This window comes from Paenibacillus sp. HJGM_3 (genome assembly GCF_045062745.1).
Taxonomy (GTDB): Bacteria; Bacillota; Bacilli; order Paenibacillales; family NBRC-103111; genus Paenibacillus_AA.
Window position 1 is genome coordinate 1 of record NZ_JBJGED010000029.1, and the last position, 56,915, is coordinate 56,915.

The following is a 56,915-nucleotide window of genomic DNA, read 5'->3' on the forward strand; positions in this document are numbered from 1 at the left end:
CCCCCATCGCTCCATGGTTTGGTTAGGAATTATTAACCAATATTATGGAGTTTGAAAAGGGAACCTAAGTAGTAACACCCGGGTTTACTATTAACCGAAGTTAGGTTTACAATTCCCTCGTGATGCACGATTCTCAGCTGAAATTGTAAGTTTAGGTTTACTAGTTGTAAGTTTCGCTTTACTAAGGCGGAGAACCAACGATAGACGCTCGGTCCGGCCGGCTCAGCCGAATCCAACACAACAAAAACCGCCCCCAACAAAATCCAGGGGCGGTTCCACAAACAGCTGCCTACTTCTCCGGCGGCAGAAGCACGATCTTGCCGTCCTCGACCGACACGCGGACGCGGCCGGTGCCGGCGGCGCCGATCGTCTCCAGGTAGCCGGCCGGGATCTGAAGCCGGCCTGCCTTGTCGACGACCGCGTACTCGATGTGCGAGTCCCTCTCCTGCTCGGCCTCGCCGCGTTCGAGATCGGCGAGCTCCTCCGCGTACGACCGGCGCCGCACCATCTCCGAGGACGTCTTGCCGTCCCGGATCGCGACGACGCGGTCGACCTTCTTCGCGAGCAGCGGGTCGTGCGTGACGATCACGACCGTGAGCCCGAAGCTGCGGTTCAGATGGCGAAACAAATCGAGGATTTGATTCGCCATCTTCGTGTCGACGGAGCCGGTCGGCTCGTCGGCCAGCAGCAGCTTCGGCTTGTTCGCGAGCGCGATCGCGATGGCGACCCGCTGTTGCTCGCCGCCGGACAGCTGGCTCAGCTTGTTGCGCGACCGGTGGCTTAAGCCCACGGCGTCGAGCAGCTCGAGCGCCCGCTCCCGCTTCCGGCGGCCCTGCAGCAGGATCGGCAGCTCGATGTTCTCGAGCGCGGTCAAGTACGGGATGAGGTTCCGGGCGTTATTTTGCCAGACGAAGCCTACGGTCTCTCGCTTGTATTTCACGAGATCGCGCTCGGTGAACTTCAGCAGGTCCTTACCGTCGACATGCAGGTTCCCGGCCGAGGGGCGGTCTAGCCCCCCGAGCATGTTCAGCAAGGTGGATTTGCCGCTGCCGCTGTTGCCGATGATGGCGGTGAGCTCCCCTTGCTCGACTTGCAGGTCGAGCCCTTGCAGGGCGACGACTTCCAGATCCGACACTTTGTAGATTTTGACCAAATTCTCGCAATGGATCATGCTAATCCTCCCCCAGCTTGACCGCCTGATGAATTTTGATCCGTGAGAGCATCGTACCGATAATGAGCAGCGCGAGCCCGATCATGATGCCGACGATGCCGTACAGGTTCAGCCGGTCGGCCAGATGGAACGTCACCTGGAACGGCGGCACCTGGGTGCTCGGGTCGAAGGTGAGCTGGAAGAACGGCACGAACAGCCGGCTCGCAACGGTGCCGGTGACGGCGCCGATCAGGACGGCCGCACCTGAGGTAAGCACCTGCTCCGCCGTCATCATACCGATGATCTGCGAGAATGAGAGCCCCATCGCCCGGTACACGCCGAATTGCAGAATCCGGCCGAACAGCGACAGCACCCAATACAGCAGGAACCCGATGAACGTAATCCAGATGCCGATCAGGAAGCCGAGCGTCATAACCCCGTTGATGGCCAGCTGGAACGGATCGTTCTTCGTGGCGATCAGCTGCTGCTTCGTATCGGTCAGCTGGACGATCGGCATCTGCTTCTCCTCCATCGCTTCGTACAGCTGCTTGCTCGTCGCGCCCGGCTTCAGCTTCAACCAGATGTCGTACGGCTCGAGCGCCAAATTATTCTGAATGTAGGACAGGTGGCCGATCGCGACCATCGGCAGCTTCACCTTCGGAATCGAAGACGTGCTTTTGGCCGAAGTGTTCGTCGTCGTGGTCGTAGTTTTGGCGGCGTTCGCAGGCGGATTCGGATTCCAGCTCGGCCAATAGTCGATAATGCCGTAGACTTGGAATTGCGCCGGTTGAATACCGTTCCAGCCAAGCGTGATGACGTCGCCGACCTTCACCTTATATTGATCGGCGACCGACTGGGACACGAGCACGGCCTTCGGATCGGAGGCGAGCAAGTTCAAGTATTCGTAGAAATGATGATCCAGCAATTGGTCCCGCAGCCAAGCGGTCCGGCCGAAATCGTCCGTATCGATGCCCATTAATTGAATCGCCGACGTTTCTTTACCGAACCCAAAGAAAGCATTCGGCTTGTTGAACACGCGGGCGGCGTTCTCTACGCCGGGGAGTTGCGCATAGGGCAAGAAAGGCGGTTCCGTATATTGCACCCGCTTCTGCGCACTGGGCGCGGCAGCCGCGGGGACCGCTCCTCCCTCCATACCTCCCCCCATATCCGGGGGAGGCGCGTCATTCTCCCATTTCGTAGAGACGACGATATCCGCTCCGTTCTTATACCGCAGCTTATCCTCCATATTCTGATTCAGTGTGCGGGCGGCGCTGGAGCTGAATAGCCCGGTGGCCATCGTCAGAATGAGGAACAGCATGATGAACTGATACTGCGTAGCCGATCGGCCTACCTGCAGGAGAGCCGAGTACAAGTAGGGCGGCCACCAGCGGCGTCCGATGGCGTACACGATCCGCAAGAACAGCGGATAGACGCGCAAAATGAGCAAGCCCATAGAGAGCATGAACAGGGCCGGAGTTAGGAAGAGCAGCGGATCGATCTTCAAGTCAGTAGATTCTAGGCCGAGCGCCACCAGATCTTTAATCCTCCGGTGAAAAGATTGGAGCAAATAGATCGAGAGGCCCATGAGCAGCACGTCGATAAACGTTTTGTGCAGGAACGACATTTTCATCTGTCTCGCCATCGATTGCTTATGACCGACGATCGTCGCCCGAGTCGCATTCCAGACCGGAATAAGCGTCATCAGCACGGAACCCGATACCGCGATAAGCGCATAGCGGTATGCATCGGCGTTCAGCTTGGCATCGACGGCCGCCCGGTTCACGAACTCCATGAACCCGTTGGAGGCACCGAGTATCTTGGTCAGCTGCAGCCCCAGCAAAGGTCCGATGGCGTAAGCAATGGCGCCGAGCAGCACCCCTTCGAACGTATAGCTTAAGATGATCTGCACCCGGCTCGCGCCGCGGCTTCGAAGCACGGCGATCTCCGTTCGCTGCCGCTCCGTGATCAGATTGGCCACCATGAACAAATAAAACGCGAGCAAAATCAACACCGGCACATTGAGCGACCAGAGCATTTGGCGCAGCTGCTTTTCCTTGTCATAATACGTATTGATGATTTTCAGCGCCGGCGCATTCACCGTGTTGTTGTAATTGCCGCCATACCTCTCAGCGGTGAAGTCTTCGATCTCCCCGACCGACCGGGTATATTTTTCCACGGTATCCAGCTTCATCATGGAATAGTCCATCGCTTTGTACCAGTAGGCCGAGACGACATTCAGCTTGTAGCCGTTCGTCAATTCGCGATCGAACAGATCGAAATCCATGAAGAACGTGGAGTTGTATTCGTGCAGGTCGGTTTGCCAGAACACATCGTTATAGTCTTTGCGATCGAACACGCCCACCGGCTTGAACCGGACATTCGCCTTGACGGTGTCTTCCTTGACGACGAATTCGTTGCCCAGCACGAGCTTCAGGTTGCTCAGCACCGCCTCGGTGACCAGCACCTCATACACCCCGCCCACGGGCTCTGACGAGGGGTACCGGCCGTCGATCAGTTTGACATGGTCCTTCATGCCGCTTATCGCGGAGATCTCGGCGTACCGTTTCTTGCTGGCATCCGCTTGAGCCGGATCGGTAGGCTCGATATTGAGGCCCATCGTGCTTCGCTGCACGTACGACGCTACTAGCGGAAGACCGAACCTGCCCACGACGTCCTTATGGAACTGGTCGCCTAGCTTCAGCTCTTGCGCCCACTGCTGCGGAGTACCGTCACCGGTCAAATAGGCGAACGCCGATACAACGCCCGGGTACTTGCCCGAGTTCACCTGTAAATTTTCCAAATCCTTGACCAAGAGCCGCTGCAAGATGGCGTGAGTATAGATCGGCATGGAACTGGCCAAAGCGACGGAGACGATCAGTCCCAGCAGCAGGCTGAGCTCGAGCCACTTGTTCTTGGCCATCTTGCGAAGAATCATTACGAATAAGGCCACGGAACCACTTCCTATGCGTTAATTGTTGAGAATGATCTTTTGTCCTTCCTTCAAGCCTTTGCGGATTTCCACCTCGGTCGACGTTTGCAGCCCTTTCTCCACATCGATTTCCTTGCGGCTCTCGCCTTCGAGAATTTGCACGTAATCGCGGCCCAAGTAGCTGCGCAATCCGGATCGAGGAATCACAATCACATTCTCCGCCCGGTCTGTCTCGATAATGACGGTGGCCGAGCCGCCGATCTTCGCCTGCTCCTGCAGCTTGTCTACTCCGAAAATAATCGTCTTCGCGTTCCGTTCCTGCTGGGCTTTATTGTCGGTATACGGAGCGCTGGCCGGCGTCTGCAGCACCTTGCCCGGCAATTCTTTATCCCCGATCTTGACCTTCACGCCCATCCCCACTACGATGCCGCTGAGCTCGCTCGTGTTCGAGTTCTCATAGACCAGCTGCACACGCATCGGGTCGGAAATGGTGACCACAGGCCGGTAAGCCGTCACCTGCTCGCCCGTCTTGATGGAATCAATATAGGTGACGACCCCGCCGATCGTGCTGACCAGCTTCGTTCGCTCCAATTGCTGCTGCAGCTGGTCGAGCTGGATTTGCGACGTTTCCACGTCAATCATTTTGAGCCGGACCGCCGTCGGGTTCCCGAGCTGGTCCTGCTTCGCCTGCTCGAGGGCGATCTTCGCCTTCTCCACATTGAGCTGCTGAATACGGATTCGGCTCTCGAGATCGCCTCTATCCACTTGAGCCACGACATCCCCCGGTTTCACCGTATCCCCGAGCTTGACGTCTACGGATTGGAGCCGAGGCCCGGTTTCTTTGAAAAATAAATTATCACTGCTGCTGGAGATGACGGACGCGGTGGCATTAATCTGCTTGACGAGCGTCGCACGCTTCACGTCATACAGCTCGTAGTTCTCCTTCACCGGCTTCACGAGAGGCGGCTTCAGCGCTTCCTCTTCGGTCGGACGCAGCGAACAGCCGGCCGCCAGCACGAACGCCGCTCCGACAGCAAGCGCTTTCAAAACCCTTATATTACCCTTCATCGACAATGACACCATCCTCCAGTGCATATACTTGATCCACGATTTCCATAATCGCCGGGTCATGGGTGGTCAAAATGATCGTCATGCCCTGCTGCACCAAATCCTTGAACACCTTGAGCACCTGCAGCCCCATCTTGCTGTCCAGCTCGGCGGTCGGTTCGTCGGCCAGCAGCAAAGCCGGCCGATGCGCAATCGCCCGGGCGATCGCCACCCGCTGCTGCTCGCCGCCGGACAGCTCGTACGGCCGATGCTTCATGCGGGGCTTGAGCCCCACGAACTCCAGCGCCTCCTCGGCCATCGTACGGTGCTGGCTCGTCGGCACGTCCGCGATCCGCAAGGCGAAGTCCACGTTCTCGTAGGCCGACATATAAGGAACGAGTGCGAACGATTGGAAGATCAACCCCATGTTTCTCCGGCGTATCGTATCCCGCTTCTTCTCCGACAGCTCGGTTAGCTCTTGGCCCGCGAAGTAGATCGCGCCCTCGGTCGGACGATCCAAGGCGCCGAGCAAATTGAGCAGCGTCGTCTTGCCGGAGCCGGACCGGCCTCGGAGCGCCACGAGACGTCCCGGGCGGATCGACAAATTCGCACCCTTGAGCGCCGTGACCTCACCGGCTCCTCTTCCGAATACCCGTTTGACCCCGATGGCTTGGATTAGCGGCTCTTGGGAATCCCGCATTTGTATCGCTTCCATGGCTCCCCTCCTGTGAATGGCTGTGTGTGCAACCACGCTACCTTTGCATAGTCCGTGCAGGATACACTTCCCGCATTTTCACTTTAGCTGGTTTAGGCCATGAAAAATAGACACCTCTTTGTTAGAAAAGGTGTCTATTTGTTCGACAACTCGTATTCTTTGGGGGTGCAGCCGACGATCCGCTTGAACACCTTGACGAACGTCTTCGAGTCCGGGAAGCCGACGGCTTCGGCGACTTCGTACACTTTCATCCCGCTCTGCCTGAGCCGCTTCTTGGCTTCGTCCATGCGGATGCGGGTCAGCGTCTCGATGAGCGACTCTCCGGTCTCCTTGCTGTACAGGTCGCTCAGGTAGCTGCGGCTCAGCTTCACATGCTCGGCGATATGCGCCGTGCTGACGTTGAGGCTGTAGTTCGCCCGCATGTATTGAATCGCCTTCCGCACGAAGGGGGACGGCGGCTTCGGCGGCGAACCGCCCGATTCCGCGCCGCGGAGATAGGGCGAGCCCAATTCCTCGAACGCCTGCACGAGCCGCTGCTTCACGTGCTCCATCGTGAGGCAGCCGCGCAGCGGATGAGGCTGCGCATAGTGCCGCTCGAAGTCGTCGGCGCCTGCGTAGCCGTACTCCTGTGCGCTGCGCGCGGCCGACGCGAACAGCTCGGCCAGGAACGCGTCCAGCTCCGCGAGCGGCAGGCGCGCTTCGGCGAGCTGTGTCCCCAGCTCCTGCGCCTGGAACAGCACGGCCGCTTCGTTCCCGTGGCTGATGGCGCGCAGCAAATCCGTCCGGCTCGCATAGGCGAGCGGCTCTGCTCCCGGCACCCCGCCGGAGGGAGACTCCCCAGCCGGCAAAACAGCCACGACCGGATCGGACCGGTCTCCGTAGAACCACGCTTCGATCTGGCGCTCATGCCGCTTCCGGGCGAGCTTCAGCTCGGACAGCCCGCGAATGGCGGTTCCATTCCCCACGAATCCGCCCGGCACCCGGACTGCATCCTCCGATGACTGCTTACCCTCCATCTCGCGAAGCAGCCGTGCCGCCCGCGCCTCGAAGCCCGTGTCCGATCCGGCCCGCTCGGCTGACTTCGGCTCTTCATACAGGAGCAGCAGCCGGTCCGGGTCCAACCGAACGGCGGCGCTGTAGCCCAGCTCCTCCCAGTCGGGCGCCACGTCCAAGCCCGCGAGCCCGCGGTACAGCAACAAACTCCGCAGCTGTCGGCCGTCTGCGAACAGCTCGAGCTCCAGCGCCGGATCCTCGCGCTCCTGCAGCAGCAGCTGCTCCAGCCTGGCGTTCAGCTGGACCTGCTTGGACTGCTCAAGAGCCTGGCGCCATGCCTCGACGCGGCTTCGCTCCGCCCGCCGCGCCTCCAAGTCCTGCCTGGCCTCCTCCATGATTTGCAGCAGCTGCTCCGGCTCCATCGTCGGCTTCAGGATGTAGTCCTTCGCCCCCAGCTTCATCGCTTCCTTCACCCAGGCGAAGTCGTCGACGCAGCTCAGCACGATCGTGCTCACATCCTTGCCCTGATCCTTGATGCGCCGCAGCAGCTCCAGCCCGTCCATTCGCGGCATGAGCAGATCGGTGATGAGCAGGTCGACCTCGAGCGCCTCGAGGAGGGTCCACGCTTCCTCTCCATCCTCGGCCTCCCCTACCAGGCGAAGCCCGGCGCCTTCCCAATCGAGCATCGACCGCAGGCCGATCCGAATGATCGGTTCGTCATCCACAACGATTACATTCATTCTCGGCTACTCCTCGTTCCGGTGGATCGGCAGCGACATCCGCACCGTTGTGCCTTCCCCCGGCTTGTTGATGATAAGCATTTTGTAATCGGGGCCGTAATACAGCTTGATCTTCTCCCGAATGTGGGCCATGCCCAAGCCGCTCATCCGCTCCTTCGACAGTCCGCCTCGTACCCGCGTCAGCCCGAGCGAGGAAGGCTCATATTCGCCCGCGGCTCGTCCCGCGAGCCCGACCCCGTCGTCTTCGACCTCGCACAGCAGCAAGTCTCGGTCCAGATAGGCCCGAATCGTAATGACGCCTTCCCGCTTGCCCGGCTCGATCCCGTGCAGAATCGCGTTCTCCACCAACGGCTGGAGAATCATCCGCGGCACGAGACAGTCGGACGCCAGCTCTTCGACCTGGATCTTTAACCGAATGCGCTCCCCGTATCGAAAGCTCTGAATGTTCATGTAGTCCTGGATCAGCCCCGTTTCCTCGCGCAGCGTGATGAAATCGCCCTTCTTCCCGAGGCTGGCTTGCAGGAGCCGCACCAGAGCGCTTACGACCTCGGAGATTTGCGGCGTTTTATGAATTTTGGCGACCCATTTGATCGTATTGAGCGTGTTGTACAGGAAATGCGGATTGAGCTGATACTGAAGCGCTTCCATCTCGGCTTCCTTCTTAAGCGCCTCCTCCTGCTTCACTTGCTTGATGAGCTCCTCGACCCGGTTGAGCATCTGGTTGTAGCTCTGGCCGAGATCGTTCAGCTCTCCGAAGCCGTCCTCCATCCAGTACGCCTTCAGATCCCCCAGCTCGGCGCGCTTCATCAAGACTCTCAGTCCGTCCAACGGGCGCGTCACATAGCGGGCGAACAAAATGGAGCTGGCGATGGAGACGATGGCGAGAAGCAGGAACAAGCCGATCAGAATGTTGCGCATCTTCAGAAGCGCGGCGTTCGGCTGAACCGGGACATCCAGGATCGACGTCCAATCCAGCTCCGCGCTGTCGAGCTTGGCCGTCGACCGGACGATTCCTTTGGGAATCGCACCGCCGCCATCGCCAAGATCGGGGCGTACCTCCGTCCCGAACAACAAACGTTTGTCTTGATCGATGAGCGTCAACTCGCCTGCCATATCCTTCTCCTGGGCATCGGCGATCAGCTCGTGAAGCGCCACTAGCGCCAGAATCGATCCATATGTCACTCGGGTGCGGGCATCGACTACCGGTTCCACGGCGAGCAGGGTCGGGTGGCGCGAGCTCGATAGCGACATCGCGCCCGCGGGCACGACCGGGATCCACTTCTTCCCCCGCTCTTCCCGGGCCGTCTCGAACGGAATGGGCCCCGCGTTCGTCTGGGCGCACAGCGTCTGGCCGGACTGATCGAGAGAGAGGCACAGCTGGAGCAAATATCGGTTCGAGGCGAGCTGTCTGCGCAGCATGGAGTCGAGATAATCGCGGATTCTCCGTTCCTCTCCCGCCTCTAGCTGCTGCTCGCCCCGGACGGCGTAGCGGCTGATCGCATAGTCCTCCGCCGTTTGCTTCAGTCCCTGAGCGATCCCGGCCAGCTGCTGCCCGGTCCGGTCGAGGAAGCGCTTGTTCGCTTGCTCTACGAGCGGGGCCTGTTCTCGGGCCGCATAGGAGCTCGACTGGGCGTAGAAGACGTAGGTCGCGACCAAGAGAGGAATGGACCCGACGAGCAGCAGGAAGAGCATCAATCGGAATTGAAATCGGTTCAGAAAGGCGGAAAATAAAGGTTTCATCGCATCACCTGGACCGCTCTGGCTGTAAATTGTACACCAAATAATACAAGGAACCGGTGACAAACCCGAAAACGACAATGAAAGCGAGCGAGTCCGGTTCGACCATCGCCTGGACGGTGTCCCGGACGATCTTCATCGGATCGCGAAGCAAGTCCCACGAATTCCAGCGCAGGAACCGGCCCAGATAGACGCCGATGCTGCCCAGAGCCAGTACCAGAAGCGCGAAGGCGTGACCATAGCGGACTCCGTACCCGCTCCGGATGCGCTCCTGCATCCGCAGCAGCGAGACGACGCCGAGCCCCCAGCCGAGGATGACCGCCAACGCGTGCAGAGAAATATCGTAATAAAGCATCGGCTTCGAAACCGAGCGGCTGAAATAGCCGATGTGTACGATATCGGTGATGATGTAGAAGCAGTTCGGGAAGAAGAACAGCCAGACTAGACCGACTCCCGCGATTCCAAGCGTCCATCGGCTTCCCCGCTCGAGTCGGCGGCTGATCCAGGACGAACATACATAGGGAATCCAGGCGAGCACCAAGTTCGGGACTAGCAGCCATAAGTATGTGGGATGGTCCGTGACGATGAAGCGCATCGCAATGAGCGCTCCGCATAAAACCGTGCACCAGAGGAATGTGAGCAAGAGACGATATTGATGGATCCGACGGGTCATGACTTGATGCGCTCCTTGTCAAATGGCTCTCTTTTCACAGTACCACACCTCACTTTTCGCCCGCAACAAAAAGCCGACATCCTCGTATTCCAAGGAATGTCGGCCTGTATGCGCATGAGAGCTTGTCTACTCGCTCAGCTCCACGTTATGATACACCTGCTGGACGTCTTCGAGATCCTCCAAGGCGTCGATGAGCTTCTCGAATTGCGAAACGGACTCCTCGGGAAGCTGCACGTCGCTCTGGGCCAACATCGTAATCTCGGCAACGGTGAACTCCGTGACCCCCGCTTGCTTGAACGCATCCTGAACGGCCTGGAATTGGCTCGGGTCGGCATATACGATCACCGCTTCGTCTTCCTCCACGATATCCCGCACGTCCACGTCCGCTTCCATTAGCAGCTCGAGCACTTCGTCCGACGTTTTCCCCTCGATGCCGAACACCGCCGTCTCATCGAACATATAAGCGACCGATCCGCTTACTCCCATACTGCCGCCATTCTTATTGAACGCGGACCGTACCGTGGCGGCGGTCCGATTCACGTTGTTCGTGAGCGCATCGACGATAATCATCGCGCCGTTCGGTCCGAAGCCCTCATAACGGAGCTCTTCGTAATTCTCGTCGGAATTGCCCTTCGCTTTCTCGATCGCGCGGTCGATAATCGCTTTCGGCACGTTGTACGTTTTGGCGCGCTCCAGCACGAACCGCAACGAGGCGTTCGCCTCCGGATCCGGGGAATCTTTCTTGGCGGCCACATAAATCTCTACCCCGAATTTGGCATAAATCCGGCTTGTGTTCGCGTCTTTCGAAGCTTTCTTCTCTTTGATATTGTTCCACTTGCGTCCCATGTTTCCCTCGCTCATTAAGTAGGATTGAATTTTTAATGTAACTATTATATACAATTTTCGACGATTTCCCAAGTTGTGAAACCCCACAAAGTGACGTGTGCCTCTGAAGCTTTTTCCATTCCTTTGCGGGGACCCCCGGGATTCATAAATTATAACTATGGTAATTAGAAAAAATCCCTTGCTGAGCAAGGGATCCTGATTTCATAAGGTCAAATCTAGAAATTTATACTCGCCCTCTCAGCTTCCACAAATTGCGAATTCAAGCGTTCGATCAGATCGATCAATTCCATCGGCTCGCTAATCGTATACATCGGTCGTTCACTGTCGTCTGCCGACGTTTTCGGATATCTCGGCGTCCAGTTCAGGTGAACGCTAGTGATGCCCATTTGATTCGCACCCTTGATATCGCGGCTTAGATTGTTTCCCACCATGACGATCCTCGAGCGGTCGCTATCGTTCAGGTCAAGGGCTCCGATCGCCGCCTTGAACATACGCGGACTCGGTTTGGAGGCTTTTATCGTCTCGGAGTAGATCATCGTCGTGAAATAATCGTAAATGCCGTTTTGGAGAAACATATTTTTGAAGGATTGAGCCAAACCGTCGGCGACCAACGCCAGCGTATAACCGCGTTCCGCAAGCATCTTCACCATCGTGTCCGCGCCCGGTATGACATCGGCTTTGATGACGACGTCGTATTCGTCCCGGATTTCCGTGCTTTCGTCAATGATGGTGTCGCCGCTGTCCAGGAAAACGATGATTTTTTTAGGTTCCACTCCGTTATTCCACCTTTTCGTACGAATTGACGCCTTTGAGGTGAAGCTCGCCCGCATAATGGCAGGCAACGTAATGCTGGTCGCCTATCTCGCGAACGGCGGGCTCGTCGGTCACACATTGATCCATCTTGTATGGGCATCTCGGATGAAAGTGGCAGCCGCTCGGGGGCTTGGCCGGATTCGGCACTTCCCCCTCCAGAATAATCCGTTCCTTTTTGAAATTCGGATCGGGCATCGGTACGGCGGATAACAAGGCTTCCGTATAAGGATGTCCAGGGTTCGCAAACAGTGAATCTGCAGGCGCGAGCTCGACGATTTTCCCCAGATGCATCACGGCGACGCGGTCCGAAATGTGCTCGACGACACTGAGATCGTGCGAAATAAAAATATACGTGATTTTATACTGCTTTTGCAAATCTTTGAGTAGGTTGATGATTTGGGCCTGTATGGAAACGTCGAGCGCCGACACCGCTTCATCGCATACAATGAGCCTCGGCCGGCTGGCCAGCGCGCGGGCAATGGCGATGCGCTGCCGCTGTCCCCCGGAGAAAGCGTGCGGGTACCGTTCCAAATAGCTCGCGTTAAGACCGGTTTTCTCCGCGATCTCCGTCACTCTTTCCCTGATTTCGGATCGGCTTAATTTACGGGTTGCGGTTAAAGGCTCGCTAATGATGTTAAAGACGCTCATTCTCGGACTCAAGGAAGAATACGGATCTTGGAAAATCATTTGAATGTCTTGTCTGTATCGGTTGTATGCGTCGCCCTTCAGTTTGAGGAAGTCGCACGGTTCGCCGTTTTCCGGATAATAAACAACCTCGCCGGAGGAAGCTTCGATCCCGCGCACGATGCAACGGCCTAACGTTGTTTTGCCGCAGCCGGACTCTCCGACGATGCTCAACGTCTCCCCTTCCCTAAGCTCGAACGAAATGTCCGTTACGACGCGGATGGGACCGTTTTTCCGGAAGCCGAAGACACTTTTCTTCCCGTCAAATTGCTTGGTCAGCCGATGGACCTGCAGAATCGTTTTGGACACGGATATCCTCCTCCCCCTTCTTGTCGAAAAGGAAACACCGCACGGTATGCTCGGGGGAAACACGGGTCAGCGGGACGGCCTGGTTGTCGCACACTCCCGGCATCCGCTCCTTGCATCGGTCGTAAAATCCGCACATCTGCGGCATATTCAGCGCAAGGGGCACCGTTCCTTCAATCGACTCCAGCCGATTATTTTTGCGTCCGAGCTTCGGCATCGAATGCAGCAAGCCTTTGGTGTACGGATGCTTGGGGTTGTTGAAAATTTCCTTGACGGTGGACTGCTCCACAATTTTACCCAGATACATGACCGCCACCTCATCGCACATTTCGGCGATAATGCCAAGATCGTGGGTGACGAGGAGGATCGCCATCCCGAATTCCTTCTGCAGCTCCTTCATCAGTTCAAGCACTTGAGCTTGAATCGTCACATCAAGCGCCGTTGTCGGTTCATCGGCAATGAGCAGCTCTGGGTTGCAGGACAACGACATCGCAATCATGGCACGCTGCCGCATCCCGCCCGAGAATTCATGGGGAAATTGCTCGAACCGTTTCTCTTCGTCGGATATTCCGACTTTGCGTAGCATTTCCAGGGCGATCTGCTTCGCTTCCCGTTTATTTTTCGTCCGATGGATCAGGATGGCCTCCATAATCTGATTGCCGATCGAATACATCGGAGAAAACGCGGTCATCGGCTCCTGAAAGATCATGGATATTTTTTTGCCGCGTATCGCTCGTATTTGCCGCCCCTTCGGATCCATCCTTAACAAATCAATCGGCATCGACGAATGCTCCGCTCCGGGCTGATACACAATGCTTCCCGATGTTTCGCATTCCTTGGGGTTAATGGAGATAATCGCCCGGCTGGTCAAGCTTTTTCCGCAGCCCGATTCTCCAACTAAGCCTAATGTTTTCCCCTTCTTGATTTCAAAGTCCACCCCGTCGACCGCGGCGAGCGTACCGGCGTCCATACGGATCCGGATCTTGAGGTCCCGAACGGAGAGGAGCGGTGAACCGGGGTCCGTTTGATGAGCCGTCATAGGTTTTCCCCTCCCTATACTCTCGTAGGTCTTTCTTATTTCTTGTACGGATCGGCGGCGTCGCGCAACCCGTCTCCGATGAAATTAAAGGCGAGCACCGTAAGGATGACTGTGCCGAGCGGAATGAGCTTCCACGGATACAGAGCGACATTCTCGATTTGTTGAGCCTCCTGGAGAAGGACACCCCAGCTTGTAGCGGGGGAGCGGATGCCGAGCCCCAAAAAACTCATCGCCGTCTCGCCCAATATCATCGACGGAATCGCCAGCGTAGCGGCTACCACCAGATAACTGATAAAGCCTGGAACAAGATGAACGCGGATGATTTTCATACTTCGGACACCCGAGATTTTCGCCGCCATGACATAATCTTCATTTTTCAGGGAAATGAATTTGCTGCGAACGACACGTGCGAGCCCCGTCCAGTCAATAAAAGCAAGAATGATGGTGATGTAGAAATACATTTGCACAACCGGTATACGCGGAGGAATCGCCGCAGACAGCGCCATCCAAAGCGGAAGCGTCGGAAACGAGCGGATGACCTCGATCAATCTTTGGATCGTCGAATCGATCAGGCCGCCGAAATAACCGGAAATCCCGCCGATTACAATACCGAGCAAGAAGCTGATCGTTACGCCGACCAACGGAATGCTTAATGAAATTCGGCTGCCGAGCACGATCCGCGAGAATAGATCGCGGCCCATCCCATCCGTACCGAGCAGGAACACTTTCCCAGGGTTATCCACGCCGAATAAATGCTTATTGGTTGGAATCAATCCGAAAAGCTTATAGCTCTCCCCCTCCACGAACAGCTTGACCGGGTACTTGACTTCTGTGTCTCGCACATAGATTTTCCTAAGGGTTACCGGATCTCTACCGGACTTGAGTCCATACACGAATGGCCGCAGGTGAAACTTGCCTTCGCTATCGACCCATTTCAAAGTCATAGGCGCGGTATTGATGTACTGGCTGTCGTAGCTTGTAAGGCCTTGCGGGGCAATAAACGGCGCGAACAGGGCAACTGCATATATCGCTACCAAAAAGTACAGGCTCACTCGCGCCAATTTATGCTTCTTGAATTTCCGAACCATCAAGCGCCACTGCGAGCTGTAATATTCCTCGAGATGGGGCTTGGCTTTTCTTCTGCCCAAGTAGTTGAAAGGATTGTTTAGGATCGTTTTCATGGGTTACGCACCTCGATATTCCGTGCGGATTTTCGGATCGAGCCAGGCGAGCAGAATATCCGATATCAAGGTGCCTATTACGGTCAATATCGCCATGAAAAACAACCATGTGCCGGCTAAATACATGTCCTGGGCGAGCAGGGCGTTATACATGACCGGACCTTGCAGCGGAAGGTTAAGGACAATCGCCGTAATCGTCGATCCGGTGAAAATGTGGGTGAGCGACCAGCCGATGGTGCTGATAATCGGATTAATTGCCGCGCGCGTCGGGTACTTCAAAATAATTTTCATTTCGGACAATCCTTTGGCGCGTGCGGTGACGACGTTGGGCTTGTTGATTTCCTCCAGCATTTGGCCCCTCATTACACGGATGAGCTCGGCCGTATTCGCCATGCCGATGACGATAATCGGGATAATCATATGCTTGAGCAGGTCGACCACTTTAGCGAACGACCAAGCGCTGTTCACCTGGTCTTCCGAGAAAAGCCCCAGCAGCGGATCCCCGAAGTACACAAACGACAAATACATCAAAATGACCGCCAGTAAAAAATGGGGAGTCGCCATGCCCAAAAAACCGAGAGCCGTAACGATATAATCTCCGACGGTATATTGCTTAATGGCGCTGTAAATCCCGATCGGGATGGCCAGCAAGTACGTAAAAGCCATAGTCACCAAAGAAACGATCAGAGTCAGCGGCAAAAATTGTCCGATCACCGCCGTTACCGGCTTGTTAAAATTGTAGGAGTACCCGAAGTCGAAATGCAGGATGATATTTTTGGCCCAATAGAAATATTGCACGAACCAGGGCTGATCGAGACCGTAATGCGCTCTCAGCTGCTCCATTTCCTGCGTTGTCATGACATCGCCGGCTGCCGCCATCTTGGCGGCATAATTCGAAACGAAATCCCCGGGAGGAAGCTGTATGATATAGAAAACAATAGCGGAGATCACAAATATGACGGGAATCATCAATAAGCATCTTCGAGCAATATAACCCAGCATCCGCTCTCCCTCATTTCTTTAGAAAAAGGGGGGGAACTCAGTCCCCCCTTGGGTCACTGCCGATTACTTGAAAAAGAATTGCGCCGGATGGGCATGCCCCAGATTTCGGAATTCATCGATATCGACGATCTCCTTCGGCACGTTCTTGAGGTTGTTTTTGACGACGGTGAGCGAGGGCGTAGGTCCCGTATACCCGATAACCCACTGATTTTTTTGATGCAGCTTAATGATCTCATTGCTCCATTTCACGATTTCCTCCTGATTTTTGGCCGCCTTCACTTTATCCCAATTTTCAAGAATTTTGGCTACGTCCCCTTCCGGCTTCACCCCTTCCTTGCCCTGGGATTGGGTATACAACCCGTAATGCCCCAGCCATGGTGTGAGCACGCGAAGCGGGACCAATTCGTCCGGTCGATACGCGACGTTGACGAGGTTGACGCTAACCGGGAATGCTTGCACCTTATTCGCGTACTTCAGGTCCTGAAGCGTCCCTTGATCGACGATTTTTAGATCCGTTTTGATGCCGACGGCCTCGTAATATTTTTTGATGAGCTCCATAAACGGGGCGACCGTAGTGCTGTCATTGTGGAAGGTGAGCGCCAAATCGGATCCGTCGGAGAACGTTCTGAAGTTATTCTTATCCCGTTTCGTCAAACCGATTTCATCCAACAGTTTGTTGGCCCGGGCCACGTCATAATTGGCCCATTGCTTATCCCAGCCTTCCTGGTAGCCGACCAGCCCTTTAGGCACCGATGCCTGCTGCGGCTTGCCAAGTCCGTTCGTGATGATTTCGGAAATTTCGGTGCGATTGACCGCGACAGAGAGAGCTTCTCTGAACCGGATATCCTGGAACAAAGTCCGATATCTCGGATCTTCGGTCGTTTGGTTCAGCTCCACACCCGTACTGGACCATGCTGTATTCGTCCATTGCAAGACGCGGTAATCCCCACGCTTTTCATTCTCTTTCAGCACTGTGAAATCACTGAAGCTAAACTGGTTCAAATCATAATTTCCGGCCAAAGTATCAAGCAGAGATTGATTGGGATCCTGAATCTTCTTCAGATTGATGCGATCGATATAAGGAAGCTGTTTGCCTTGCCCATCCACCTTCCAGTAGTACGGGTTGCGCTCCATAACGAATACATCGCTGTTCGGATCGTTCTTGGCATGCCAAGCTCTCAAGGTCGGAATTTGCGGGTAGATCCAATAATAGTATCCGGTTTCGACCAAGAACGTTTTGACATCCTTGAATCCCCACTGCTTGGCGATTTCCAACGCTTTCTCTTCGCCTACGAACTCAGGGAGAATCGTTTTTTGGAAATGTGCTGGGGCAAAAAACCATTTGTTATCGATCGCAACACGCTCAAGAAACAACACGCTCGGATACTTATGCTTTACCTTAAAGGTGTAATCATCAACCTTAGTTACCTCTGCCAGGGCTTTAGCTCCCGTAACGGGATCGACCGAATAGTAGGCGTCATAGATTTTTTTTCCGAAGGTTTCCTTCGTCAGCATGTGCTCCCAATAAAAGATCACATCGTCGGCCGTGAACGGAACCCCATCGGACCATTTCATTCCTTTCCGCAAATGAATCGTAAACTCAGTCGAATCCGCGTTGACCTCGTAGCTCTTGGCCACATTAGGTTCCACGCCGCTGCCGTCCGCTTTAAAGCGGAATAACGCTTCTTCCGTCGGTTTGCCGATCGTCCACCTGTCATTCGGACCTTTCCAAGGCATGCGCCATTCTCCGCCATACTTTCCGATTTCTTCGACGACGGCTTCCACCATCACATCTTCTTGGGCAGGAATTCGTTTGTCCAGGGAGGGTAAGCTGCCCGATTTTACCGCTGCCGCAAGCACTGGAGATTCTGATAAAGCGCTTACAGTAAGGACCGCACTTTTCATCGGCGCTGCTTGTTCCGTAGGTTTCGCCGATTCGTTGACCTGTGCCGCTTTGTTGTCGTCTTCACATGCTGCCGTGAAGAGTATGAATGCTAGAAAAAAGAGACATAATGCGAATCGTTTCACGATGCAAATACCTCCTTCAAAAGGATGGATATGTGGCTGGACTTATCGGTCTCATTTTGCTGAAAACGCTGGATACGGTTCCTTTGGAAACCCCCGCCATCTTGGCAACATCGTTGATCGTGGCCATTCGACCCTCCTCTCTTATTGCATTAAACCGGTTTATTAAACCGGTTTAATAAAACCTAAAACCTAGGGCTATCCGTTTACCATATCCACTACCGAATTAATCTCCTAACAATATGCTAAAAGCAGGCGAATTTGTTCTGTAAGCGCTTAAAAATTAAGTTAACGGCGTCTTAGGTAAAAGCTCCGGCATCGGCTGGGTCTGCTCGTTCCATGTGTCTCCTTTTTAGCCCAACAAGACTTTGTACGTCCCGGGTCGTAATCGAATGCACGCCCATTTCGATAAAATCCTCCATAACCGGCAGGTCGTTTACAGTCCAGACGTACACCGGCAACCCTCGGGACGATGCGTATTCCATCAACTCCGGACGAACGAGCCGATAATGGATGTTGACTCCGATACAGCCCGTTTCCACAGCGTCCCGGCAAGTTTGACGTATCGCTTCCTCGTAAGGTAACGATAAGAATAAGCCTGACTCGGCGTTCAGGAGCTTCGGCAGCTCCGGATGCAGATGCTGGACCATTCTAGCCCGCTCCCGTTCGCAGCCGGATAAAATGACGGATGCGCCCAATTCGTATGTACGAACCAATTCCGCTACAGATTGAATACATTCGTCGACTTTAATATCGAGATTGATGGTTGCGCCCGCCTTCTTGATCAAAGGTAAAATCTCTTCAAGCCGGCAAATCCGCATTGTCTTCGTCTTTCCTTCTTGCGCTACGGCAATGGTTAGGGCTTGGATTTCCGCAAAAGTCAGCTTCGATATGCTGCATTCATCGCCGCCCGCGGTGTGCCAACCGTCGTCGTGAGCGAGCACCGGCACGCCGTCCCTTGTAACGCGAATATCTTCTTCCACTACATCCGCTCCTAGCCGAAGCGCGGTCGTCACGGAATCCACCGTATTGTCAAGTGTCCCCATACAGCCACTGTGAGCGGTAATCAACGGAAATCGATTCATGAAGAGTGCCCCCTCAGCAAGCTCCGCGCAAACAGATTAAGCGCTTAACTTAATTCGCATAGTTTGACATAATACGGTTCATTTCGCTATATGATCATGTAAGTATCGATAAGCTGTTACTAGCGTGAAGTACTTCGCCCCTCCCCCCTGATAAGAATTGGAACTCCGCCTAATCTTGTAACAGTCGATTGTGTATAACTCATTATATATCGAAGCCCAAAGAACAAGTCAAGAAGAAAGTTAAGCGCTTACGCACAATTCCGTTTCTCCCCCCATGCGCTTGGTCAGCAGCAGAAAAAATCCCTTGCTGAGCAAGGGACCACTAGAACATGAATCGCGCAAGCGGTGGGGGAACGTCCTCCAGTCGGTCAAACGGATACGGCGCTTCCCATCTCCAGCTGGCCGATCAACTCGTGAATCATTTCGGTCTCCAGCGGAATCATTTCTTTCAACCCCTCGTACAGGGGTTGCGTAACCGGGGGCTGGGACCGGATTTTCATGAGCAGCAGCTTGGTTCGGAACATCTCCAGCTTCTTTTTCATGTAAGTACATTTCTCCAATAAGGAGCCGTCGTCGAGGATCAATCGTTGGTTCATGAAGTATTGAATGCGGTTTTCCATAAGCTTCTTATGCTCGAACAGCAGATGAATCGGTTTGATATCGATGAATGGAGGATTTCGAAGGGGGAGCTGCTTGTAATATTCGGCGACGGATGCGGTAACCTCCAAACCGTAGCTGTTCCCATTAGCCTGCATCAAGCCGGCAAAATTCCGGGACGAATTTTTCGAGTTGACATATTCGTCCAGTCCGGCGATCACGCACGGGATATCGACGGAGTAGTTCACTTCGCTTTTCAATGAAATCAACGCGATGCTGTCGCGAAAATCGCCTGTTTGCTCCGCCGGGTCCATGCTTGCGTAGGCGTCTTCGATTTCTTGGAACGAGGCTGTGGAAGTAGCGAATTTGCTTTCGAAATGATCGGCAATGTCGAACGTTTGCTCCCTTTCGTTGAACCCGTACAAAATGACCGTATGCGGCCTGTATGTTTTTTGGTAAAAGTCTGTGTAAGCCTTGATGTGAAAGCTGTCCAAAGTAATGAATACATATTGGTCGCGAACGATGCTTTGCTTCAGCCACTCGATGAAATCCACGTTCATGGCCGCAAAAGTGTCCTTATGAATCGCCTGTACATTGACAAGAGGACAATTCGAAAACAGGTTGTAATAATAAAAGTTGACTTCCAGCCCAATTTCGCTCCACCAGCTGTTCATTTGAATAAAATTGTTCGCGATCCATGGTTGAAATTTCGCACTTCTCGAAGCGATCGTCAAAAGTCCGGATTGGAAAGGGTAAGTTGAAACGGGAGAACCGTCGAAGGGAAGTCTTTTTTCCAACTTGATCTCTCCTCCATAATAAAATCACCTAAGGAACCGGCGTACCCCATGCAGCCAACTGACGTCTGTCATCGAACCGTCGGAACGTCTCAACCATTCCTTCGGCAAATCGTGCGACAAAAAGTGAACGTTGCCGCAAGTCAACCCGTACGCCCCGGCATTGGGAAAAACGACGATGTCGCCCGGCGCCGGTTCGCGCATCGGCACGCCGCTTTGCAGGACGTCGGTCGGGGTACACAGCTTCCCCGCAATCGTGACCGGCTCCATATCGGGCTCGCTGCCCGCCGTGTAGTGGGATCCGTCCGGACGAACGATCCGAACCGGCAGCGGCTGGCGAAAGCTGCGCCCGCCCAATGCAGAAACAAACGCGCGGTGATGCGTTCCCCCGTCCACGATGGCGAATTGCTTGCCGTGGGAAGTTTTCGTATACAGCACCGAACAAATATAGAGGCCCATCCGGGCGGCGATGTAGCGCCCCGATTCGACGCTGATCCAGTCGAGCCCCAAATCGGCATTCGCCCGCACCTGCTCGGCCAGCAGCGCTCCGAACGATTCGATCGGAAACGGTTCGTCGTCCTCGAAGAACGGAACCCCGAACCCTCCGCCCAGCCCCAGCGCCGAGAGCGGGATATCGAATTTTTCACGCAGCGACCGGCATAAGGCGAACATACGCGTGACGCTCTCCTCGTAGAAATCGAGCCGAAAATTTTGCGTGCCTTGATGCGTGTGGAGGCCGATCAGCCGGATGCCGCGAAGGGACATGGCGGTCGATACCGCTATATCGAGATCGTCCTCGTCAATACCGAATTGGCTCGGTACACCGACGGACGCCATCCGCGATCCTCCCCTCGACGTGTTCAGATTGACACGCAGCATCACTTGCGCCGTACGGCTCATCGCCTGCGCTTCTTCCGCGATCACATGCAATTCCTGCACCGATTCCGCGTTGATGGCGTAGATGCCTTCCCGGATACAGCGGCGAATTTCGAGCCGGCTTTTACCCGGACCGGTGAACAAGATGGACTCGGGAGCCGCTCCAATGCGTAGGGCCAGCTCCAACTCACCGACGGATGCGACCTCGAACGGCGAACCGAAGTCCTGAACGAGCCGACAAATCTCCGGATTCGGGTTGGCCTTCAAGGAGTAATAGAGGCGAACTTCATCCGGCAGGGATCGGCGCAGATTGAGATAATCGTCCTTCAGCGTTGCGTAGTCGTACAAATAACACGGGGTCCCGCAGTCTCGCACCAAGTTGCGGATCGATTCGACCTCGGTTCCGGCTAATGTCGTGCTCATGGCCTCACACTCCTCAATTCGCCGATAGCCTGCTCGACCCCGGCCATAATCGTCCCAACCGTTTCGCCGGTGTCCGCCCATGCCAGGACAAACGCCCGATGCCAATACTTCCCGACGTGCTCGTCGAACGTGCGGTGATAACCGAAGCATAAAAAGCCGCTCCGACCGTCCAGCTCGACCGTTCCCGCTTTGCGGCGTTCGGGCAAAACCGCTTGGATCCGTTCGTGAAATTGGTGGAACGGGATTTCCCGGTCATGCCGGAAGTCGAAGCTTTCCGTCACGATATGGGGGCAGCCCCTCTCCAGCAAATGTTGACGAAGCGGCAGCATATAGGTCACCATCGTCAACCTCGCGTTAATTTCGATCACCGGAATGAGCAAACCGGACCGGTCGACGATCGAGTCGACGCCGAGGAAGCCGGCATAGCCCCTATCGAGAAGCACGTTGCCAAGCCGGAGCATCTCCTGCTCGTACCGCTCGCGAACACCAGTCGGAACGAACGGACTCAAATCGCTCCCGCGGTATACCCCTACATCGTTCGTTCGTTGACTCGTCACCGCAACGACTCGACATTCCCCGTTCCAGAGCAGCAGCTGTGCGTTCAGGTTGTAATCGATATCGTGCCACCGCTCGATCGTGACGGCGAACTCTCCTGTCCCCCGTTGCTCTCCGCGCTGTAAGTAAGCAGCTACAAATGCGAAGTCCTTCGCTCCATAGACATGAAACAAGCTTTTGCCGGAAGAACCGTATGGAGTTTTGATTACAAAGCGAGCGTCGGGCATCTGCTCCGACAGTTCCAGGTAAGAAGCCTCCAGCGCTTCGACACTGTCGCATACGCGTCCGTCGCAAACGGTGAAGCCATGCCGCTCGCACAGCAGACGGGTGCGCACCTTGTCGTTCAGCTCGAGCGCCAGTCCGGGCGGCGGTCCGATGCGCCGGCACCGGAGCGATTCCAGGAAACGGTCCTCGGCCTCGTCGACCAAATAAGGTACGGCGGTACCGCCTTCGAACAAATCCGCTTGATCGTCGCGGGTGCCGACAACAATGCGGGGGAGTCGAATGCCGCAGTACCGCAAGTAGTCCAGGAACGTCTCGTCCGGCTGCTCATGCACCAGCACCGTGTCGTCTGCTCCCGCCAAAAACAATTGATGCTGATCGAGCCTCCGGACGAGCCTGTCGCCCGCAGCGTTGCCGATCTGCGGCAGTCTTGCCCGGGTGCGCACCGTCTGCTCCCAATTGATGTTCGAGTACCATACTTTCGGACCGCTCAGTCCGAGCAGGCCGTTTAGATCGAACTGTCGATTCATGCCGGCGTTTACCTCCTGCCTATCCCGACAGGCAAGCTCTTGTTCCGCTTGGAAGGAGCGGCCGTGCCCGGCGGGAGGGAAAATTCTACCGAACGAAGCCAGTCCAGCTCGCGGCGGACGTTCAAATGCGGTTCGCTGCCGAACCATTCGATGGAGGCGGACATGTCGGGAGCTGCTTCCGCCAGCATCCGAACGATTTCCTCGTAGGGGACGGCGCCGTCCGAGAGCACGGCGATGCCTCCGCGCCATCCGTTCGGCGAGTAGACGTTATTCGGATCGAAGACGTGCAGGCTGCCGCGGTCGGTTACGTTTTTCAAATGCACGTTGACCGTCCATGGGCGAAGCGCCTCGAACGCATCCGTCGGCGAAACGCCCGCTTCCCATAGATGCAAAAAATCGAGGTTGATGCCGATGGAAGGATGGTTCGTCTCGCGAAGCAGCCGGAGCGTGGAAGGCAACGTATCCGCAAACGTGTGCGGGTGCGTCTCCACAACGAGGCGCATGCCGTTGATCCGCGCAAACTCGGCGAATGTGCGCAAGCGATCTATACCGAGCTGCCATTCGCTTGCTGTAGTCCGGGCACTGGCCCGAACGCCGGCGAATATTCGGATTTTGTCCGTGCCGAACCGGTTCGCCAAGTCGATCAACTCCATGCAATTGCGTTCGGTCTCCGGATAACGTTCCGGCGGTGCTGTCAACTCCAGATAATGACTGATCATCGACACGCGGACGCCTTCGGCGTTCATTTCGCGCACCGTTTCGTCGAGTCGGGTCGTGCCCGTCTGCAGGAGCGACTTCGCGTGAACGCCCCACATCTCGATGCCGCCGAACCCCGACTCGAGCGCGAACCGGAAGAGCTCCCGAAACGATATAAGCGTATGGCGGAACGAAATCGAGCAAACGTTATATCGCATCGAAATCACGTCCTATCCCGCGCAGGAACGATAAAAATCCCAGCTCTTCCTCGGCGAGCTGCTCCAGCTTGTGCAGCAAGGAAGCAACAAGCGCTTCGTCTTGCACGTTTCGTTTGAATTTAACCAATTGAAAATTGACCGTCGTCCACAGCTTGATGATGCGTTCCATCCGTTGTTCCCCGGCGGCGAGTTGACCTTCCGGGAGCAGACCAAGCTCCCGCACGCTTTGCCGGAAGAGCGAACGTGTTTTGACGATCGACGAAATCGTAACGTTGTTCTGCGCGATCCAGCGGTCTCTAGCATTCGTTTCCCATTGAAGCGATGCTTCAAGGTCGACGCGGAACCGTTCAAGCGCGGTTTTGCCTCCTTGAATATTCATCTTTACGTACTGGCTCCAATTGCGCTCCGCGATGTGTGCGAATACGGCCTTAGGCGACGGCTCCCGAAACGTGCCGGGTTCCGGGAACGTCAGGACGTAGCAGTAAAGCTCGTCCTTTTTGACGGAAGCGGCGTATAGCTGTTCGGCTGTCACGTCTCCGATGTAATCCGCGATCGGATCGGTCATCGCGAATGTATTCGGCGTACGCCCTGCGGCATATAGCAGGATTACGTGCTCGAAGCCGCTCGCCTCGTGGGTCAGCATGTTCGCCGGAAAATAGTCGAATCCCGACGCCAAGCAAACGAACAGCACCATGTGGCCGCCACGTAAGAGCGACTGCAGCTTTTCCGGCGACAGTCTGCAAAATTCGGTGCGGATGCCGTACATATATTCCAGCGCATTCAGGCGTACGCTTTTACTCGACACGAGACTCCGGGAAATGTAGTTCAAGTTCCAGTAATCGAGCAAAAAGTAAGCTTCATTTTTTCCCGCCATGCGAAGAGCCGTCACCACGCACGATGCTGCGCACTCCATAGCGGCGAGCTTCACCGGCTCTATATTGCGGACCGCTTGCGCCATAGGTTTCCCCCGCTTTCGGTATCGGTTATGGGACCAAACTGACGAACGATTGGAACTTGCCGCTTTCCGGATGCGGCGCGATTTCCGCCACGATCTCCACGTCGACTTCGACTTCGGTGCCGAGGCACCGGCTTAGCATACTGCCGAATCGCTCCCGAATCGGCTCAACCGGGAACGGATCGGCGGCGAAACGAAGACGGAACCGGGTGTACGATTGCTGCTCGATTTGAAATTGCCGCACCCCGGCCGTTGCCGACAACTCGTAAAAAAAACGGTCGAAATAGCGGAAAATGGCGGCGCTCGCTTTCCGTCCGGGCAGCCTGATTTGCGACACCCGTGCCGGCATCAGCTCCACCACCCGTTTGCCCGTCTCCCCGTCGTTGATCAGCTTGCCGATATCACCGGTACGGTATCGAAGGAAAGGCAAACTGCGCATCACGTACGACGTGACCAGCAATTCTCCGTATTCGCCGTCGGGTACCGGCTCGCGGGTGGACGGATCGACCGCCTCTATGTAAACGAGCTGTTCGTCAATTTCCAATCGGCCTGTCGTACCCGTAAACGCCACACACCATATTTCTTCCAGCCCATAATAATCGACCAGCGGGACGCCGAAGACCCGTTCGACCGCCGACCGATGAGCGGGCTGCAGCGGTTCACCCCAATTTTGCGCGAAGCGTAAAGATTCGGGCGGGCGAATGCCGCGCTCTTCCATATAGTGCGCGAGCGCGTGAAGCGCGGATGAACGGCCTTGAATCATATGCGGCCTCTGATCGGCGATTACATGTGCATAATGCGCGAATGTATGCGGCTCGGCCAACATCCGGTTGCTGAGCACGACGGAGCGGTGCCTGAGAGGCAGCCCCCATCTGCGGCGGTGGCCGAATAAGGCGAGTGAAAGCGCGAGCTGCTCCTCCGCCGTCTTGACGCAGCGGAACGGAACGCCGGTCGTTCCGGAAGTGAACGATTCGTGCGTGACGGTATCCGCTGATCTCGGCAGCTCGAATCGTTCCCTCTGCTCGGCGATGGTCCGCTTGTCGATTACGGGCAATTCGTCCAGCCTGACCGTCTCGCCCTTCCACGGCTCATAAAACGGGCAGCTTGAGGTTATTTCGTCGACGAGCCGGCGCAGCCTGGCATTGTGCTCCAACACTTCGCTTTGGGCGGCGTTCATGGCGCCACCTTCTTCTCCACGAAGCGGATGACGGAGAGCACCGAACGAAATTGGTCCGGATGCAAGTCGTCGACGTCGATTTCAAAGCCGAATCCCTCCTCCAGCATCGCGAGCAGCTCCAGAAACTGAATCGAATCGATGTGAAGCGTGTCGGCCAGCGAATCGTGAACACCGATTCGTTCCGGGCTCCGCTTGCATAATTTTGCTATGAGGGCGATTGTTTTCTCCTGAATCGTTTCAGTTCCCGTGTTGGACATGTTCCCACTCCTTCGCCATCGAACGTAACGCTTGCCGGTCCAGCTTGCCGTTTTTCGTTTTCGGCAACGATTCGACAAACCGGATGTCACGCGGGCACAACGCGGCGCTTAACCGATCGCGGCAATGCTCCATCAGCTCGCCGACCGCTCTATGCTCGTCCTCGGGCGGCGTGCCGGCAACGGCAAATGCGACCAGCCGCTCTCCCCAAACCGGATCGGGACAACCCGCCACGCCCGCTTCCATAACGGAGGGATGCGTTAGCAGCGCCTGCTCCACCGTCTCCGGATAAATCGTATGCCCGCCGACGTTGACCGCACTATCCAGCCTTCCGGTTACATATAAGTAACCTTCCTCGTCCTGCCAGCCGACGTCGGCCGTACATAGACCGTATGACGTGAGAACGGAAGCGCTGCGCCGCTCGTCGGCATAATATCCGAGCATCACGTTCGGACCCCGGACGACGATCTCGCCTGGTTCTCCGCGCGGCACCGGCTTTCCGTCTCGGCAAATGGCGATCTCTACGTCCTTCACAGGCAAGCCGACCGAGCCCGGACGACGCTCCAATTGCTCCGGAGGCAAATACGAAACTCTCGGCGACGCCTCCGTCAATCCGTAAGACGGCATAATCGCGGTCCAAGGAAGCTTGCGCTTCAGATCTAGCAGCATATCCGGCGCCATGCCTCCGCCTACGACAAGAAGCTGCCGGAGCGATTGCAGATCGCCGGGACGCCACCGGTCGGACTTGACGAGCGGCAGCATAAAGGACGGGACGGTGCACATAAACGTCGTACCGAACTGCCGGACGAACCGGGCCGCTTCGAACGGATGCATAAACCCGGGCGCGAGCTGCAAATGGGCGCCGGCTGTCAGCGCAAGCAGCCATTCTCCTGTAATTGTCGAACAATAACCAAGCGATTTCGCCAGCAACACCCGATCGGAATCTTCGAGACGTACATAATGCTGGATCGAGCGAACGTTCGACAGCACGTTGTCGGCGCTCAGCATGACCCCTTTCGGCGTGCCGGTCGATCCGGATGACAGGAACAGGATCGACGCCGCTCCCGGCGGCGTGTACGAACGCCGGAACACGCTCGGAACGCGATGCACCGTCAGCGGCTCCGCGGTTTCGCCGTCGGCGAACAGATGGCTGCCGGACAGCTCCGCCGGAAGCTGGTTCGCCTTGGCGGCCGACACGATCACCAGCTCCGCCTCGACCAGCTGTGCGGCTTTATCCGCTTCCGGCCATTTCGCGTATGGATGCAGCGGCACGGGGATGCCTCCCGCGAGCAGGACGGACATAAGCGCCCGTAAGTACGATAGCGATTGGTCCATCCAAATGACGGCGACGAACCGGTCGCGCAAGCCCGACTCGAGCCACCGCTCCGCCAGCTTCCCTGCATCGGACGCGAGCTCCGCATACGTGACGAACGTTTCGGTTCGGCCATCCGCATACGTAACGCCCCGATCCGTCCGCGCCGTCTCGGCGAACAAATGCCTCCATGCCAATGCGCTCATAGGCGTCCCCCCGCCATCGATACCGGTCCGGCTTGCCCTTCTCCCCCGGCGCTCATGATGGCGTAATACGATCCCCGTCTCGCCATCAGCTCCAAGTGATTTCCGGCTTCCACGATACGCCCGTTCTCCATTACGTAAATGATATCCGCGTTTTGCACCGTTTCCAGCCGATGCGTCGACAGCAGCGTCGTCTTGCCCCTCATCAGCTCGCCGAGCGCCGCAAGCACTTCGCCTTCCGTCTCACGGTCCAGCGCGGACGTCGGTTCGTCCAGCAGCAAAATCGGCGGTTTTTTGAGAAATGCCCGGGCGATCGCAATCCTCTGCCGTTGACCGCCGGACAGCTGAAACCCTTTATGGTCGACTCGCGTATCCAAGCCGTCGGGCAAGCCGTCGATAAAAGCTTGCAGCCGCGCGAGCCGGGCAGCCTCGTACACTTCCTCGCGGGAAGCGTTCAAATCGCCGAGGGCGATATTCTCGTACAAAGTGCCGCGGAACAGGAACGACTCCTGAAACACGACGCCGAACGTTGAAACGAGATCCAGCCGTGTCATATTCCGGATCGGCACGCCTTCAATGACCAGCTCGCCGGATTCGATCGGCATGAAACCGATCATCGATTTGAACAGCGTCGTTTTGCCGGACCCGCTTCTTCCGATAAACGCCGCCACCTGACCCTGCTTCACCGTAAAATCGATGCCCCGAACGATGTCTGCCCCTTCGGAGGAAACGCGCAGGCTGCGGCAGTCGATCGCGGCGTCGGTGCCTGCTCTTCCTGCGTCCGGCCCGCCAACTGGAGGAAGCTCCGCCGATATCGCGGGTTCGATCTCCGTGCGCATAAATTCCTCAATGCGCGACATGGCCACCTCGGTACGCTGCAGCTCTCCGAAATAATCGTTCATCGTTCGAACCGGGTTGAGCGCATTGTTCAAATACGTCACCGAGGCGACCAGCATTCCGACCGAGATCGTTTCGTTCAGCGCTTGCCGGCTCCCGAACCAATATAAGACGACAACGATCAAACTGATCGGCAGCATCCCCGTTTGCCCGGTCACGACCCGAAGCAGCGTTTCCCGCGTGCTTGCCCGGATCAGACCGGCGTACAGATTGTCATTGCGCCGTTCTTCCCACGCTTCCAGCCCGAACGCGCGAATTTCTTTGCTCCCCTCAATACTCTCGATCAAAACGGTGCCGACTTGTTCGTTATGGGAGCGGACGTGCGCCGCGGAATCGGCCATCGGCTTGCGAAACAGACGGGGAATGTACAGCAGGAGCGGAATGACCGCCACCGCCAGCAGCGCGATCCGCCAATCCATCGCGAACAAGAAGACGAGCGCCGCCGTCATCATGAACAGCTGAGAGGACAGCTCCACGATGACATGGTTCAAAAAGTTGCCCATCGTCGCGGTGTCGTATCCGAGCAGCGCGGAATATTTGCCGGCGCCGCTTTTTTCGATTTCGTGAACCGGAATTTTGCGGATGTGGCGCAGCAGCGCCCGCCGAATATCGAGCGTGTTGCAAATGCCCAAATAGCGGAACAAGCCCGATCGAACGATCGTAAACGCAACGGAGAAGACCGTCAAAGTGAGCGACAATCCGAGGAGTGGCGCCACCCATTCCGCTTTCTTCTCGATCAGCACATGATCGATCAGATAGGAGAATAAAAGCGGCTGGAGCATCCCTAGCAAAAGACCCGCGAACGTGCACGAAAAGGCGAGCAAGGTCAGCTTCCAGCGCATGTCGACATAAGGATACAGCCGTTTAAACAGGCGAAAGCTTTGCAAAGGCACCCCTCCCGGCAAAATGATGAATGATCGGCTTCACCCGGCTCATCCAAATCTCATAGTCGGGCTCCGGCCGTTCGGCAAGCACGGACAGCAAGGTCTCGTCCAGCAGTCCCGTTCCGGGTAACCGATCGGACCGGTACAACGCCGTAAGCTCGCGCAGCGGTATCGAGGCGTGTCGCGTCACTTCGTCCGGGCCGACGATCGGGTACACCGGCGCTTGGGCGGCGCCCGTAGCACCCGCAAGCTTCGCATTGTCGGAACGGAGCGCCAACCCGGCCGCAAGCCGCGGCATGATCGTCCTGTAGTCGTACTCGCAGGCGCGCTCCGCCGCGCGTCTTCCCATCCGTTCGCGCCAAGTGCGGTCCGTCAATAGCCGGACCGTGTGCTCGACGACTTGCGCACGATCTATAACGGGGATGCCGCCGCTCCAGTCGCAATCTGCGAGCAGCCCGTCCTCGCCGTGGCGCACGACAGTGCGGAAGCCGTCCCAATTCGTGCAGACGACGGGAATCCCCCACGTCTTCGCTTCGATCAAGTTGTAGCCGAACGTCTCCCCCGGTTCGGTGGACAAGTTAAGCAGTACGTCCGCCTCACGGAAGACGCGCTCCTTCGCTTCCCCCTCCACAGCCCCGGTGAAGCGAATGCAATCGGTCAGGCCAAGCGTTTGAACCAGCTCGGCAATTTGTTGCTCATAGCGCGCAATTTGTTCGGCATTCGCCCCCGTATATTCGCCCGCGATCGTCAGCCGCGCATACGGCACGTGCCGGCGAATGTCGGAGAAGCATTCGATCAGGACATCGATGTTCTTGACCCGCTCGATCCGGCCGATCGCCAGCAGGTGTCCTTCCTCCGGGTTTGCTCCGGAAGCGCCGCTGTGCAATTCGATGCAAAGCGGAAGCTCCATAGCCTCGGCATACCTCGGCGACACGTTGCAGAGCGCGGCCGTACACGACTCCGTACTGGACAGCAGCAAGTCGCGACCGGCGATCCAAGGCGCGATCCCGATCCACTGCCGCAGCCAAAACGACGTCGCGACCGAATGCGCGATCATCAGCATTCCGATATCGAGCTTCCCGTAATTGCGCGCCATGAGCAAATACGGAACGAAGGCAGGTACATTGACGTACAGCGTCGTGACCCCGTATTTGCGACAGAGCTTGTCGAGGGAGTCCGCGGTTGCGGCAAGCGATCCGGGAAAATGGGCATGCCACTGTCCGAACGAGCCTCCGAACAGCCGCATGAAGGCGAGCGGCGGTATGGGTACGGTTTCGTTGTATTCCCCCAAATACCGCGTCCACCGGCTGTCTATCGCGCGTTCATTGACGCGCTTCGCCTGTCCTTCCGAGTACCCGATCCGTACCGGTACGCTCGCTTTCATATCTGGCCTCCTTCCATCGCTCGTACAATCTCCGCAGCTCCCGCTTCAGCTTCCGTTCCTCTTCGCGGAGCGCCGCGGCTTTATCGGCCAGCTGCACGACATCCTCCCGGCTTTGGCGGATCGAGGCGCGAATGGAAGCGTACCCGGCGTTCATCCATCCCTTGACTAGCCCGTTCACCCGCTCCTCTAGCGGATCGGGCGTTTCTCCAAGCGCCTCCGCGAAAAAAGACGAAACTTTGCTATAGCTGTATTTGCGCCTGGCGATAATGCCGAGCTGATCGACGGACGAGCCGAGCGCTCGAACCGACATGTCCGCCCCTCCTGCAAGCGCGCCGTGTACGATTTCCTGGAAGGCATCGGCCAGCCGGAAACGCTCTCCGTCAAACCGCGCTTCGAACTCGCTCGCGATACGCGCCGCGGTCGGATGCTCGAGCTCCGCTAGGCGAACCGTTACGCCGCCGCCAAGCTCGTTGCCGTAGAACGCGTTCTGCAGTGCGGTCAGCGGCACATCCCCCTCCCACCCGAAATACGGGTCCCGAATGTAAATGTCATCGCCGTATTGCCGGTCGACCATGACGAAATGCGGCCGGTGCAGCGTCTCATAGCAACGGGTCGGATAGGGCATGTAGTACAGATCCAACTGCACGAGCAAAGATTCGTTTTCCGACCTTTGTTCGAGCAGCTCGAGCAATGTCATGTAATTCCGCTTTTTGGACCAACTGTACTGATACCAGCTTCCGGGTGTCCGTCCGTACAGCCGATTGAATGCAGCCAAATAAGTATCGTTCGTGAGCTCGGGCGAGTAATAAGATAGCGCTCCTTCGGCTGTAACCGTGAACGGATCATCCCATGCCCCGCAATAGAGAGGCCGGTACTCGATCCGGCTGCCGGCTTCGAGCGCGAATGCCATCACATCGAGCAAACAGTGAACCGCTTTCGGGTTCATGCTTCGATGCTCAGCTTCTCGAGAATTTGTTTTGTTATTTGTTCTACGGTCATGAAATTTTCCGCCAACAATTCGTCGTCCTCGAAAAAAACCTCGTATTTTTGCTCGATCTGTACGATCAAATTGACGAGCATGACGGAGTCGATGCCTTCATCCGCCAGCGACGAAGCGACGGTCAGCTCCTCGCGAACGCCCGGCTTGCCGAGCAAATCGGCGACCCGATCGAGCAAAAACCGGTGTATGTCCTTTTCCATCCTAGATTCCCCTCTCCGTTATCGTAATCGAACTAGGCCTCTATCCGGCATGGACGGTTCCTACAATGGATTTGATTTCCCGTGCAATCGCGGCAACGTCGCTTTCGGTGACGGCGATGTTCATCGGCAGCGATAAAATTTGCCCCGCAGCTTCCTCCGCAACCGGAAACGATCCGGGACCGTAACCGAGAAAAGCGAAGGCAGGCGTCAGATGAACGGGAGCCGGATAGGAGACGGTCGTCAAGATCCCTTTCTTTTGCAAATGTTTGCGCAATGCGTCTCGAACGTCCGCTTCGACCCGTACGACATACAGGTGGAACACGTGGCTTTCATCGTCGCGATGCCTCGGCAACACAATGGCTCCCGCCCCTGCCAAATACGTCTCGTACAGCTTGGCGACGTATCTTCGGTGCATCGACCACGCGTCGAGATGGCGCAGCTTCAGCTCCAGCGCAGCCGCCTGAATCGGATCGAGCCTGCTGTTGAACCCGGGAATGTCGTGCGTGTAACGGGTTTCGCCTCCATGGTTGCGCAGCTTCCGAAGCGTCCGTAACAGCTCGTCCGAAGACGAAACGATGCCTCCCCCATCTCCGAGCGCGCCCAAGTTTTTGTCCGGGTAAAAGCTGAAGCAGCCCATAACGCCCCAGCTGCCCGCCGCCTTGCCGCCGAGCCTCGCGCCGGCCGCTTGCGCGCAATCTTCGACGATCGGGATACGGTGCTCGTCCGCCCACGGTTTGAACTCGGACAAATCTACCATTTGCCCGTACAAATGCACGGGGACGATCGCTGCGGTTCTCGAGGTAACCCGGCGCTTCACCTGCTCCAGATCGATCAAAAGCGTATCCGGGTCGCAGTCGACTAGCACCGGGCGCGCTCCGGTATGGTGAATCGCTTCGACGGTGGCTATGAACGTATTCGCAGCCGTAATCACTTCGTCTCCCGGTCCGACGCCAAGCGCCTTCAAAGCGAGCAACAACGCGTCGGTTCCGTTGCCTACCCCTACGGCACCCGTGACGCCAACGCCTCGGGCGAAAGCCGCCTCAAACGACGCCACCGGCGCACCTCCGACGAATACGCCTCTTTGGGCGATTTCGTGTACGGCCTGCAGCCATTCGTCGCGGATCAGCTCGAATTCCTTTTGCGACGCCGAGAACAGCACTCCCATCATGGTCCCTCCTTCTTACTCGCGCATCTAGACGTTCCCCATCCCTCCTACGGCCGTTACACCTGCATCCGCGTGTCAAGCAGCTGCTCGATGAATGTGACGAGCGAACCGATGGTCCGGAAAACGGCAGGATCGACCGCCTCCTCGGGCACTTCGACGCCAAACTCCTCTTCCAAATACACGACGAGCTGAAGGACCATGATCGAGTCGATGTTCAAATCTTCGTAGAGCCTGTCCGACTCGCTTACTTGGTCCGGCAGACGCACATTCAGGTTTCGCTCGATTACGAGGGTCATTTTGTCGACGATTTGACGGCGGTTCATCCGCTTTTCAGCTCCTCATCTTGTAAAAGTTTGCGGCTTATTTTCCCGGCCGGCGTCTTCGGGATGTCCCTCACGACATGAAAGACCGTCGGCACTTTGTAAGGCGGCAAATGAAGCATGCACCACGCTTTTAACTCCGCGGTCGTCAGCGTGAACGGGGCGGCCAATACGATCCACGCCTTGACCGCCTCTCCCCATACGCCGTGCGCCGTTTTATGAACGACTACCTCGGCGACGCCGGGATGCTCCCCGATGACGGTTTCCACTTCAGACGGCAACACCTTCAATCCGGAAACATTGATCATATCGTCGATTCGCCCGACTACATGGAGCCGATGATCGGAATCGAAATACCCGGCATCCCCCGTATGAACCGGCCGTCCGCGATACGTTACGATCAGTTCGCCCTGGCGATCGGCTTCCGTCGTGCTCGTCCCGACTTGAAGGTGGCCGAGCGGACGTCCTACATCCGTGACCCGTCCGGGATTCGCACCGAGGGAGATGCATCCCACTTCCGAGCACCCGTACTGCTGCCAAAGCTCGTTTGCCTGTTGCGACAATCGGGCTAATAATGGAGAAGTTAAAGGCGAACCGGAAGTGATCACTTTATGCATGCAAAGGTCGGCGGAAAAGGACAGGAGCAGGTGTATCAGGAAGGGAACGGTGTAAACGATGGAGCTTGCCGTAGTATGGACGATGTGTGCGGCAAATTTCGGATTTTTGTCAAAGACGATGATCGGTTCCGCTTTCCGTTCGAACGCGGCGAACACACCGGCAATCAATCCGAACGAGTGGGATACGGGCACGAGAATAACGGGCTGCTCGCCGCTATGAGCTTGCAGGGCGAGGTTGTAGTGCTCCGTTTCGGTTCTCACATCGTTCCATGACCGTCGGATCAGCTTCGGCTCGCCGGTCGTGCCCGAACTGAACTGGCAGAGCGCCGGATCCGCAGCCAGGTCCGAACTCTGGACCGCGAGCGGAAGGACACGATCCCATTCCTGGTAAATGAGCGCCATACAGCCGGCTTGTTCAGCTTGGGCGACCGCCTTGTCGGGCGGCGTATCGGGATGAAGCAGCAAAATCGATCCGTCCCGTTCCCGCACATATAACGCGGCAGCGATCGTATCGAACGGATGCCTCATACAGAGGGCATAACGCTTGCCTTCCGGTTCGCGCAAAAGCCCGATCGCCGCCATTTCCGCAAATCTCGACTGAAACTGCCGGGCGGAAAACCGAATTTTGTCTACTACGATCAAACGATGATCACCTCCAGTACTTTCATTATATTTTTGGAAGGGAAATCGCCTCAATGCCCGATACTTCGTAAAACGTCAGAAAATTAAGTTATATTTCGCGCTCATTCGATATTTTCGTGTCATTAATGGATGTGAAATGTTACAATTTTCTTGGTTGTTATTACCATTAGCAGAGGAAAGAAGGGAACCAATACCTGGAATATCCGCAAGGATGATGGCTCGGACTCACAAAACTATAGACTCGGAAAGAGGGATAGTTACGTATGATCGACAAAACGTTGTTCGACATGATGCCGGTTATAGGCTGCGATTGCTTTATCCCGAATAAGCGTCAATGGAAATCGACCGAGTTCCAGTTGCTTCACCAAGATGAGGGACGTCCGAACATTCGTGTGGCGGAATCGCCCGTCAAGCTTACGGAACGGCAGGTGCTGATCGTCCAACCCGGTCAAACGATTTCGCTGGCCGAGTCCGGCATGGATTTAAGGTGTATTGCTTTCCGATCGCCTTTTTTGCAAACCGTGTTCGACCGTTTCCGGCCGATCCGGCCCGTCGTCTCCACGCTTAATGATCGTACCCGGGACACGTTGCACGAGCTGTGGACGATCCATACCGTCGATGCGTTGCCGCTGGAACCGCTCAAAGCGTCGTGTGTGTTGTTCTCGCTTGTCGCCGACTTGGTGGCGAATGTGAGATGGGACGCAGCGGCGGAAAAAAACATGCCGAACGAAACGGTCGGGAAGTCCGCTCCCCTCCGAATCGGTGAAGGCAAATTCATCATCTATGCGGCGCGTTTCATGAAAAAGCGGATGGCCGATCCCGATCTATCCTTGCCTGACATCGCGCGGGCGATCGGCTATCATCCGAATTATTTCGCCCAGCAGTTTAGCCAAGTGATGAATATTTCGCCGATGAAATATTTGAAGGCGATCCGTGTCGAACGGGCGATCCAGCTGCTCGAGGCAACGGATGACGAAGTGCAAACCATATGCGAAAAGGTGGGAATTAAGAAATCGAACTCCTTGTCGGCGATGATCAAGGAGAGAACCGGCATGAGGCCGGTCCAATATCGGCGGCAGGTGAAAATTTCGAAGATGATGTGGAAGGGTGTCGCTGGCAGTCAAACGAGTTGACGCTCTATGCATCGCGGACAAAAATACAAAAAGACGGAATGCCGGGACTTTTTCATCTCCAGGCATTCCGTTTCGATGTTCGTGCCATATAATTTCGAAGGAAGTGCGTTAAGTATCGATGGATAATACAAATACAAAAGAAATGTTTTGGGCGTTTGTGATGAATTTAGGAGTGACGGGAACAGCTATATTTGGGGGAAGCTTTTTTATTAGATTGACTGGTGAAAGAGGATTTGATATTTTTTATTTTCTTATGTTCCTAGTTTTATTAGGTATCATGTGTCTTGGGACATATAAGTACACAAAAGTAAGAAAAAAGGATAAAAGTGAAAATAAATCCTAGATTCACTGGATTCCTGTCTCCGTCGACCCATGAATACCAAGGACAACGCGACCAGTGTGAGGATAATCCCCAGCACTCGCAATCCCCCAGAGCTGAACTGGTCTCCCATTACAATGCCTATCAGTAAGGAAGAGAGAATGGTTCCCAGGTATCTAGAAGTATTGAACAATCCGGAAGCCACCCCGATGATTTCTTTCGGAGAGCTTTCGAACAAGGCGGCTTGCATCCCGACATTGTTCAACCCGTTGCTAATGCCGAATGCGGCTAACGCCAAACACACGCTAATAACCGGCGATGCTGGAGTCAATGTCACGAGCCACACGGATCCAAATGTCATCAGGATTGCGGATACCACCAATGCGGGTCGCGGTCCTGTTTTATCGATCCATCGACCGGCTAACGGAGAAACAACGAGAGAACATAAACCTAAGCTCAGCATAAGAATCCCCGTGTAGAACTCGCTGACATTGCGTACCACTTGCAAGTAGGACGGAAGCCCGAAAAAGAGCGAGTAAAAAAGTACGTTCACTAGCATAAATTCGACATTGACCCAAGTCATCGCGGGATATTGGGCGAATGTGCGTAAAGGAATAAAGGGTGCCGCCGCTTTTAACTCATGTCGTACGAAAGCCGCAAGTGCAACGAGGCCGATCCCCCCGACAAGGACATTTCTCAATGAGACATACCCAGACGATTTTACTGACAGTAATTCAACGAGCAGGGCCACCAGACCCACTGTGAAGAGCAGAATCCCTGACACATCAATCCATTCAAACCATTTACGAAAGGACATGTTGCGTGAATCGGATGTTGGCGGGTTGTCCTTAGGAATAATCCTCCAAGCTAAAAGAAAGCTCGCCGCCACGAACGGAATATTGACGAAAAAGATAGCCTGCCAATCCCACCAGTGAATCAATACCCCGCCAATGAAAGGACCGATCGCTGCCGCGCCGGACAGGAATATGGACAAAACCGACAGTGCAGACGCTTGTTTCTCCGTAATATGAATCCGCACGATAGCCATTCCGACCGCAACCATCATGCTTGTTCCGATGGATTGCACAATACGGAAAACGATGAGCGACCCAAAGTTAGGTGATAGCGGAGCTAACAATGACGCAACGAAGGCTACGACCAGCCCAGTAAGAAAGATTTTCCGGCGGCCGAATAAATCGCTCGCCTTTCCCATGACGGGCTGTGAGATCGCACTCGCAATGTAGAAAGAAAAAATAATCCAGGAAACGTCTGTAAAGTCAAGTTGATACACATTTTGCAGCCTTGCAATCGCCACAGAAATCATCGAAGAATTTAGGGGGTTCAATAAGATTCCCAGCCCAACGGAAATCATCAACCTCCTGCTGCGAGCATTCACTATAGGTCTCCTCCTCCCATAATGTTTTGATGTCATCGTAATGCAAATCTTATATTTATTCCAACGCATTTTATGTTATGATTTCATTGACTGGAAGGAATGAATGGAGCGTGCGAAATGGAGCTTCTTCAATTGCAATATTTTGTCGCGGTAGCTCGATTGGAGCATGTGACCGAAGCTGCGCAAAGTTTGCATGTCACGCAATCGTCGTTAAGCAAAACGATTCAACGCTTGGAGGAGGATCTGGGTGTCCCTCTGTTCGATCGTATAGGGAGAAGGCTGCGGTTGAATGAGTTCGGAACCCGATTCCTTCATCGTGCGGAAAGGGCCTTGTTCGAATTGGAACAAGGGAAGCAGGAGCTTCGCGATTTGTCCGGCCCGGAACACGGCACGCTCGAATTGGCGGTCACCACCGCAAGCACGTTGCCGAACATCCTTCGAGAGTTTCGAAAAAAACGGCCCCACATCCAATTCCATGTACAAATGTTGACCACGCAGGAAATGGTTACGCTTCTTCATCGCGGAGAGGTCGATTTCTGCTTGTCGTCGCCTCCGATACGAGGGGACGACATCGAATGTGAAATTGTGTTCGTCGACCCGATCCTTGTTGCTGTTCCAGAGGGTCATCGTTTGGCAAACAGAAGCAGCGTGTCCTTGGCGGAGCTAAAGGATGAAGGGTTTGTCGGAGTAAAAAAAGGCTACGGTACCCGGGATTTAGTGGACGCTTTATGTCAATCGGTCGGCTTTGAGCCTATATATGTGTATGAGGGAGATGAACCTGCGCGTCTTAGCTCTCTCGTAGAAGCCGATATCGGTATCGCCTTCATCCCAAGCACGGCAAGGAACTCCCGGGAATCTATCAAATATCTCCAAGTAGAAAATCGCGAATTGGTACGGGAGATCGCATTATTATGGCATAAAAGCCGGTACATTTCACGGGCTGCAATGGAGTTCCGTGACATCGTTACAGAATACTTTCAGTCGCTTTCCTAGAAATGAGGAAAAGCGGCTATAATAAGCCGCCCTTTTCAAGCCCGTTGCACTCCAACGTTTAAAACCACGTTGCCCTTTTTATGGCCTTGCTCCACGTAACGGTGAGCCTCCGCCGCTTGCTCAAGCGGATAACGGCGGTCGATGACCGAACGCAGCGCGCCGGCCTCGATCAGTTCCTTCAAGTAAGTCAAGTCTTCGGCGCTTTCCTTCAATGATTCGCCTATCACCTTCTTGCCGCTAGTCAAGTTGATCCATAGCCCGCGAATAATCGGCAATGGGCTTACGTGGACCGCTTGCAAGTAGAAGCCGTCAGGTGTCAGACGCTTGATGCAAACCTTGAACGGACTTTTCCCGACCGTATCGAAAATAATATCGTAGGTCGGACCGCCCTCCGAGAACCGTTCTTTCGTATAATCGATGACACTGTCGGCACCGAGCGATCTCACTAGCTCCACATTCGGGGTGCTGCATACTCCTGTAACTTCCGCGCCGAAATGTTTGGCCAGCTGCACCGCATATGTCCCGACGCTGCCTGATGCGCCATAGACGAGCACGCGATTGCCGCGCCGGATGTTGCCCTTACGGAGAAATTGCAACGCCGTACAGGCGCCGACCGGAACCGCCGCCGCCTCCTCGAACGTGATGTTGGCCGGTTTGAGCACTACGCTGCCCGTCTCCGGCAGGCACTTGTATTCGGCATACGCACCAAAACCGGTGCCGCAGGCGGCATACACGGCGTCCCCGGGTTTAAAGCGAGTAACGCCGCCGCCCGTCGATTCGATGACGCCGGCCAGTTCGAATCCCAATATCCGGACTCGTTTCGGTTTCCGCAAACCGTTAAACATCCGCGCCAAGAAAGGATCCGCCTTGCGTAATCGCCAATCCCCCGCCGATGCGGTTGTCGCATAGACCTTAATCAAGATCTCGTTGTCTTTGGGTACCGGCTTGGCGACCTCTCTCAGCTGCAAGACATCCGGAGGCCCGTACCGCTCGTATACGATTGCTTTCATCCTTTTCCCCTCCATTCCTAATGTTGTCACTGGTGCGAACTCTGCGGATGGCCCATTCGGCCACGGCGAGGTTGATGACCCAGCCCGCACCCATGAACAGCGCTTTACTTAAATCATCCGGAGAGCCGATGACTAATGTCCCGGCCGTCTCAGTCAGCACCTGCGTGCCCGCGCCAAGCCCGATCGCGTAGCCGCGCGTCATCCAGGCGCGGTGCCGGGTCACGTCCCCCCGCAGGATCGCGGTAAAGCCGAGCAGGATGGACACGACCATGGCCGACCCGAATAAGAGCCGCAAGGAGAACAGCAGCTTACCGCCGTATGGAATGGGATAGAACAGGGTCATCCACAGCCCAGTAAGTCCTACCAGCAGGCCGCATAGAACCAGGAGCCGTCCGGCCGCGCGGTGCCAGCCTGGCTTGCGCCGCCGAAGACCGGGTGCGAACTGGAACGCGCCCAGGATGGCATACACGCCGGAGCTTAGGATATGCAGCACCACCGGCAGGGGCGTCTCAAAGAACCGGGCGTTGGCCGGCGTAACTTCCGCGCCGCCGGCCAACGAGGTGAGCCGGTAAATTCCGGCGGCGATCGGAATGACGCTCAGTAAGAGCAATGCGGCGACAAGCAGCATGGCCGAGCGTTCTTTTGTATTCATATCAGGCTTTATCACGCCGTTCGGACCAGACCGAGTATCCCAACCAAGCCAGACCTAACCCTACCGGCACCGCCAGTATCCGATCGTACGGGTGATGAATCAGGGAAGACAGTGGGAGTGGCAGAAGGGTCCCTATGGCAAGCAGGGCGGCAGCCCAGCGCGACAAAATGCCTGCGCGGAACGTAGCGATGCCGAACAGCAGCCCGCCGAGTAAATACATGGCCCCTGTCACCGAATAGATCGTCTCGAGGTGTCCGACATTTATATCGCCGACATTGCCGCTTGGGATCCCCAGCATGCCCTCGACAAAGATTGGCGATTCGGCGGAGAGCGGTGGAGAGACAAAGGCTTCGATGAATTGAAAGGCCAATGTGAGCGTATAGAAGAGGCTAATCAAGAGATAGCCGGCCAAACCGAGCCAACCGGCCTTCTCCACTTGCCTGGCATAGATCCCCATTATGCCGAGTAGGCCTAGAAAGCACATAGCGACGCCCAAGTAGTGGACGATTGCCCATCGACCGGTGTGGACTGACGAAAGAATGTCGGCAGGATGGATCGTCTGCACGACGATAAAGAGGATCCCTGCCAGCATAGCCGCTAACCCCGCGAAACGGATGAGATTCGAGGCTGTTATCGCGGCTCGCCGGTTGGTTTGCACGTGCTCGTTCCCTTTAATAATTGCGGTTTCTTGATACGTGTTCATGGGTTTGTCTCCTTTGTTTTCATGTCCTGTCTGTTCGCCGATTCGGGATCAACTTGAATGACCGACACCAATGGGAGGCCGAGATCGCGCACTTTCCTGAGCAAGCCGTGCAATGCGGGCTGATCGTCTACCCGGACAATAAGGATGGTTGTTCCGTCGCTTTCATGGGTAAGGCTTAGCCCCTCAAACCAGTAGGTCCACCGGGCATCAAGGTGACCCTTAAGTCGTACTTCGTACAGTGCAGGTCCGTTGTGGTCTTCCGTTGATCCGTGTGTCTCGCTCATTCTTTACCTCCTTCATTTTCCTCGTGTGGATGCATCTCCACGTCGTTTCATGCGTTCCTTACATAATCAAAAGATACATGCTCATGTGGTGAGACGGCATCACCACAAGTGGTGATTGACGTGATGATTTTTTCGACAAGGGGCTTGGTGAAAATAAAAACGCCCCGCACTTCTGCCAGGGCGGGGTTGATCTATCAAGGCTTGCTATAACAAATCGAGTTCCACAGCGCGGCGGACGGCTGTCCGTCGGTTGTTGACCTCAAGCTTGTCGTAAATGTTCTTGGTATGGGTCCGCAAGGTGTTAAGGGACACCCTAAGTTCGCGGGCAATTTCCGGGCCGTTCAAGTCGGTTCCGAGCAGACGAAGCACATCACGTTCACGTTCGCTTAACGGTTCCATCAGCGGCTTGCTCACAACCTGCTTTCCAGTCGCTCTTACCTCAACATTTCCAAGCGATTCCAATAGGCCGCGGACATAGTTCGGGGCGATCCCTTGTTTCACGGCCGCTTCCAACAGGGCAGCCATGGGTCGGCCTTCGTCCACGAAGATGCGGATGTAGCCCTCCGGCTCGGCCAGTATTAATGCTCGTTCCAGGGGCACAAGCGCAGCAGGGATGTCGCCTTGCATATGATAAGCAAGTGCCTGTAAGACGAGGATTTCGATCGCGCATCCCGTCCGCTCGCCTTCTTCAGCAGCTTGAAGGAGACGCTTCAGAAGTCCCATTACCTCGAGCATGAAGCGGTCTGTACGGTCGCTCTTATACCGGGCCAAGAGCACCCTGGCCAGGGTGATGTGCTCGAATTCGCGCTCGTAACAAAGGTCGTCCGCCGCGGACAGACCCTTCTCCCGTGCCCAGTCGAGGGCTTCACCCAACCTTCCCTGCGCGACCCACACCCGTGTCTTCAACGCCGATGCAGGACGTACATCGAGGAAAAAGTCGCTCATATACAGGTTCTCTGCCTCATGGAGAAGGTCGAACGCACCGTTCAAATCTCCTTGGGCCTCCCGTACTCGAGCCATGGCGACGCGCCAGCGATACGGGTATTGCGGGAAGCCGGTGTGCTCGCCCTGCTCCTTGCTTCTCAACAAATACTGCGTGGCGGCATGCAGATCGTCATGCTCCCGACAGAGCTCGCTCATACCTACGTAAATGTCCGCCGTTCCCCGCAGATCAGGTTCGCCATGATCCGCCGCAAGCTGCAAGCCCCGCTCATACGTACGCATCGCCTCGTGGAGTCGGCCTTGCGCAATCCGTATTTCAGCCAGAGCGATAGCACCATTGATCGCGTCGGAGATCGCCCCCGCCAGCTGCACGTTAATCATGCCGGCTGCAAACATCCGGCGTGCTTCCTCGAGATCCCCGCTCCTCCATAAGGCGAGTCCCAGTAGTGCAGTTGCCGCTCCGCGCGGGAGATGGTCGTCCTCAGGCACGAGGTCGAGCACCTGTCGGGCGTATTTCGTAGCGGCTGGCACATCACCCAATACCAAGGCTAGTCCGGAACGGTACACGGCGATCAAACCCGGGAGACGGCGAAACTCCTCTTCGTCCACGACGACCATCTCGGCCGGCAGGGCTTGCTCCCGCTCACGCATGTCCGCCGCTGTCTCCAGCCACTGTTCGGCGTCTCGCAGTCGGTTCTCAACGGCGTCTAATTTGCCGCCGGCCAATAACGCCCCGGCATACCAAACGCTTAGCACAGGCCTGCATCGGACCAGCTCATCGGGGAGCGATTTCAGCCACCCCAGCATTGCAGCCTCCTGTCTGCTCCTGCGCAAGGCTGGTATAGCCAGCTCAACCAGGTCCGCCGCGCGTGCGAAATCCTCGGCGGCCAGCGCATGGCGGATCGCGTCGTCCGCCGAGCCATGCTGCTCGTACCATAGGCTTGCGCGCCGATGAAGCGCAGCTACTTGATCGGGCTGATCCGACCTTAAATACGCAGAGAGAACTTCGGCAAAAAGATGATGATAGCGATACCACCTGCGCCTGTCATCCAGTGGAACGACAAAAAAGTTGCCTAGCTCCAGGGACTGAAGCAGCGCGACGCCATCCTCACGGCCGGTGACGGCATCGCATAACGGGCCATGCAGCCGGTCGAGAATGGAGGTCTGAAGCAAGAAGCTTCGGATCGGGTCGGGCTGACGCTGCAGAACCTCTTCGACCAGATAGTCCATAATGTACCGATTGTCTCCGGCGAATTCCCGAATGAAGGCAGGAATATCTTTGCGCCCCTGCATCGAGAGCGCCGCCAGTTGAAGTCCCGCAATCCAGCCTTCGGTACGCGTCTCCAGGGCAGTCATTTCGTCTGCCGTAAGACCCAATCCCATAACCTGATTAAGGAATGCGGCCACTTCGCCGAGCGTAAAGCGCAGGTCGGTGTCTCGCAACTCGGTCAAGAGGCCTTGAGCACGTAACCGGCTTAAGGGAAGCTGCGGATTTTCACGTGTGGCGATGACCAGGTGCATCTGTGGAGGGAGATGCTCGAGCAGGAAGTTTAAAACATCGTCGATCCATTTGGCATCAATAACATGGTAGTCGTCCAGAACGAGGACAAATTTGTACGGGAGAGCTGAGATTTCATTGAGCAAGATGGTTAGTATCAATTCGGTTGACGGCGGCTGCGGGGAGTTGAGCGCACTAACCGCGCCTCCTCCAAAATGGTCCTCAATCGTCTGCAGAGCAGCGACAAGGTGAGTCAGGAAGCGCGTAGAGTCGATATCTCCTTCGTCCAGCGACAACCATGCGACAGGTCGATCACAACCGGCGACCCATTCGCTGACCAGCGTTGTTTTGCCAAAACCGGCTGAGGCGGAGATGAGGGTCAGCTTGCGGTCGAGACCCTCGTTCAGCCGCTCGATCAGGCGCGGCCTTTGGACAACTCTCGTCCGTGGCACGGGGATATACAGTTTGGTGGCCAAAATGGAAATATTCATCGATTGATCCTCATCGGTTATTTCGTACCGGAAGAAAGGAACTTAAGTAAGCAAAAAGGGTTTCAGTAAGCCCATTTAAAACCTAAGGCTTCCCAAAACCCTTTTAAATACTGCTCTGATGCGGTCGAGAGGACTCGAACCTCCACGGCTGTTACCCCACTAGAACCTGAATCTAGCGCGTCTGCCAATTCCGCCACGACCGCGTGTCGTTTGTTGCGGCGACAAGAAATAATATAGCACAGCTCGTCTAACGAAGTCAACACTTATTTCAAAATTATTTGTGGGCCTCCCTGACCCGCACATAATCAAGGTACTCCAAGGCGGCTTGGCGGCCTGCTTCGTACACGGTCCGGCCGATCAAATAGCCGAGCCGGGTGGCGGTGCCGGCATACGCATAGCGGGAGGCGCCACGCTGGGTGGCCGCGACGACGATGGCGTCCGTCGTCGTGCCGGTCGCGAGTCGGCCGTCCGGCCCCGCCGGGATGCGCAGCTCTTGCAGCAGGGCGGTCTTCGCCTCCGTGGCGGTGATGACGGCATTGACCATAGCCGCGTCCGTCATCCAACCGTCGACGAGAACGATGCTGTTGATCGTCCCCGGGTACAGTCGATCTACGTCCACAATGTCGCCGGCCCTGGCGGCGTTGCTGAGGCCTACGGTGACCCAGGCGCTGACCGTCAGGTCATCCAGCGCCATCGTTTCGTGGCCTGCATGTTCGACCCAGGCGGCGGTCAGCATGCCGGCGCAGTGCTCCGCCGGATAGCCCGTCCGCGACAAGAAGTCCCCCATCTCGCGAGCCGGATCGTCGCTCATGTATGATTTGGGCACCTGCCGGTTTATAATAAAATAACTCGTCTGAAACCCGCCTCCCCAGATGGAGGAGTTAAGCGTCCGGAGCGCCGTGTCCGAGGCGATGCAGAGCACCGGTTCGCCGTCATCATGAAGCAGGCCATGCCGGATGCCTGAGATCGCGCTTAGAAGCTGCAACCGTTCCTCGTGTCGTGGCCCCGGGTTCCCAATACTGGTCATTCCGCCTCGTCCCGCCCTTGGTTGGCCGGCTGATATTTATACTCGCGCGACAGCTTCACGACCCGACGGTTCGGCCTACGCACCATGACCGTATCGTCATCCCAAGCCACGATGAACCCGCGCACGTCATTTTCCGGCTCCGAATCCCGTACGACGCGAATTTTCGTCCCATTCACCCGATACATATTGAGCTGCTCGTCCGATATCATGGCTGTTCACTCCTTTCAAGCTGGATATAAAAACGGACAGGATAGAGGAGCCTACGCCGCCTCTCCCTGCCCGCTCTATGCGGCCACTTATCCAACATGTTCCTTCGTATCGTTCTTCTCGAACCAATCGTCCAGCACCTTGCTCGACATGACCCGGCGCTCTATATATTCAACCTGCTGGTCGGTAAAGATCGACTTCCACTCCATAGAAAGCTCGCTGAGCAGCTTCACGATGGTGAGCAGCTCCGACCACGCCACATATCGCTTATACCAGAAAAACTGAGGATGCTCGATCATGTAAGGATACAAATCGTCAAACTCGGTGTGCTTGCAGTCGAGAGCCCGTTCAAAATGAACCTTCGCTTCCGATAACTTGGTCATCATGTAATCGGCGGATAGCTGTACATTCCCCATTCCGATCGCCTCCTCTCTATAGCTCCCTTTCATTATAAATGAAAATGCACACGGAGGAAAGATTCCAATTCATCTCAGAAAGTAGTCCAACTGCAACCGGCGGCCTATCCACCCTTATAAAAACCGGACTTCGCCTTGCTCCAAAGATTGAATCTGCACAAGCGATTCGAGCCGAATGCCGCTCTCGCGGATCGTCCGGGCGCCGGCCTGGAAGCTCTTCTCGATCACGATGCCGAGCCCGACCAGCGTCGCGCCCGAACGCTCGATGACGCGAATCAGGCCGCGGGCGGCGTCTCCATTGGCGATGATGTCGTCGATGAGCAGCACGCGATCCTCGGGACCGAGCACGCTCTTCGAGACAAGAATATCAGTCACGATGCCTTTGGTGAACGACGGGACGCGCTCCGCATACACCTCGGTTTCGGTCGTCAACGTCTTCTTCCGGCGGGCAAATACGAGCGGGACCCCGAGCTCCAGAGCGGTGGCAAAGCCCACGGTGATGCCGGACGACTCAATCGTTAGCACCTTGGTAATCGAGTCTTCCCGGTACCGCTTGGCGAATTGCTTGCCCATTTCCATGATGAAGGGCGGATCTACCTGATGATTTAATATTTTATCCAAGTTCAACACTTGTTGGCTTACGATATTGGCTTCTTGTTGGATGCGTCGCTTCAGTTCTTCCATGAGATTCCTCCTAAGGCGTTTCCTTTCCGTTAAGGTACCACATTCGCCGAAGAACATTCAAGGGGAGCCATACCTGGAAACGTAAAAAAATCCCGAAAGGATGCAACTATTTCCCAGGTCGATTCGTCTTAGTAAGTAGAAGCAAGAAAACAATGGTATTGGCAGCGATTGGAAGAACCTTCAGGCAAGAGATGGCGGTTGGGACGCCGAAACAAGCGGATTTGGGGGCAATTGGGCTTTGTCTGGATAGGCCCGGGAACGGTATGATGGGATTGTTTGCACAACATCTATCCAATAGACAAAGAGAAGCTTGAACCGGAGAAGGAGAAACGCTATGAGAAACAAACCTGTTGTGCATGGGGTACTCGCAATCGCGCTCGTCACCCTGTCGGCTGTCGCCAGCGGCTGCAGCGGCACGTCGAAGCCGGGAGAGGCCAGTCCGGTCCCTACGCAGGAGCCGGGGGTGAAGCTCGGCGTAACGGCCACGCCCCCCGCGATCGCGCAGCCATCCGATCAAGGTCCGGCGAAGCCGGGAGGGACCGGCGGGACGGACGAGGCGCACGGCGACATTCAGACCGCTTCCAGCGGCGGAGGCAGCCAAGCGGACAACAGTCAGGCGGCCGGGAAGAACGTTACGGCCTCCTCGGACTCGACGACGCCGGAGGATAAGGCGACTCCTCCGCCTGTAGAAGGGTACACGGTGAAGAAGCCGTCGCTGATGGGCATTACGCTTGCGGACACGACGGCCTCCGTCACGCTCAGGCTGGGCAAGCCGGAGAACGAGTACACGATGGAAGATGAGACGGATCCGATCGTGGCGTACGAGTACCGCGGATTCATCGTCGGCTTCAGCAAGGCGAAGCTCGTGCAGTTCGTGGAGATTACGAGCGGCGAGGTCAATCCGGGGCTGAACGGCTTCAAGCTCGGCCAGTCTGCGAAAGAAGCGGTGGACGCCCTCGGCAAGCCGGACGCGAGCACGAAGTACGCGCTCTCCTACAAGAGCGCCGGGACGATCCTGAAGCTGGACGTCGATCCCGTCTCGCAGAATGTGCTGTCCATCAAGCTGTATGCCGACCAGAAAGCTTAATTCGAGTTCCCATAACCGTCAAACAAACTAAATCCCTTGCTGCCTTCCCATCGAAGGTATGCAAGGGATTTTTAGATTTCTAATAACACGGCTTCGATCAGAAGCTTTCTTATACGCCGTTTTTTCGCATAGGACCGCCCTTCTTGCGCAAACGCAAAAATACCAGAACAAGCAGCAGCATCACCCCGATGCCGATCGCGACCCCACGTCCCAAGTAAACGTGAATCATGTTCAGGACGGCCTCCCAGTTGTGGCCGATGATTCGTCCGAGCGTGATGAAGCTGAAGCACCACACGAGCGCGCCGCTCCCCGCATAGACGAGGTATAACCAAAACCGCATCCTGCTCATGCCGGCCAAGTAACATGTCAATTGACGAACCCCCGGGACGAAATATCCGAAAGAAACGGTCCAGACGCCATACTTCTGGAACCACTTCTCCGCACGGGCGAGCCGGGCCGGCGTCAAGAGGAACCACTTGCCGTACCGATCCAGGAACGGCTTGCCCACCCGGCGGCCGATCCAGTAGCTGATCACCATGCCGGTCATCGTGCCGGCGAAGCACACCGCAATGGATCCGGCCAAGGTTAAGTGGTCAAAGGCGGTTAGAGACCCGATAAACGTCATCAGCGTCTCTTCCGGGATCGGCAAGCCGATCATGCCAAGAGCTAGAAAGCCAAACAAAGCCATATATCGAAACGTCCAGATCAATTCGAAGATGTAGGAAAGCACGGCAGCACGCTCCCTTTTGCGGGATCATCTTGCCCGTATTATAAAAGATCGGCCGAGGTTGTGCAAACCGGTCGCCGGAAATATGATCTTTTTTCCCCCTTTCCTTCATAACTTGTACAGTAGCCAAGCTACCAAATCAAGAGTGAAGGACGTGCATGCCGCGATGAAAGCATGGGGAACCGTCTTGCAAATCGCCTTTACATATATTGGAACGATCGTAGGCGCGGGATTCGCGACCGGGCAAGAAATTTTGCAGTTCTTCAGCCGGTACGGCTGGATGGCCACGATTACGATCACCCTCGCCGGACTGCTGTTCATCTGGCTCGGCACGAAGGTCATGCTGCTCGCAAATCAGATCAAGGCGAGCTCCTACGAGGACTTGAACCGGTATTTGTTCGGCCCGCGGCTCGGCAATGCGTTCAGCCTCTTCTCTCTGGTCGTTCTGTTCGGCATCAATGCCGTCATGCTGGCCGGAGCCGGCTCCGTGTTCCGGGAGCATTTCAATCTGCCGTATCAATACGGACTTCTCTTCACGCTGCTGCTGGCATATGGGGTCATAACGGGCGGACTGAAAGCACTCATGGCCGTGAACAGCCTGGTCGTCCCGATGATGTTCCTGTTCAGCATCCTGATGGTGACCGCCGCCATCGGTTCTCCCAATGCGGGTAACTGGCTGACGTGGTCGAGCGATTACAACCCGGTCCGAATATGGACGGCCCCTCTGCTCTACGTGGCGTTCAACCTGGCGACCGCGCAGGCCGTACTCGTCCCGCTCGGTGCCGCGACGAAAAACCCGCACCTCCTGAAGAAGGGCGGGTGGTTGGGCGGCATCGGCATCAGCCTGATGCTGCTGGGCGGGCATTTCGCCCTCTCCTCGCAAATGCCGGGTATCGCCCAGTTCGAAATTCCGATGTCCCATCTGATCGGCCGGCTCGGCCACGGCGTTCAGCTCGCGTTCATCGCGGTGATCTTCGGGGAAATCTTCACCACCCTGATCGCGAACGTGTACGGCCTGACGCTTCAGCTCCGACAGCGTACAAGCTTCTCCTACAACGGCATCGTCCTGTCCATCTTGCTCGCGAGCTACGTGGTTGGCCAGATCGGGTTCAGCACGCTGCTGTCGACGTTATACCCGCTGTTCGGCGTGATAAGCATGCTCTGGTTCGTCCGCATGATCCATCCGCGCGGTACGGCTCCCCCGATGTAGCCGAATGAGCGTCGCGATGCGGATGAAGGAGAACAGCATTCCCAGTAGGCAAAAGATAAAGCCGCACAGCAAGTACCCGTAGTGATATGGGGGGAACTGCTCCCGATCGCGGGCAACGGCCAGCAGGTCGGTGAACAGGAACACGGCGCCTACGCCGAACAGCAGGATGACCGCATAGTCCCACACCATCCAGCCCTTCAGCAAAGGGGTCAAGGACCCGGTCTTCGCCGCTGCTGCCGCATCATCGCTCGAATCCGATTCCGGCGGCGCTTGCTTCGCCTTGCGCTCCATATAGAACGACCAGGCCGTGAACAAGGCGGCGCCCGTAACGAACAAGCCGATCAAACTTCCGAATATCGCCAAACCCGTATACATCTATGTCCCTCCTTTTCCTTGTACAATGTGAACTTATGCTCGGTCGGCCAATCCCATTCCTGTCCATACGCCCCAGGAAACCGATCAGCCCAAGTAAAAGACGAGCAGCCAAGTCAAAAAGAAGGCGACGGGCGGAAGCGCCCAAAGTGCGGCGTATCCTATACGGTCCGGCCAATCGGGAATCGGCCTCATGATCGTCCGGGTCATGAACCGATCCCAGAACGTGGAGCCCGGCCCGTCGTAATCGGGACGGGGGGCCAAGCCCTTCCGGTGCTCGCCGAGCTCCATCCGGCCCCGCTTCCATCCGACTTGATATGTAATTTCCCGTTTCAGCGGTTTGTTGTCCTCCTGCACCCGGCACTCCTCCTGATACGGTTTTAACGAATATGATCGGCCTGTAGCCAATTCATGGATTGCTCTCATTGTACTACACCTCCCCGGCGAATTGTAGTATGATACGAGTGGTTCTAAGCCTTCAAGAGAGAGGATCCGGACATGATGTGGCTTGTATATGCGGCGCTGGCCGCGGTGTGCTTCGGCATGCGGGGCATTTTGTATCACTGGACATCGCAAAAGCCGATCGATCGGAACACGATGCTGCTCGGCGTGTATCTATGCGGCGCGCTCATCGCCGGTGTATTCGCGCTGCTGCTGCATCAGGAGTGGAGCCCGGGCGTCTGGATGGGGCTGTCGATGGGGCTCTTCTCGTATATCTCCAACGCGGCTATGTTCCGCGGCTTCGCAGTAGGTAAAGCGTCGCTGGTCGCCATCTGCACGGCGCTCACACCGCTCGTGGTGGTCGGGATTTCCTACGGCCTGTGGAACGAGACGCTGACTTTCCCGCAGACGGCCGCCCTGATCGTCATCCTGGCCGGGATCGTCATGATCCGGTACTCGAACGACATTTCGCTGCGGAACTTGAAGGGCGTGCACTGGGCGCTGCTGGCCATGCTTACGTTCGGCCTCACGGACGTGTCGTCCAAACAGGCGATGCTGTGGAACGCGGATAAGCTGCCGACGCTGTTCGTCATGTATGCCACGGGCTCCGTCCTGTTCTTCCTGTCGTGGTACCGGAACGTGCTTAGCACTGTCAAGGGCGCGAAGCTCTCCGGCAGCCGGAACGAAATCGCCGCGACATTGGAGGCAAGCGACTTGCGCGCCCGAGAAGAGCAAGAGCGCCCTGCCCGGTGGTCAACGGGACGGACGCTCTTCGTTGGGATGGCGGTAGGCTTGAGCAACATCTCGGGCATGATGCTGATCCTGCCGGCTTTCGAGTTGGGCGTGACCGGGCTGGTATCCGCGATCGTGGCGACCTCTGTGCTGCTCATTTTGCTATACGCCCGGTTCGTGCTGAAGGAAGTGTGGTCCGTGCTCGAGTTGATCGGAATCTTCACGACGATCGCGGGCGTACTGATCCTCCGCTTGCTGGGCTAAGGCGGACTAAGGCTTCCCGCCGGAGTAATCCTTCAGCAGCTTTTGCCTCACATAGTCGAGATGCCTGTACATGTGGCCGAACGCCGCATACGGATCCCGCGCGGCGAGCGCCTCGTAAATGTCGGTGTGGAATTTCACCGTTACATCGCGCTCCCGGTACTTGATCTTTCTGTTCATGCGGTCATGCGTGACGAGCAGCGACTCGCTCATGCCCCCCACGATCGGGTTGCCTGCGCTCTCCGCGATCAGGCGATGGAACGTCTTGTCGATCTCGCCGTAGTTGTTGTCCACCGACTCGGCGATCTGATCGATCGTCACCCGGAGCCGGGCGAGCTGCTCGTCCGTGATGCGCTCCGCCGCCATCGTGACGAGCCCGAGCTCGAGCGCCATCCGGGCTTCGATGATCGCCGGCATGTTGTCAACAGCGAGGGCGAGCATGAGCGAGAACGGCTTGCTGCCGATCGTATCGTTGAAATACGTGCCGCCGCGCGGTCTTCTCGTGACGACCTCCAGCGTCTCCAGCGAGCTCAGCGCCTCGCGCAGCACGGGCCGGCTCACCTCCAGCATCCGCATCAATTCCATCTCGGGAGGCAGCCGGTCCCCCGGCTTCAGTTGCCCGCTCATCAGCAGCTGTACGATGCGCTCCACGACCTGCTTCGCGAGCGTCTGGCGCTTGACCGATTCCACTTCCAAATTCGTATGTGTACCATCCACGATTGAAGTTCCCCTTACTCTTCCAATTGATTCATCTATTCTACCGTTTCACTTCGACCTTAGCCAGCTTTTCATAAAACTGCACCAGACTCCCGTGATCCCGTTCGCCCATGCCGTCCGCCTTCAGAGCCTGCATCATCTCCATCACCTGAGCCGTTAGCGGCAGCGGAACGCCTACCTCGTGAGACGTTTCGAGCACATTGTGCAAATCCTTCATATGGAGATTCAGCCGGAAGCCCGGATCGAACTTGCGGTCTAGCACGAGCGGCGCCTTAGCCTCAAGCACCGTACTGCCCGCGAGACCGCCTCGGATCGCCTGGAAGACGAGCTCCGGCTGAACGCCGGCCTTGCTCGCCAGCACGAGCGCTTCCGACATCGCCGCGAGATGGATCGCCACCATGATCTGATTCGCCAGCTTCGTGACGTTGCCCGCGCCGATCTCCCCGGTCCGCACGACGGAGGCCGCCATCGTCTTCATCACGTCATAACACCGGTCGAACACCTCTTCTTTGCCGCCGACCATGACCGAGAGCGTGCCTTCGATCGCTTTGGGTTGCCCGCCGCTCACGGGGGCATCGAGCATGTCGACGCCGGCCTTCTCCAGCTCCCGCGCGATCTCCTGACTGACGAGCGGCGCAATGGAGCTCATGTCGATGACGACAGACCCTCTCGGTGCCCCTTCGATAATACCGTCGGGACCGAGCACGACTTCCCTGACCTGCGGCGAATTCGGCAGCATCGTGATGACGATGTCCGACCGCTCCGCGACCGCCTTTGGAGTGGGGGCTGCCGTTACGCCTTCGGCGACGAGCTCGCCCGCCGCCCGGTTCCGCTCCAGCACGATCAGCTCGTACCCGGCGCGAAGCAGGTGGCGGCTCATCGGCTTTCCCATGATGCCTAATCCGATGAAGCCAATTTTCATATTGGATCCTCCTCTGTTATAAGTTCTCTATCACAATGCTCCCATTTGCTGCAAAATGGCCTTCAGCTTCTCCCGATTCCCTTCTGTAGCCGGTGTATTAGGCAGAATCGAAGCGCCGACCGGCACGCCGAGCAAATTCATCGCTTCCTTGGTGACGACCGGGAAGCTCGCCAGGTTGAAGGCGAGCCGGAGCGGTGCGAGCTTGAACTGCGCTTCCAGCGCACCCTGCATGTCTCCGTTCCGGAATTTCTCGTAGATCTCTACGACGAGCGCCGGCACGATGTTGGCGGTGGACGCGACGCAGCCGACCGCCCCGTATGCCAAGGAGCCGTAAATCATCGTGTCGCGGCCGGCCATCACGCGAAACCCGGTATGCCGGGTTCGGCGGATATATTCCGCCGTCAGCGTCATGTCCCCGCTGCTGTCCTTTACCCCGACAACATTCGGGAGGTGCGCCAGCCGCTCGATCAGGTTCGCGGTGATGTTGTTGCCTACCCGATCCGGATTGTTGTACAGCAGTACGGGCAGCGATGTAGCTTCGGCAATACGGCGAAAATGCGTGTACAGCTCCTCCTCCGTCGATGTGAGAAACATCGGAGGTAAAATCGTGAGCGCTTGCACCCCAAGCGTCTCCCCAAGCCGGGCTAGCCGGATGCACGCCTTCGTCGTGATCGCCCCAATGCCCATGTACACCGGCACACGTCCCGCCGTCTGATCCAGGGTGATGCGGACGGCCCGCTCCTGCTCATCCTCGTCAAGTCCATAAAACTCCCCGTTGCTGCCAAGCGACAAAATGCCGTGCACCCCGCCTGCCAGCACATGCTCTACGACGCCCCGCAATCGCTCCTCATCCACAAGCTCCTCCGTATCCACCGGGGTCACGATCGGCGGGATGACGCCGTGAATCCATGTCGTCTCCATTGGTTTCCACTCCTCCTCTTAACGAACCAGACAGGGGCTTTTCGGATTGAAGGTCCATCCGGCGCATAGGAATTGCATCGCAATAGCGTCGTCCCGCGCTCCGAGGCCATGCTGCAGGTACAACCGATGCGCTTCCTCGAGCCGCTCCATATCGAGCTCGACGCCGAGACCCGGCGTAGTAGGGACGTCGACCATGCCGTTCACGATGCGGAGAGGCTGCTTCGTCAGCCGCTCGCCGTCCTGCCAGATCCAGTGCGTGTCAATTGCCGTGATGTGGCCCGGGGCAGCCGCGGCGACATGGGTGAACATCGCGAGTGAGATATCGAAATGATTGTTGGAATGCGAGCCCCAGGTGAGCCCCCACTCCTGGCACATCTGGGCGACGCGAATCGAGCCGTGCATCGTCCAGAAATGCGGATCGGCGAGCGGGATGTCGACCGCCTGCAGCTGAATCGCATGCCCCATCTGCCGCCAGTCGGTCGCGATCATGTTCGTCGCCGTCGGCAGCCCGGTCGAGCGGCGGAATTCCGCCATCACCTCGCGGCCGGAATAGCCGTTCTCCGCGCCGCACGGATCCTCCGCGTAGGCGAGCACCTTCCGCCGGTCCCGGCACAGTCGGACCGCTTCCTCCAGCGACCACGCTCCGTTCGGATCGAGCGTGATGCGCGCCTGCGGGAATCGCTCGGCGAGCGCCGTGACTGCCTCGATCTCTTCCTCGCCCCGCATGACCCCGCCTTTCAGCTTGAAATCCTGGAACCCATAGCGCTCATGCGCTGCTTCCGCAAGCTTCACGATCGCCTCAGGGGTCAGGGCTGCTTCGTTCCGGAGCCGCTCCCAATCGTCCCTTCCATCCGGCTCGGCGCGGTAAGGGAGCTTCGTCCGCGTCCGGTCGCCGATATAGAACAAGTACCCGAGCATCGCTACGCGTTCGCGCTGCTGGCCTTCCCCGAGCAGGGCCGCTACCGGCACATGAAGGAACTGCCCTAGCAGATCGAGCAGCGCCGCTTCGAGAGCCGTTACTGCATGAATCGCCACCCGCAGGTCGAACGTCTGCAGCCCCCGGCCGCCGGTATCCAACCTGCCGAACTGCCGGCGCACGACGTTCAAGATCTGGTTGTATGTGCCGATCGAATGCCCTACGATCATGGGGCGGACTTCCTCCAGCACTTGGCGGATGCTCTCTCCGCCGGGAACTTCGCCCACCCCCATATGACCCGAGTTGTCCTTCAGGATTACGATGTTCCGGGTGAAATAGGGGGCATGGGCGCCGCTCAAGTTCAGCAGCATGCTGTCGCGCCCGGCTACGGGAACGACCCGCATTTCGGTAATGACGGGGGTTCCGGTAACTTGCGGGATGAACGGATCGGAATTTTTTTCCTGACTCAACCTCATCACTCCTACATAGAATGATAACGCTTGCATTTAGGAATGCCTGGAGGCCGCAACACATTCGTGCAATTCAACCGTAGGAGCGCTCGAATGATCTTGCCGCCTGTTTATGTATAATTGTAAGACAATTAGTTTTGTCCGTCAATTAGCGATTAGTGAAATGCTTTTTAGGGATGATCTCAAGGCTCGCTTCATCGGTCTGCAGTTCATAGCGCTTTTCTACTCCCCCCTCCATCATCGTAAAGCGCGCGGTCGCTGAAACCTTGTAGTTGCCGGGGGCCGCGAGCTTATAGGCGTATGATTCGGAAATCGTAATTTTCTCTTTCAGGACTCTAGAAATACCGACGTCCACCATTGCAAACGTATTGACCTGATTTCCGCCGCTGTCGCGGATCGTAAAGTAAAAAACACCGCCCGCATGCATCATCCTGACTTCATCGTCGCTTAACTTCTGCAGATCGGCCTTCATCTCAAACACTTCATTGGCTTTGGCTTGCTCAGGGACTTCCATCCTTACTGCGAATAGTCCGGTATTCGTCTCTAGTTCGGGCTCGGTCGCAGGAAGGGAGGGAGGTGCCACCTGCTCAGTTGCTTCCGGCCAAGGCTCTGCCGATGGGGAAATCTGACTGCACCCGCACCCAGCTAAGGCAAGGACTGCCACGCATACAAACACGCATAGTTTCAACTAAATACTACCTCCGCTGTAATGGACGCACCGGCAGTGAAAATGGTTACTAATTGACAACCCTAGCGACTTGACTTGCACAAAAAGACGCTTCCGATAGGAAGCGCCAGAATGTTAGGTTAGGTAGATCTCATACGGATCAGCTGCGGATCGTCAAGAAGAAGCCTGCTCCGCATTGGCTTTCGTCAGCAACGCCTGGGCTCGTTTTCCAATCGATTTCACCGCTTCCTCCACGGACTTCGTTCCTTTCACCGCCAGATCGATCTCTTCCCCGACGATCAGCTCGAATGAAGGAATGAAATTGACCGGCACCGGAAGCAGCCCTGAAGCGTTCCGATCGTCGCGCTTCAATTTGTAAAAAGCGTCCAGGCTGCGCCCGTCCGGGTCCTTCGCGAAGGCAAGCCGCGTGGACAAGCTATCCGACGTCTTCACGCCGACCTTGGCCGCTTCGGCCGAATTGAAATATTGCACGACCTCCCAGGCCGTATCCGCATGCTCCGCCTTCGCCGCGATCGAGAAGATCGTGCCGACGCTCAAGTTGCGGGTCACGTCCGGATTGCTCGGATCGACCGGCACGGTCACGACGTCCCAGTTCAGCTTGGCACCCCTTTGCTTCATCCGCATCATCTGTTCCGTGCCGCTAATCATCATCGCCGCCCGCCCCGCACTGAACAGATCCATCGTCATCGTCTCCGTCGGGCCATAGTTGATCGGCTTGCCGCCACTGTCATAATAATACAGATTCCCGCTGCGGAACCCTTCGATCACCGTCCGGAACGCTAGCAGCCATGCGGGCGAGTCCATCGTGA

General features: G+C 56.5%; 55 protein-coding genes and 1 tRNA gene (1 of these 56 running past the window's edge). 5 read left to right on the plus strand and 51 right to left on the minus strand.

Annotation, left to right across the window (positions count from 1 at the left end):
* Window positions 1–289: 289 nt before the first annotated feature.
* The 31 genes from ACI5FR_RS26110 to ACI5FR_RS26260 form a co-directional block, all read right to left on the minus strand.
* Window positions 290–1,171 (minus strand): ABC transporter ATP-binding protein, encoded by an 882-nt coding sequence (locus tag ACI5FR_RS26110; protein ID WP_405459923.1) that lies wholly within the window; start codon window positions 1,169–1,171, stop codon window positions 290–292.
* Window position 1,172: 1 nt separating this feature from the next.
* Entirely contained in the window at window positions 1,173–4,100 is a 2,928-nt protein-coding gene (locus ACI5FR_RS26115) for an ABC transporter permease (RefSeq protein ID WP_405459925.1), read from the minus strand.
* A gap of 18 nt (window positions 4,101–4,118) precedes the next feature.
* Window positions 4,119–5,147 carry an efflux RND transporter periplasmic adaptor subunit gene (locus ACI5FR_RS26120; RefSeq protein ID WP_405460088.1) on the minus strand — a complete coding sequence of 343 codons (1,029 nt, stop codon included), beginning with the start codon at window positions 5,145–5,147 and terminating at the stop codon, window positions 4,119–4,121.
* The gene (locus ACI5FR_RS26125) at window positions 5,137–5,841 is read right to left on the minus strand and encodes an ABC transporter ATP-binding protein (protein WP_405459926.1); all 705 of its coding nucleotides are present in this window, start codon (window positions 5,839–5,841) and stop codon (window positions 5,137–5,139) included. The genes ACI5FR_RS26120 and ACI5FR_RS26125 overlap by 11 nt, the downstream gene beginning before the upstream one ends.
* Before the next feature lie 134 nt (window positions 5,842–5,975).
* A complete protein-coding gene (locus ACI5FR_RS26130) occupies window positions 5,976–7,574 on the minus strand; it encodes a response regulator transcription factor (protein ID WP_405459928.1) in 1,599 nt (532 codons plus the stop codon).
* Window positions 7,575–7,580: 6 nt separating this feature from the next.
* Window positions 7,581–9,314, minus strand: a complete 1,734-nt coding sequence (locus tag ACI5FR_RS26135; protein ID WP_405459929.1) for a sensor histidine kinase — start codon at window positions 9,312–9,314, stop codon at window positions 7,581–7,583.
* Between the two features lie 4 nt (window positions 9,315–9,318).
* Window positions 9,319–9,984 (minus strand): DUF1361 domain-containing protein, encoded by a 666-nt coding sequence (locus ACI5FR_RS26140; protein WP_405459931.1) that lies wholly within the window; start codon window positions 9,982–9,984, stop codon window positions 9,319–9,321.
* A 126-nt stretch (window positions 9,985–10,110) separates the two neighbouring features.
* The gene (locus ACI5FR_RS26145) at window positions 10,111–10,830 is read right to left on the minus strand and encodes a YebC/PmpR family DNA-binding transcriptional regulator (protein WP_405459933.1); all 720 of its coding nucleotides are present in this window, start codon (window positions 10,828–10,830) and stop codon (window positions 10,111–10,113) included.
* Window positions 10,831–11,045: 215 nt separating this feature from the next.
* Complete coding sequence (locus ACI5FR_RS26150) at window positions 11,046–11,603, minus strand: HAD family hydrolase (protein WP_405459935.1); 558 nt, start codon at window positions 11,601–11,603, stop codon at window positions 11,046–11,048.
* A 4-nt stretch (window positions 11,604–11,607) separates the two neighbouring features.
* The gene (locus ACI5FR_RS26155) at window positions 11,608–12,636 is read right to left on the minus strand and encodes an ABC transporter ATP-binding protein (protein WP_405459937.1); all 1,029 of its coding nucleotides are present in this window, start codon (window positions 12,634–12,636) and stop codon (window positions 11,608–11,610) included.
* Window positions 12,590–13,672: an ABC transporter ATP-binding protein gene (locus tag ACI5FR_RS26160; RefSeq protein ID WP_405459939.1), complete on the minus strand. Its 1,083-nt coding sequence runs from the start codon at window positions 13,670–13,672 to the stop codon at window positions 12,590–12,592. The genes ACI5FR_RS26155 and ACI5FR_RS26160 overlap by 47 nt, the downstream gene beginning before the upstream one ends.
* A gap of 35 nt (window positions 13,673–13,707) precedes the next feature.
* Entirely contained in the window at window positions 13,708–14,853 is a 1,146-nt protein-coding gene (locus ACI5FR_RS26165) for an ABC transporter permease (RefSeq protein WP_405459941.1), read from the minus strand.
* Window positions 14,854–14,856: 3 nt separating this feature from the next.
* A complete protein-coding gene (locus ACI5FR_RS26170; RefSeq protein WP_405459943.1) occupies window positions 14,857–15,855 on the minus strand; it encodes an ABC transporter permease in 999 nt (332 codons plus the stop codon).
* A gap of 63 nt (window positions 15,856–15,918) precedes the next feature.
* Entirely contained in the window at window positions 15,919–17,883 is a 1,965-nt protein-coding gene (locus ACI5FR_RS26175) for an ABC transporter substrate-binding protein (protein ID WP_405459944.1), read from the minus strand.
* A 16-nt stretch (window positions 17,884–17,899) separates the two neighbouring features.
* Window positions 17,900–18,010, minus strand: a complete 111-nt coding sequence (locus ACI5FR_RS26180; protein WP_405459947.1) for a LacI family DNA-binding transcriptional regulator — start codon at window positions 18,008–18,010, stop codon at window positions 17,900–17,902.
* Window positions 18,011–18,179: 169 nt separating this feature from the next.
* Window positions 18,180–18,965 (minus strand): glycerophosphodiester phosphodiesterase, encoded by a 786-nt coding sequence (locus tag ACI5FR_RS26185; protein ID WP_405459948.1) that lies wholly within the window; start codon window positions 18,963–18,965, stop codon window positions 18,180–18,182.
* Window positions 18,966–19,333: 368 nt separating this feature from the next.
* Window positions 19,334–20,359 (minus strand): cysteine peptidase family C39 domain-containing protein, encoded by a 1,026-nt coding sequence (locus tag ACI5FR_RS26190; RefSeq protein ID WP_405459951.1) that lies wholly within the window; start codon window positions 20,357–20,359, stop codon window positions 19,334–19,336.
* Window positions 20,360–20,383: 24 nt separating this feature from the next.
* Window positions 20,384–21,655 carry a type III PLP-dependent enzyme domain-containing protein gene (locus tag ACI5FR_RS26195; protein ID WP_405459953.1) on the minus strand — a complete coding sequence of 424 codons (1,272 nt, stop codon included), beginning with the start codon at window positions 21,653–21,655 and terminating at the stop codon, window positions 20,384–20,386.
* A complete protein-coding gene (locus ACI5FR_RS26200) occupies window positions 21,652–22,962 on the minus strand; it encodes a hypothetical protein (RefSeq protein WP_405459955.1) in 1,311 nt (436 codons plus the stop codon). Before ACI5FR_RS26200 ends, ACI5FR_RS26195 begins: the two co-directional genes overlap by 4 nt.
* A gap of 8 nt (window positions 22,963–22,970) precedes the next feature.
* Window positions 22,971–23,876, minus strand: coding sequence for a sugar phosphate isomerase/epimerase family protein (locus ACI5FR_RS26205; RefSeq protein WP_405459957.1), 906 nt, complete (start codon window positions 23,874–23,876; stop codon window positions 22,971–22,973).
* Window positions 23,866–24,834: a hypothetical protein gene (locus ACI5FR_RS26210; protein ID WP_405459958.1), complete on the minus strand. Its 969-nt coding sequence runs from the start codon at window positions 24,832–24,834 to the stop codon at window positions 23,866–23,868. Before ACI5FR_RS26210 ends, ACI5FR_RS26205 begins: the two co-directional genes overlap by 11 nt.
* A 25-nt stretch (window positions 24,835–24,859) precedes the next feature.
* Window positions 24,860–26,008: an AMP-binding protein gene (locus ACI5FR_RS26215; protein WP_405459960.1), complete on the minus strand. Its 1,149-nt coding sequence runs from the start codon at window positions 26,006–26,008 to the stop codon at window positions 24,860–24,862.
* The gene (locus ACI5FR_RS26220) at window positions 26,005–26,265 is read right to left on the minus strand and encodes an acyl carrier protein (protein WP_405459962.1); all 261 of its coding nucleotides are present in this window, start codon (window positions 26,263–26,265) and stop codon (window positions 26,005–26,007) included. The genes ACI5FR_RS26215 and ACI5FR_RS26220 overlap by 4 nt, the downstream gene beginning before the upstream one ends.
* Window positions 26,246–27,781 carry a class I adenylate-forming enzyme family protein gene (locus ACI5FR_RS26225; RefSeq protein WP_405459964.1) on the minus strand — a complete coding sequence of 512 codons (1,536 nt, stop codon included), beginning with the start codon at window positions 27,779–27,781 and terminating at the stop codon, window positions 26,246–26,248. The genes ACI5FR_RS26220 and ACI5FR_RS26225 overlap by 20 nt, the downstream gene beginning before the upstream one ends.
* Complete coding sequence (locus tag ACI5FR_RS26230) at window positions 27,778–29,562, minus strand: ABC transporter ATP-binding protein (RefSeq protein WP_405459966.1); 1,785 nt, start codon at window positions 29,560–29,562, stop codon at window positions 27,778–27,780. The genes ACI5FR_RS26225 and ACI5FR_RS26230 overlap by 4 nt, the downstream gene beginning before the upstream one ends.
* Window positions 29,540–30,943 carry a glycosyltransferase family 4 protein gene (locus ACI5FR_RS26235; RefSeq protein ID WP_405459968.1) on the minus strand — a complete coding sequence of 468 codons (1,404 nt, stop codon included), beginning with the start codon at window positions 30,941–30,943 and terminating at the stop codon, window positions 29,540–29,542. Before ACI5FR_RS26235 ends, ACI5FR_RS26230 begins: the two co-directional genes overlap by 23 nt.
* The gene (locus ACI5FR_RS26240) at window positions 30,882–31,889 is read right to left on the minus strand and encodes a DUF6005 family protein (RefSeq protein WP_405459970.1); all 1,008 of its coding nucleotides are present in this window, start codon (window positions 31,887–31,889) and stop codon (window positions 30,882–30,884) included. Before ACI5FR_RS26240 ends, ACI5FR_RS26235 begins: the two co-directional genes overlap by 62 nt.
* Window positions 31,886–32,143, minus strand: a complete 258-nt coding sequence (locus tag ACI5FR_RS26245) for an acyl carrier protein (RefSeq protein WP_405459972.1) — start codon at window positions 32,141–32,143, stop codon at window positions 31,886–31,888. Before ACI5FR_RS26245 ends, ACI5FR_RS26240 begins: the two co-directional genes overlap by 4 nt.
* A gap of 40 nt (window positions 32,144–32,183) precedes the next feature.
* Complete coding sequence (locus tag ACI5FR_RS26250) at window positions 32,184–33,308, minus strand: DegT/DnrJ/EryC1/StrS family aminotransferase (RefSeq protein ID WP_405459974.1); 1,125 nt, start codon at window positions 33,306–33,308, stop codon at window positions 32,184–32,186.
* A gap of 56 nt (window positions 33,309–33,364) precedes the next feature.
* Complete coding sequence (locus ACI5FR_RS26255) at window positions 33,365–33,631, minus strand: phosphopantetheine-binding protein (protein WP_405459975.1); 267 nt, start codon at window positions 33,629–33,631, stop codon at window positions 33,365–33,367.
* The gene (locus ACI5FR_RS26260; RefSeq protein ID WP_405459977.1) at window positions 33,628–34,887 is read right to left on the minus strand and encodes an AMP-binding protein; all 1,260 of its coding nucleotides are present in this window, start codon (window positions 34,885–34,887) and stop codon (window positions 33,628–33,630) included. The genes ACI5FR_RS26255 and ACI5FR_RS26260 overlap by 4 nt, the downstream gene beginning before the upstream one ends.
* Before the next feature lie 263 nt (window positions 34,888–35,150).
* Here ACI5FR_RS26260 and ACI5FR_RS26265 point away from each other — a divergent pair, with 263 nt between their 5' ends.
* On the plus strand, window positions 35,151–36,020 hold the full coding sequence (locus ACI5FR_RS26265) for a helix-turn-helix domain-containing protein (protein ID WP_405459978.1): 870 nt from the start codon (window positions 35,151–35,153) through the stop codon (window positions 36,018–36,020).
* Window positions 36,021–36,295: 275 nt separating this feature from the next.
* On the opposite strand, the gene ACI5FR_RS26270 is transcribed toward ACI5FR_RS26265, so the two are convergent.
* Window positions 36,296–37,711, minus strand: coding sequence for an MFS transporter (locus ACI5FR_RS26270; RefSeq protein ID WP_405460089.1), 1,416 nt, complete (start codon window positions 37,709–37,711; stop codon window positions 36,296–36,298).
* 141 nt (window positions 37,712–37,852) lie between these two features.
* On the opposite strand from ACI5FR_RS26270, the gene ACI5FR_RS26275 reads away from it, so the two are divergent.
* Window positions 37,853–38,728, plus strand: a complete 876-nt coding sequence (locus ACI5FR_RS26275) for a LysR family transcriptional regulator (protein WP_405459980.1) — start codon at window positions 37,853–37,855, stop codon at window positions 38,726–38,728.
* A gap of 35 nt (window positions 38,729–38,763) precedes the next feature.
* Here the strand turns inward: ACI5FR_RS26275 and ACI5FR_RS26280 are convergent, their stop codons facing one another.
* From ACI5FR_RS26280 to ACI5FR_RS26325, 10 genes are all read right to left on the minus strand, one after another.
* Window positions 38,764–39,738, minus strand: coding sequence for an NAD(P)-dependent alcohol dehydrogenase (locus ACI5FR_RS26280; protein WP_405459982.1), 975 nt, complete (start codon window positions 39,736–39,738; stop codon window positions 38,764–38,766).
* Complete coding sequence (locus ACI5FR_RS26285) at window positions 39,641–40,390, minus strand: DUF2306 domain-containing protein (protein WP_405459984.1); 750 nt, start codon at window positions 40,388–40,390, stop codon at window positions 39,641–39,643. Before ACI5FR_RS26285 ends, ACI5FR_RS26280 begins: the two co-directional genes overlap by 98 nt.
* A 1-nt stretch (window position 40,391) precedes the next feature.
* Window positions 40,392–41,093, minus strand: coding sequence for a hypothetical protein (locus ACI5FR_RS26290; RefSeq protein WP_405459986.1), 702 nt, complete (start codon window positions 41,091–41,093; stop codon window positions 40,392–40,394).
* Window positions 41,090–41,377 carry a hypothetical protein gene (locus ACI5FR_RS26295; RefSeq protein ID WP_405459988.1) on the minus strand — a complete coding sequence of 96 codons (288 nt, stop codon included), beginning with the start codon at window positions 41,375–41,377 and terminating at the stop codon, window positions 41,090–41,092. The genes ACI5FR_RS26290 and ACI5FR_RS26295 overlap by 4 nt, the downstream gene beginning before the upstream one ends.
* Window positions 41,378–41,581: 204 nt before the next feature.
* Window positions 41,582–43,771, minus strand: coding sequence for a winged helix-turn-helix domain-containing protein (locus tag ACI5FR_RS26300; RefSeq protein ID WP_405459990.1), 2,190 nt, complete (start codon window positions 43,769–43,771; stop codon window positions 41,582–41,584).
* Window positions 43,772–44,427: 656 nt separating this feature from the next.
* Window positions 44,428–44,511 (minus strand) — tRNA-Leu (locus tag ACI5FR_RS26305).
* A gap of 71 nt (window positions 44,512–44,582) precedes the next feature.
* Complete coding sequence (locus tag ACI5FR_RS26310; RefSeq protein ID WP_405459991.1) at window positions 44,583–45,335, minus strand: adenosylcobinamide amidohydrolase; 753 nt, start codon at window positions 45,333–45,335, stop codon at window positions 44,583–44,585.
* Window positions 45,332–45,544 carry a hypothetical protein gene (locus tag ACI5FR_RS26315; protein ID WP_405459994.1) on the minus strand — a complete coding sequence of 71 codons (213 nt, stop codon included), beginning with the start codon at window positions 45,542–45,544 and terminating at the stop codon, window positions 45,332–45,334. Before ACI5FR_RS26315 ends, ACI5FR_RS26310 begins: the two co-directional genes overlap by 4 nt.
* Before the next feature lie 87 nt (window positions 45,545–45,631).
* Complete coding sequence (locus ACI5FR_RS26320; protein WP_405459996.1) at window positions 45,632–45,958, minus strand: hypothetical protein; 327 nt, start codon at window positions 45,956–45,958, stop codon at window positions 45,632–45,634.
* 114 nt (window positions 45,959–46,072) lie between these two features.
* Window positions 46,073–46,642, minus strand: coding sequence for a xanthine phosphoribosyltransferase (locus ACI5FR_RS26325; protein WP_405459998.1), 570 nt, complete (start codon window positions 46,640–46,642; stop codon window positions 46,073–46,075).
* Window positions 46,643–46,976: 334 nt separating this feature from the next.
* Between ACI5FR_RS26325 and ACI5FR_RS26330 the strand changes: the two genes are divergently transcribed.
* Window positions 46,977–47,729, plus strand: a complete 753-nt coding sequence (locus tag ACI5FR_RS26330; RefSeq protein WP_405460000.1) for a hypothetical protein — start codon at window positions 46,977–46,979, stop codon at window positions 47,727–47,729.
* A gap of 109 nt (window positions 47,730–47,838) precedes the next feature.
* Here the strand turns inward: ACI5FR_RS26330 and ACI5FR_RS26335 are convergent, their stop codons facing one another.
* Window positions 47,839–48,459: a DedA family protein gene (locus ACI5FR_RS26335; RefSeq protein WP_405460002.1), complete on the minus strand. Its 621-nt coding sequence runs from the start codon at window positions 48,457–48,459 to the stop codon at window positions 47,839–47,841.
* 163 nt (window positions 48,460–48,622) lie between these two features.
* Between ACI5FR_RS26335 and ACI5FR_RS26340 the strand changes: the two genes are divergently transcribed.
* Window positions 48,623–49,666 carry a YkvI family membrane protein gene (locus ACI5FR_RS26340; protein WP_405460004.1) on the plus strand — a complete coding sequence of 348 codons (1,044 nt, stop codon included), beginning with the start codon at window positions 48,623–48,625 and terminating at the stop codon, window positions 49,664–49,666.
* On the opposite strand, the gene ACI5FR_RS26345 is transcribed toward ACI5FR_RS26340, so the two are convergent.
* Both ACI5FR_RS26345 and ACI5FR_RS26350 read right to left on the minus strand, forming a co-directional pair.
* The gene (locus ACI5FR_RS26345; RefSeq protein WP_405460006.1) at window positions 49,586–50,041 is read right to left on the minus strand and encodes a hypothetical protein; all 456 of its coding nucleotides are present in this window, start codon (window positions 50,039–50,041) and stop codon (window positions 49,586–49,588) included. The two genes, ACI5FR_RS26340 and ACI5FR_RS26345, sit on opposite strands and share 81 nt — an antisense overlap.
* Window positions 50,042–50,125: 84 nt before the next feature.
* On the minus strand, window positions 50,126–50,464 hold the full coding sequence (locus ACI5FR_RS26350; RefSeq protein ID WP_405460008.1) for a hypothetical protein: 339 nt from the start codon (window positions 50,462–50,464) through the stop codon (window positions 50,126–50,128).
* A 72-nt stretch (window positions 50,465–50,536) separates the two neighbouring features.
* Here ACI5FR_RS26350 and ACI5FR_RS26355 point away from each other — a divergent pair, with 72 nt between their 5' ends.
* Window positions 50,537–51,475 carry an EamA family transporter gene (locus ACI5FR_RS26355; RefSeq protein WP_405460011.1) on the plus strand — a complete coding sequence of 313 codons (939 nt, stop codon included), beginning with the start codon at window positions 50,537–50,539 and terminating at the stop codon, window positions 51,473–51,475.
* Window positions 51,476–51,481: 6 nt separating this feature from the next.
* Here the strand turns inward: ACI5FR_RS26355 and ACI5FR_RS26360 are convergent, their stop codons facing one another.
* The 6 genes from ACI5FR_RS26360 to ACI5FR_RS26385 all read right to left on the minus strand — a co-directional run.
* Window positions 51,482–52,189 carry a FadR/GntR family transcriptional regulator gene (locus tag ACI5FR_RS26360; protein ID WP_405460013.1) on the minus strand — a complete coding sequence of 236 codons (708 nt, stop codon included), beginning with the start codon at window positions 52,187–52,189 and terminating at the stop codon, window positions 51,482–51,484.
* Window positions 52,190–52,229: 40 nt separating this feature from the next.
* On the minus strand, window positions 52,230–53,111 hold the full coding sequence (gene garR / locus ACI5FR_RS26365; protein WP_405460015.1) for a 2-hydroxy-3-oxopropionate reductase: 882 nt from the start codon (window positions 53,109–53,111) through the stop codon (window positions 52,230–52,232).
* Window positions 53,112–53,141: 30 nt separating this feature from the next.
* Window positions 53,142–54,032: a dihydrodipicolinate synthase family protein gene (locus tag ACI5FR_RS26370; protein ID WP_405460018.1), complete on the minus strand. Its 891-nt coding sequence runs from the start codon at window positions 54,030–54,032 to the stop codon at window positions 53,142–53,144.
* A gap of 18 nt (window positions 54,033–54,050) precedes the next feature.
* A complete protein-coding gene (gene gudD / locus ACI5FR_RS26375; protein ID WP_405460020.1) occupies window positions 54,051–55,418 on the minus strand; it encodes a glucarate dehydratase in 1,368 nt (455 codons plus the stop codon).
* 148 nt (window positions 55,419–55,566) lie between these two features.
* Window positions 55,567–56,106, minus strand: a complete 540-nt coding sequence (locus ACI5FR_RS26380; protein ID WP_405460022.1) for a hypothetical protein — start codon at window positions 56,104–56,106, stop codon at window positions 55,567–55,569.
* 153 nt (window positions 56,107–56,259) lie between these two features.
* On the minus strand, window positions 56,260–56,915 hold the 3' portion of the coding sequence (locus ACI5FR_RS26385) for an extracellular solute-binding protein (protein WP_405460023.1). It continues 697 nt past the right edge of the window; only the last 656 of its 1,353 coding nucleotides appear in the window; its start codon lies off the right edge, out of view; it ends in the stop codon at window positions 56,260–56,262.

What these genes read in the sequence shown, in the direction of transcription:
- ACI5FR_RS26110 (WP_405459923.1), bottom strand. Translation starts at nt 1,171, where the DNA reads ATGATCCATTGCGAGAATTTGGTCAAAATCTACAAAGTGTCGGATCTG.
- ACI5FR_RS26120 (WP_405460088.1), bottom strand. Translation starts at nt 5,147, where the DNA reads ATGAAGGGTAATATAAGGGTTTTGAAAGCGCTTGCTGTCGGAGCGGCG.
- ACI5FR_RS26125 (WP_405459926.1), bottom strand. Translation starts at nt 5,841, where the DNA reads ATGGAAGCGATACAAATGCGGGATTCCCAAGAGCCGCTAATCCAAGCC.
- ACI5FR_RS26130 (WP_405459928.1), bottom strand. Translation starts at nt 7,574, where the DNA reads ATGAATGTAATCGTTGTGGATGACGAACCGATCATTCGGATCGGCCTG.
- ACI5FR_RS26135 (WP_405459929.1), bottom strand. Translation starts at nt 9,314, where the DNA reads ATGAAACCTTTATTTTCCGCCTTTCTGAACCGATTTCAATTCCGATTG.
- ACI5FR_RS26140 (WP_405459931.1), bottom strand. Translation starts at nt 9,984, where the DNA reads ATGACCCGTCGGATCCATCAATATCGTCTCTTGCTCACATTCCTCTGG.
- ACI5FR_RS26145 (WP_405459933.1), bottom strand. Translation starts at nt 10,830, where the DNA reads ATGGGACGCAAGTGGAACAATATCAAAGAGAAGAAAGCTTCGAAAGAC.
- ACI5FR_RS26160 (WP_405459939.1), bottom strand. Translation starts at nt 13,672, where the DNA reads ATGACGGCTCATCAAACGGACCCCGGTTCACCGCTCCTCTCCGTTCGG.
- ACI5FR_RS26165 (WP_405459941.1), bottom strand. Translation starts at nt 14,853, where the DNA reads ATGAAAACGATCCTAAACAATCCTTTCAACTACTTGGGCAGAAGAAAA.
- ACI5FR_RS26170 (WP_405459943.1), bottom strand. Translation starts at nt 15,855, where the DNA reads ATGCTGGGTTATATTGCTCGAAGATGCTTATTGATGATTCCCGTCATA.
- ACI5FR_RS26180 (WP_405459947.1), bottom strand. Translation starts at nt 18,010, where the DNA reads ATGGCCACGATCAACGATGTTGCCAAGATGGCGGGGGTTTCCAAAGGA.
- ACI5FR_RS26185 (WP_405459948.1), bottom strand. Translation starts at nt 18,965, where the DNA reads ATGAATCGATTTCCGTTGATTACCGCTCACAGTGGCTGTATGGGGACA.
- ACI5FR_RS26195 (WP_405459953.1), bottom strand. Translation starts at nt 21,655, where the DNA reads ATGAGCACGACATTAGCCGGAACCGAGGTCGAATCGATCCGCAACTTG.
- ACI5FR_RS26200 (WP_405459955.1), bottom strand. Translation starts at nt 22,962, where the DNA reads ATGAATCGACAGTTCGATCTAAACGGCCTGCTCGGACTGAGCGGTCCG.
- ACI5FR_RS26205 (WP_405459957.1), bottom strand. Translation starts at nt 23,876, where the DNA reads ATGCGATATAACGTTTGCTCGATTTCGTTCCGCCATACGCTTATATCG.
- ACI5FR_RS26210 (WP_405459958.1), bottom strand. Translation starts at nt 24,834, where the DNA reads ATGGCGCAAGCGGTCCGCAATATAGAGCCGGTGAAGCTCGCCGCTATG.
- ACI5FR_RS26215 (WP_405459960.1), bottom strand. Translation starts at nt 26,008, where the DNA reads ATGAACGCCGCCCAAAGCGAAGTGTTGGAGCACAATGCCAGGCTGCGC.
- ACI5FR_RS26220 (WP_405459962.1), bottom strand. Translation starts at nt 26,265, where the DNA reads ATGTCCAACACGGGAACTGAAACGATTCAGGAGAAAACAATCGCCCTC.
- ACI5FR_RS26225 (WP_405459964.1), bottom strand. Translation starts at nt 27,781, where the DNA reads ATGAGCGCATTGGCATGGAGGCATTTGTTCGCCGAGACGGCGCGGACG.
- ACI5FR_RS26235 (WP_405459968.1), bottom strand. Translation starts at nt 30,943, where the DNA reads ATGAAAGCGAGCGTACCGGTACGGATCGGGTACTCGGAAGGACAGGCG.
- ACI5FR_RS26240 (WP_405459970.1), bottom strand. Translation starts at nt 31,889, where the DNA reads ATGAACCCGAAAGCGGTTCACTGTTTGCTCGATGTGATGGCATTCGCG.
- ACI5FR_RS26245 (WP_405459972.1), bottom strand. Translation starts at nt 32,143, where the DNA reads ATGGAAAAGGACATACACCGGTTTTTGCTCGATCGGGTCGCCGATTTG.
- ACI5FR_RS26250 (WP_405459974.1), bottom strand. Translation starts at nt 33,308, where the DNA reads ATGGGAGTGCTGTTCTCGGCGTCGCAAAAGGAATTCGAGCTGATCCGC.
- ACI5FR_RS26255 (WP_405459975.1), bottom strand. Translation starts at nt 33,631, where the DNA reads ATGAACCGCCGTCAAATCGTCGACAAAATGACCCTCGTAATCGAGCGA.
- ACI5FR_RS26265 (WP_405459978.1), top strand. Translation starts at nt 35,151, where the DNA reads ATGATCGACAAAACGTTGTTCGACATGATGCCGGTTATAGGCTGCGAT.
- ACI5FR_RS26270 (WP_405460089.1), bottom strand. Translation starts at nt 37,711, where the DNA reads ATGATTTCCGTTGGGCTGGGAATCTTATTGAACCCCCTAAATTCTTCG.
- ACI5FR_RS26275 (WP_405459980.1), top strand. Translation starts at nt 37,853, where the DNA reads ATGGAGCTTCTTCAATTGCAATATTTTGTCGCGGTAGCTCGATTGGAG.
- ACI5FR_RS26280 (WP_405459982.1), bottom strand. Translation starts at nt 39,738, where the DNA reads ATGAAAGCAATCGTATACGAGCGGTACGGGCCTCCGGATGTCTTGCAG.
- ACI5FR_RS26285 (WP_405459984.1), bottom strand. Translation starts at nt 40,390, where the DNA reads ATGAATACAAAAGAACGCTCGGCCATGCTGCTTGTCGCCGCATTGCTC.
- ACI5FR_RS26290 (WP_405459986.1), bottom strand. Translation starts at nt 41,093, where the DNA reads ATGAACACGTATCAAGAAACCGCAATTATTAAAGGGAACGAGCACGTG.
- ACI5FR_RS26295 (WP_405459988.1), bottom strand. Translation starts at nt 41,377, where the DNA reads ATGAGCGAGACACACGGATCAACGGAAGACCACAACGGACCTGCACTG.
- ACI5FR_RS26310 (WP_405459991.1), bottom strand. Translation starts at nt 45,335, where the DNA reads ATGACCAGTATTGGGAACCCGGGGCCACGACACGAGGAACGGTTGCAG.
- ACI5FR_RS26315 (WP_405459994.1), bottom strand. Translation starts at nt 45,544, where the DNA reads ATGATATCGGACGAGCAGCTCAATATGTATCGGGTGAATGGGACGAAA.
- ACI5FR_RS26320 (WP_405459996.1), bottom strand. Translation starts at nt 45,958, where the DNA reads ATGGGGAATGTACAGCTATCCGCCGATTACATGATGACCAAGTTATCG.
- ACI5FR_RS26325 (WP_405459998.1), bottom strand. Translation starts at nt 46,642, where the DNA reads ATGGAAGAACTGAAGCGACGCATCCAACAAGAAGCCAATATCGTAAGC.
- ACI5FR_RS26330 (WP_405460000.1), top strand. Translation starts at nt 46,977, where the DNA reads ATGAGAAACAAACCTGTTGTGCATGGGGTACTCGCAATCGCGCTCGTC.
- ACI5FR_RS26340 (WP_405460004.1), top strand. Translation starts at nt 48,623, where the DNA reads ATGAAAGCATGGGGAACCGTCTTGCAAATCGCCTTTACATATATTGGA.
- ACI5FR_RS26345 (WP_405460006.1), bottom strand. Translation starts at nt 50,041, where the DNA reads ATGTATACGGGTTTGGCGATATTCGGAAGTTTGATCGGCTTGTTCGTT.
- ACI5FR_RS26350 (WP_405460008.1), bottom strand. Translation starts at nt 50,464, where the DNA reads ATGAGAGCAATCCATGAATTGGCTACAGGCCGATCATATTCGTTAAAA.
- ACI5FR_RS26355 (WP_405460011.1), top strand. Translation starts at nt 50,537, where the DNA reads ATGATGTGGCTTGTATATGCGGCGCTGGCCGCGGTGTGCTTCGGCATG.
- garR (WP_405460015.1), bottom strand. Translation starts at nt 53,111, where the DNA reads ATGAAAATTGGCTTCATCGGATTAGGCATCATGGGAAAGCCGATGAGC.
- ACI5FR_RS26370 (WP_405460018.1), bottom strand. Translation starts at nt 54,032, where the DNA reads ATGGAGACGACATGGATTCACGGCGTCATCCCGCCGATCGTGACCCCG.